The organism is Rathayibacter rhapontici (assembly GCF_001995175.1).
GTDB lineage: Bacteria > Actinomycetota > Actinomycetes > Actinomycetales > Microbacteriaceae > Rathayibacter.
Genome location: NZ_MUKN01000029.1, coordinates 1 through 51,695, shown reverse-complemented (window position 1 = coordinate 51,695; position 51,695 = coordinate 1). Strand labels below are relative to the sequence as shown.

Sequence of the window (51,695 nt, the reverse complement as noted above, 5' to 3'; positions counted from 1 at the left end):
GTCAGACGGGGCGGATCAGCTCCGGCCCGTTGTTCGACACGGTGCCGACCGCGGGGCCGACCTCCGCGACCTCGAGCTCCTCCGCCAGCTCCGCCGCGCCGTCGGCGGCCGCGCGCAGGAGCGAGCCGTCGGGCTCGGCCAGCGGGTCGAGCCAGTCCTCGATGAGCTCCGGCTGCAGCAGCACGGGCATCCGCTCGTGCACGTCGACCAGCGGGCCCGCCGAGGGCCGGGTGAGGATCGTGGCCGACAGCAGCCAGGGGGAGCCGGGAGCCGCGGCCCGCCACCACTCGTACACGCCCGCGAAGAGCACCACCGAGTCGCCGCCGGGCGAGACGAAGACCGGGGTCTTCGCCCCATCGGCACCCGCGCGCCACTCGTACCAGCCGGAGGCGGGCACGATCGCCCGCCGTGCCGCGTAGGACTCGCGGAACGCCGGCTTCTCGGCGACGGACTCGATCCGCGCGTTGAACAGCGGTGCTCCGGCCGACGGATCGGCGGCGGACCGCGGCACCAGGCCCCAGCGGGCTCCGGCCAGGCGCCGCCGGGGCGGGCTGCCCTCCTCGACGCCCTTCATCGACTCGGCGACCACGGGGATCCGCTGCGTCGGCGCGATGTTCCACGACGGGCCGGGCAGGTCCTCGCCCACGTCGTCGATGTCGAAGAGCGCGACGAGGTCGGCCGTGGTCTGCGAGAGGACGAAGCGTCCGCACATGGGTCCTCCTGATGAGGGCGGTGCCTCCGCACACGGCGTCGCCCATCGGGGGGCGCTGAACACGAGGGACATTCGGCGAAGTGACGCGGACGGCGTGTCCGCGTGCGTACGATTGTAGGAACCGTCAGCGAAGGAGCCCGCCGTGCCTCTAGGAAATCTCGTGGATCGACCCTTCGGCGAATCCCCCCAGGTCCGCAACGAGCCCGTCCAGGTCCGCAGCGCCGCGCGCCTCGCCTCGCTCCTCGACGCCGCCGCCGCCGTGGTCGACGAGGTCGGCTTCGACCGGCTGACGACCGCCATGGTCGCCGAGCGCGCCGGCGCCGCGATCGGCACCGTCTACCGCTACTTCCCCGACCGCATCGCGGTGCTGCAGGCCCTGCGCGAGCGGGCGCTCGAGCGCTTCCGCAAGAAGGTCATCACCGAGATCCGCGACACCCGCCCCGACAACTGGTGGGGCGCCGTGGACTGCGCGGTCGACGCCTTCTGCGACATGCACCGCACCGAGGCAGGCTTCCGCTCGATCCGCTTCGTCGACACCATCCACGCTCCCGAGGTCGCGGGCGAGGCGTTCGAAGCCGGGTTCTTCGCCCGCCGCTTCGCCGAGATCCTCGCCTCCGAGTACGGCCTGCCGGGCGGAGCCCAGCTCTCGTTCCGACTCGAGGTCACCGTCGAGGTGGCCGACGCCCTGCTCACGCGGGCGTTCCTCATCGACCCGAACGGCGACCAGCGCTTCATCGACGAGAGCCGCGCACTGCTGCGCAACTACCTGTCGATGCACTACGGGCCCGTCGAGGGCTGACGGGGCCTAGTCCCTCCGGGGCCGGTCCGCAACACTCCGCCATCCGGTTGGCGGGTGCCTCCGAATGATGTTTGGCTGACTGCCGGGTCCCACGGGGCCGAGTACGGGACGAGCCCGGTACGGCGGAGCGAGGGCAGGCACAGGCGTGATCGAATTCCGCGGAGTGAGCAAGCAGTACCCGGACGGCACCCGGGCGGTCGACGACTTCTCGCTCGTGCTGCCGTCGCGCCGCACCACCGTCTTCGCCGGCTCCTCAGGCTGCGGCAAGACCACGATCCTCCGAATGATCAACCGCATGATCGAGCCCACCGGCGGCACGATCGAGATCGACGGCGAGGACATCTCGACCCTGCCGGCCGTGGCGCTGCGTCGGCGCATCGGCTACGTGATGCAGAACTCGGGCCTCCTGCCGCACAGGAGGGTCGTGGACAACATCGCGACCGTGCCCCGGCTGAACGGGGTCGCGAAGCGCACGGCCCACGAGCGCGCCCTCGAGCTGATGGACACGGTGGGACTGGACCGCTCGCTCGCCGCCCGCTACCCGAGCCAGCTCTCGGGCGGCCAGCAGCAGCGCGTCGGAGTCGCCCGCGGCCTCGCCGTCGACCCCAACATCCTGCTGATGGACGAGCCCTTCGGCGCCGTCGACCCGCTCGTGCGCGCCGACCTGCAGCGCGAGACCCTCCGACTGCAGCGCGAGCTCGACAAGACCGTCGTCTTCGTCACCCACGACATCGACGAGGCGTTCCTGCTCGGCGATCAGGTCGTGATCCTCGAGAAGGGCGGCCGGATCGCGCAGAAGGGCTCGCCCGCCGAGATCCTCGCCGCCCCCGCGAGCGACTTCGTCGCCGGGTTCATCGGCGCCGACCGCGGCAAGCGCTCCCTGCACATCGAGGAGCGCGACGGCGCGCGCCTGGTCGTCGACGGCGACGGCCGGGCGACCGGGGTGCTCCGCGCCGCGGACGGCGGCACGGCGTGAACTGGGTCGTCAACAACGTCGACTCCATCGTCGCGAACCTGATCGCGCACCTGGTCCTCTCGGTGCCGCCGATCCTGCTGTCGTTCGTGATCTCGGTGCCGTTCGGCTGGTTCGCCAACCGGTTCCGCTGGAGTCGCGGCACCCTGCTCACCGCGCTCGGGGTGCTCTACGCGATCCCGTCGCTGGCGATGTTCATCCTGCTGCCGGCCGTGCTGGGCATCCCGCTGCGCTCGACGGCGAACGTCATCATCGGCCTGACCCTCTACGGGATCGCCCTCATGGTCCGCACGACGGCGGACGCGCTGTCGGCCGTGTCGGACGACGTGATCCAGTCGGCGACGGCGATGGGCTACTCCGCGTGGGCGCGGTTCTGGAAGGTCGAGTTCCCGCTCGCCGGTCCCGTGCTGCTCTCGGGGCTGCGCGTGGTCACCGTCAGCACGGTCAGTCTCGTGACGGTCGGCGCCGTGCTCGGCATCCAGAGCCTCGGGCTCCTCTTCACCGACGGCTTCCAGCGCGGCATCACGGGGGAGATCGTCTCCGGCATCGTCCTCACCATCGCGCTGGCGCTCGCGCTCGACGCGGTCCTGGTCCTCCTGGGCCGGCTGCTGATGCCGTGGACCGCCGCCGATCGCGCCCGCTCGGCGCGCAGAGCGCCGGCCGACCGGACGGCGGTGACGGCGTGAACCTCATCCTCGAGGCGTTCGCCTGGATCGGCGACCCGGAGCACTGGACCGGGATCTACGGGATCCCGACCCGCGTGATCCAGCACCTGGGCATCAGCCTGCTCGTGCTCGTGATCGCGGCGGTGATCGCGATCCCCCTCGGCTACCTGATCGGCCACACCGGCAAGGGCAAGGGCATCGCCGTCCCCGTCGCTGGCGGCCTGCGCGCCCTGCCGACGCTCGGCGTCCTCGTGCTCGCGGCGATGAGCCTGGGTCTCGGGCTCGGCGCGCCGCTGATCGCGCTGGTGATCCTGGCGATCCCGTCGATCCTCGCGGGCGCCTACTCCGGCCTCGAAGCGGTCGACCGGCGCACCGTCGACGCCGCCCGCTCGGTCGGCATGACGGAGTGGCAGATCCTGACCAAGGTCGAGATCCCGCTCGGACTGCCGCTGCTGATGGGGGGCCTGCGCTCCGCGACGCTCCAGATCATCGCCACCGCCACGCTCGCCGACTTCATCGGCGCCGGCGGCCTCGGCCGCTACATCTTCCAGGGAGTGAAGGCGGGGGACTACCCGCAGATGCTCGCCGGGTCGATCATCGTCATCGTGCTCACTCTGATCAGCGAGGTCGTCTACGCCGTCCTCCAGCGCGTGGCCGTCCCGCGCGGAGTGGTCCTGGGTCTCGCCGGCAGCGCCGCCGGCCGTTCGAGCATCCGCGCCTCGTCGCCCCGACGACGCGCGGTGGTGGGGATCCCCACCGAAGAGAGGAAATAGCAATGTTCACAGCACACTTCACGAAGGGCCGTGTCGCGCTCGGCGCACTCGCGGTCGGTGCCGTCGTGGCACTGGCAGGGTGTTCCTCGAGCGATCCGCTGGACGAGGGATCGGGTGCCGCCGAGGGCGGCGACACGATCGTCATCGGCTCGCAGGACTACTACTCGAACGAGATCGTCGCCGAGATCTACGCGCAGGCGCTGGAGGACGGCGGTTTCACCGTGCAGCGCGACTTCCGCATCGGACAGCGCGAGATCTACCTCCCCGAGATCGAGAGCGGCTCGATCGACGTCTTCCCCGAGTACGGCGGCAGCCTGCTCCAGGCGCTCGAGCCCGACACCACCGCGACCATGGCGGACGACGTGTACTCGGCGCTGACCGAGGCGCTGCCCGACGGCCTGCGCGCCCTGGACGCGGCGGACGCCAGCGACCAGAACTCGTACACGGTCACCCAGGCCTTCGCCGACCAGTGGGGCCTCTCCGACATCGCCTCGCTCTCCACCGTGACCGACCCGATCGTGCTGGGCGGAAACTCCGAGCTGCAGACGCGCCCCTACGGGCCCGACGCGCTGCTCGAGAAGTACGGCGTCGCGACCACGTTCCAGGCGATCGAGGACAGCGGCGGATCGACCACGGTCGACGCGCTGACGAGCAACCAGATCCAGCTCGCGAACATCTACACCGCCGACCCGAACATCGAGTCGAACGATCTGCTGCCCCTCGAGGACCCCGACGGCCTGTTCGTGGCCGACAACGTGGTGCCGATCGTCTCCGACAAGGTCGAGGACGACGCGGCCGAGGTGCTGAACGAGGTCAGCGCGAAGCTGACCGCCGAGGACCTGGTCTCGCTCAACTCCGAGAGCGTGAACGAGCAGAAGTCGGCCGCGTCCATCGCGACCGAGTGGCTCACCTCGGCCGGCCTGCTGGGCTGACCCGGGGCCGATGCCCTGAACGGCTCCGGCCGATCGCACCGCGCAGAGGCGCGTCACTCGTCGAGGTGGCGCGCCTCTGCCCGTGAGAGCAGCTTCTTGCCGCCGACGACGAGCAGGACGAAGAGCACGATCACGCCGACGAAGAGGTATCCGGCCCAGTGCAGCGTGTCCGCGAGCTCGCGGTACCCGCCTGCGACGCGGTGCCGACTCCGACGTACGCGAAGGACCAGATGACGCACGCGGGCGCCGTCCACGCCATGAAGGTGCGGTAGGTCATGCCGCTCATCCCGACGGTGAGCGGGATGAGCGAGTGCAGCACGGGCAGGAAGCGCGAGAGGAACACGGCGATCCCGCCGCGCCGGGCGAGGTAGCGCTCGGCGCGCAGCCAGTTCTTCTCGCCCAGGCGCCGCCCGAGGCGCGAGGCGCGGATCCGCGGTCCGAAGAACCGGCCGAGCGCGAAGCCGACCGACTCGCCCCCGAGCGCTCCGACGATCACCGCGACGGCGAGCGCCAGGAACTGCAGGGGAGTGGTGACGCCGGTCGCACTGACGATCACCACCGTGTCCCCGGGAACGATCAGCCCCGCGAGGATCGTCGTCTCGAGGAAGATCGCGAGTCCGGCCAGGAGCGTGCGCCACACGGGCGGCACCGCGACGACGAAGTCGAGGATCGCGCTCAGGGCGTCGTTCATCGGGGCCCGGGCCTCAGCGCACGCGCTTGAGCAGCGCCCAGAACGTCTCGACGATCGAGCCCATGTCGACCGAGTCGTCGAGGAGCCACTGGACCTGCAGCCCGTCGGACAGGGCGATGATCATGCGCGCGGCGGTCTCGGGGTCGACGTCCTCGGCGATGAGGCCCTCGAGCTGGTCCTCGCGCACCCGTGAGGCGAGCGTCTCGGTGACCGTGCGGTAGCGCTCGAGGAAGTAGGGGTGCGCGGGGTGGGACTCGTCCGTCCCCTCGGCCGAGAGCGTGGCGTAGAGGTGGACGAGACCGGGCACGTCGCTGTTGTGCCGGATGAGCCGCACCAGCTGCTCGATCGCGGCGTCGCCGGTGCGCCCCAGATCGTAGGCGGCGCTGTCGAGCTCGTCGCGCTTGCGGAGGACCTCGGCGAAGAGCTCCTCCTTCGAGTCGAAGTAGTGCAGGAGGCCCGCCTGCGTCAGACCCACCGCCTCCGAGATCTCGCGCAGCGAGGCCTTGCGGTACCCCTGGCGCGAGAACACCTCGAGTGCGGTCTGCAGGATCTCCTCGCGCTTGGCGACACCCTTGGCGTAGCTCCCCTTGCTCGGCATGGATAAAGCGTACGGGTCGTCGCAGGGCGTGCGGTGCGAGGACGCCGGTGCGGGTGCCGGGGGCGGCGAACGGATGTTCACTGCTCCCGTTTCGTCCGTGCAACCTGGGAATCCACCGTGCGCCGATCGTCGACTTCCTCAGGTTCGACGATCCGGCGGAGTCGCTCGCCGTCGAGAGGAGTGCGGCGGCGGCCCTGTCGGCGCGGAGGGCTGCTCGCCCGTCGCCCGGCGGAGGTGTTCCTCGACGTCGAGACACTCCCTCTCGACGTCGACAGACCTGCTGCACGAGCGGCTCGTGAAGGGGTCGAGGACCACCCGCGGATGGGTGTCGTCAGCGGGCGCTGGAGGGCCGCACATCCGCTCCAGTACTGGGATCGGAGGGCATCGGGCTCCCCTCGCCGACCTAGGCTCGGGGCTGTGAACGAACTCCTGGATCCGCTCCTGCTGTCGAGGTGGCAGTTCGGCCTGACGACGATCTACCACTTCCTCTTCGTGCCCCTGACGATCGGCATGGCGCTCACCGTCGCGATCTTCCAGACCGCCTGGGTGCGGACCTCCAAGATCCACTACCTGCAGCTCACCAAGTTCTTCGGGAAGCTCTTCCTGATCAACTTCGCCATGGGCGTCGTGACCGGCATCGTCCAGGAGTTCCAGTTCGGCATGAACTGGAGCGACTACTCGCGCTTCGTCGGCGACGTGTTCGGCGCTCCGCTCGCGTTCGAGGGACTGCTCGCGTTCTTCCTGGAGGCGACGTTCATCGGCCTCTGGATCTTCGGCTGGGACAAGCTGCCCGAGAAGCTCCACCTCGCGACCATCTGGCTCACCTCGCTCGGCACGACGCTCTCGGCCTACTTCATCATCGCCGCGAACGCCTTCATGCAGAATCCGGTCGGCTTCGAGATCAACGAGGCGAAGGGCCGGGCCGAGCTCACGGACATCTGGGCGCTGCTCACGAACAAGGTCGCGCTCGCGGCGTTCCCGCACACGGTCTTCGCCTGCTTCATGGTCTCGGCCGCGGTGATCATCAGCGTCGCCGCCTACCACCTCTCGCGCAACCAGCACCTCGAGACCATGCGCCCGGCCCTGAGGTTCGGCGCCTGGATGATGCTCGTCAGCGGTGCGCTGACCCTGGTGACCGGCGACCAGCTCGGCCTCGCCATGGTCGACACGCAGCCGATGAAGATGGCCGCCGCCGAGGCGCTCTACCGCACCTCGACCGGCGTGGACGCCTCGTTCTCGGTCTTCACCTGGGGCACGCCCGACGGCTCGAGCGAGCTGTTCTCGATCCGCATCCCGTATCTGCTCTCGTTCCTCTCGACCCACACCTTCACCGGCACCGTCGAGGGCATCAACGACCTGCAGGCTCAGTACGAGCAGGTCTACGGCCCCGGCGACTACACGCCGATCATCTGGGTCACCTACTGGTCGTTCCGCTGGATGATGGCGCTCGGCGTCTTCGCGATCGGCGTCGCCGCCGCCGGCCTCTGGTTCACCCGCAAGGGCCGCGAGCCGAAGCAGTGGATGTGGAGGATCGCGATCTGGGCCGCTCCGCTGCCCCTGTTCGCGATGATCGTGGGCTGGGTCTTCACCGAGATGGGCCGCCAGCCGTGGCTGGTCTTCGGCCTGCTGAAGACCGCCGACGGCGTTTCTCCCGGCGTCAGCGGCGTCGAGGTGCTGATCTCGCTCCTCTCCTTCACCGCCATCTACGGCACGCTCGCGGTCGTGGAGTTCCGGCTCATCACGCGGGCGGCGCAGGCCGGCCCGGACGACGCTCCCGAGGTCGACGAGGAGAGCGGTCGCCCGCAGCTCGTCGGCACCGTCTACTAGGAGGCACCCGTGGATCTCCCCACTCTCTGGTTCTGGATCGTCGCCGCGTTCTTCATCGGCTACTTCGTCCTCGACGGCTTCGACTTCGGCGTCGGCATGTCGCTCCCGTTCCTCGGGCGCGACGACACCGACCGCCGCGTCCTGATCAACACGATCGGGCCCGTGTGGGACCTCAACGAGACCTGGGTCATCGTCGCGGGCGCCGCCATGTTCGCGGCGTTCCCGGAGTGGTACGCGACGCTGTTCAGCGGGTTCTACCTGCCGCTGCTGCTGATCCTGCTCGCGCTGATCGCGCGCGGAGTCTCGTTCGAGTACCGCCACCAGCGCCCGGAGGCGCAGTGGAAGTCGCGGTTCGACCGGATGATCGTGGTCGGCTCGGCGCTGCCCGCGTTCCTCTGGGGCGTCGCCTTCGCGAACATCGTGCAGGGCGTGCCGCTGGATGCCGACCACAACTACACCGGCACCGTCTTCGACCTGCTGAACCCGTACGCGCTGCTGGGCGGATCGACGACCCTCCTGCTGTTCTTCACCCACGGAGTGGTCTTCGTCTCGCTCAAGACGGACGGCGCGATCCGCGAGCGGGCACGACGGCTGGCGACGAAGGCGGGGCTGCTGACCATCGTGGTCGCGGCGGTGTTCCTCGCCTGGACGAACCTGCAGTCGGGGAACGGCCCCTCGTGGCTGCTCTCGCTCGCCGCCGCCGGCGCGCTGATCCTGGCCTGGCTCGCGAACATCCGGGGGCGGGAGGGACGCGCCTTCGCGCTGCTCGCCGGCACCATCGCCCTCGCGGTGCTCGCGCTCTTCACCACGCTGTTCCCGGCGGTCATGCCCGCGTCGAACGACGTCGCGAACAGCCTCACCATCGAGAACGCCTCGAGCACCCCGTATACGCTGACGGTCATGAGTTGGACCGCCCTGGTGTTCGTGCCGCTCATCGTCGGCTACCAGGCCTGGACCTACTGGATCTTCCGCAAGCGCATCACCCGGACGCAGATCCCGGTGGACGCGCACTGACGTGACCGCCCCTCGTCCGTGAAGCCCCTCGATCCGCGGCTGCTCCGCTACGCCCGCGCCGCGCGCCTGTTCCTCGTGCTCGGTGGTGCCCTCGCGCTCGCCCGCACGCTCGGCGCGATCGCGTTCGCGTGGCTGGTCGCGCAGCTCGTGTCGGGAGCGGTCGACGGGCGTTCGGCCCGGGAGCTCACTCCGCTGCTCGGCGCGCTGCTCGCCGTGGTCGCCGCGCGGGCGGCCCTGGCATGGGCGACCGAGGTGAACGCGGTGCGCGGCGGAGTGGGGGCGAAGGCGCAGCTGCGCGCGGCGGTGCTCGGGGCCCTCGTGGCGCTCGGTCCGTCGGGGCGGCCGGCCGGCGGCTCCGGGGGCGTCGTCGCGCTGCTCGGAGGCGGGCTCGACGCGCTGGACGGCTACTTCGCCCGCTACCTGCCGCAGCTGATCGCCACGGCGGTCACGACTCCGATCCTGGTCGGGGTGGTACTGCTCGCGGATCCGCTCAGCGCGCTGTTCCTGATCGTCACGCTGCCGCTCATCCCGGTCTTCATGATCCTGATCGGCTGGGCGACGCAGGCGGTGCAGAAGCGCCAGTGGGACCGGCTCCAGGCGCTCGCGTCGGGCTTCGTCGACACGGTCGGCGGGCTGGCCACGCTCAAGATCTTCGGCCGGGCCGAGCGCCAGGCGGCGCGCATCCGCTCTCTGACCGAGGACTACCGCGTGCACACCATGAAGGTGCTGCGGGTCACCTTCGTGAGCGGATTCGTGCTCGAGCTGGCCGGGTCGCTGTCGGTCGCCCTCGTCGCCGTCTCGATCGGCCTTCGGCTGGTCGACGGATCGCTGGGACTGGCGGTCGGCCTCTTCGTGCTGGTGCTGGCCCCGGACGTGTTCCTGCCGGTCCGGCAGGTCGGCGCCGAGTTCCACGCGGCGGCGGACGGCGTGCAGGCGGCCGACGAGGCGTTCGCGGTGATCGAGCGGGCGGCACTCCTGCCGGCGGCGCCCGAGGGCGGGGCGGCGCGCGGTGATCTGGAGTTGCGCGGCGTCTCGGTCGACGACGGCTCGGGCCGCGTGCTCGCCCCGGTGGACGCGACGTTCACCGTCGGCACGATCACCGCTCTGACCGGCGCCAGCGGATCGGGCAAGTCCACCCTCCTCGCCGTCCTCGCGGGGTTCGTCCCCGCCGAGGGGACGGTGCTGCTCGGCGGGGAGCTTGTCGCGCCCGCCGCCCTGCGCGACCGGGTCGCCTGGGCGGGGCAGCGCGCCGACCTGCTGCCGGGCACGGTCGCTTCGAACACGACTCTCGGCGCCCGATCGATCGATCCCGCCCGCCTCGACCGCGCGCTCCGGCTGGCGGCCGTGGACGTCGACCCGTCGCGCCGCGTCGACGCAGAGGGCACCGGGCTCTCGGGTGGGCAGAGCGCGCGCGTGGCCGTGGCCCGCGCGATCCACCGGCTGCTGGAGCGCGACGGCGCGCTGCTCCTGCTCGACGAGCCGACGGCGGCGCTCGACGACGCCTCGGAGCGGAGGCTGCTCGCGGGGCTCCGCATGCTGGCCGACGAGGGCGCGACCGTGATCGTCGCCACGCACCGCCCCGCCACGATCGCCGCGGCCGACGCCGTGCTCGCGCTCTCGAGCGCCGAGGCGGTGCTCCGGTGAAGCGCGCCGACGTCCTCCGCGCGGCGATGCCGCCGGCGCGCCGCTTCCTGCCCGGGCTCTCCTTCGGCTTGCTCTCCTCGGCCTCGGTCGTCGCCCTGCTCGCCTGCTCGGCCTGGCTGATCGTCCGCGCGGCGGAGCAGCCGCCGATCCTCTTCCTCTCGATGGCGGTCGTCGGGGTACGCGCCTTCGCGCTCGCGCGCGCGTTCTTCCGCTACCTCGAGCGCCTCAGCGGCCACGATGCGGCGTTCCGCGCACTCGCGGAGCTGCGGGCGGGCGTCTACGAGCGGCTCGTGCCGGTCGCGCCCGACGGTCTCGGCCGCGTGCGCCGCGGCGATCTCGTCTCGCGTGTCGTCTCGGACGTCGACGCGCAGCAGGACGTGCCGCTGCGCATCGTGCAGCCTCTCGTCGTGGCGCTCGTCGTATCGACGCTCGCGGTGGTGGGCGTCTGGCTCCTGCTCCCGGCCGCCGGCGCCGTGCTCCTCGGTCTCCTGCTGCTGGCGTTCGGAGCGGGAGCCGTCGGCTCGGGTCTCGTGTCGGCGCGCGCCGACCGCGAGCGCGCGCCGCTGCGCGGAGAGCTGGCCGAGCGCCTCAACCTCCTCGTCACCCGTCTCGACGTGCTGATCGCCTTCGACGCGGCCGATCAGGCGGTGGCCGATGTGGCGGAGGCGGAGGAGGCGCTCACCCGAGCCGCCCGCCGTCGGGCCGCGTCGGCGGGCCTCGCCGCCGCGGTGCTCGCACTCTGCTCCGGCGGTGCGGTGTGGGCGTCGCTGGCCCTCGGCATCCCCTCGGTGGACGCCCTCGGCGGGCCGGCGCTGGGCGTCCTCGCCCTGGTGCCGCTGGCCGTCTTCGAGGTGGCGGCCGCCGCCCCGCTCGCGGTGCAGTCGGCGCGCACCGCGCTCTCGAGCGCCCAGCGTCTCGCGGACCTCGACCGCGAGGCCGCGTCGCCCGCCCTCGCGACCGACGACGACGTCGATCCGCTCGCTCCCGACCCTTCCGGGTCGGACCTGGTGCTCAGCGGTCTCTCGGTGTCCTGGCCCGGCTGCCCGGCCCCGGCGCTCGCGCACGTGTCGCTCGAGTTGCGAGCGGGCGAGCGGATCCTCGTGACCGGGGCCAGCGGTTCAGGCAAGACCACGCTCGCCCACGCCCTCGTGCGCTTCCTCGACTACTCCGGCTCGTACCTCGTCGGCGGAGTCGAGGCGAGGACGCTCCCGCAGGCCCGCGTCCGCCGACTGGTCGGCCTCGTCGAGCAGCAGCCCTACCTGTTCGACGACACGATCCGGCAGAACCTCCTGTTCGCGCGGCCCACCGCCGACGACGAGGAGCTCTCGTCCGTTCTGGACCGCGTCGGACTCGGCGCCTGGACCGCGTCCCGCGGGGGGCTCGACGCTCGCGTGGGGGAGCGCGGCTCCCTCGTGTCGGGCGGGCAGGCGCAGCGCCTCGCTCTCGCGCGGGCTCTGCTGGCCGACTTCGCCGTGCTGGTGCTCGACGAGCCCACCGCGTCGGTCGACGCTCCCGTCGCGGACGCGCTGCTCGCCGATCTGCTCGCGGCGGCCCAGGGCCGCACGGTCGTCCTGATCGCGCACCGCGTGGATCCGTCGCTGGTGTTCGACCGGCGCGTCGCCGTGTCCGACGGGACCGTCGTCAGCTCCTGACGCGCGCCGCGGCCCGGGCGAGCATGCCGCCCTCGTCCGCCCACCGGTCGAGCACCGCGTCCATCCGCCGTCGCGCACGGTCGTCGAGGGCGGCGCGCAGCGGGCGCACGACGTCGGTCGCCAGCGGATCGACGAGGTCGGGCACGCGTCCGTCGCGGACGAAGCCCTCGAGCCGGGTGAGGTCCGACGCCCGCAGGAGCGCGACCCGCGTCTGGAGCAGGACGACTGCCGCGAGGCGGTGCTCGAAGACGGGCGGGTCCCAGAGCTCCGAGGAGAGCGCGGTGACGTCGTCATGCGTCAGGCCGCGGAACTTGTTCAGCGCGTCGCGGACGCTGCCGCGGACGGCGCCCACGGACGCTCCGGTCGCGTCGAGGCCGTGACCGAGTCGCTCGCGCACGTCCTGCGCCCGCCAGACGTCGCCCTCGTAGGCGAGCACCTGGCGGAGGAAGTCACCGGGCTCGCTCATCCGTCCATTCTGCGTCGATCCGGGCGGCCTCGGGGACACCCGCGGAGACGGGCCTCAGGGCAGCGGACGCCGGAGCGCGTCGAGTCGCCGGCGCCAGGCGTCGAGAGGCCCGGCTCCGCGGCGAGCGCCGGTCCGCCGACCCAGGAGGTCGCCAGGCGCGCGCCGTGCAGTGCGTTGACGACCCAGACCTCGCGGCCGTCGAGCGACTCCGGCTCGGTCGGCGCCTCGAGCACGTCGACGCCGAGGGCGCCCGCGAGCACCGAGACGGTGCGGGCGGTGACGCTGCGCACCCGGGGGCTCGTGGGCGGAGGGACGACGAGGGTGTCGCCGAGCCACCACAGCACCGCGCTGGTCGCGCCGTCGAGGATCGCGCCGTCGGCGTCGAGGATCACGGCCTCGTCGGCTCCGTTCGCGATCGCGCGCTGCCGGAGCAGCGCGAGCCGGGCGATGTCGGGTCCCTTCCACTCCGGCACGCGCCGCGGATCCACGGGACTCGTCCAGAGCACGACCGAGCGGGTGCGCGGCGGAGCCGGTCGCAGGCGAAGGTGCAGTCCGGCGGAGTCGAGCTCGACGCGGGGGAACTGATCGCCGGTGCGGGGGAGCGCGGCGACGGAAGCGTCGAAGAACGCGCCGGCGTCGTCCGGTCCGCCTGCCGCGAGGACGGCCTCGAGGAAGCGCTCGCGGTGCAGCTCGAGACCGCGCACCCGGCCGTCGGCGACGAGCCACGAGTCGGCCGCCAGCAGCGCCGCCGTGCCGGGCTCGCGCGGGGAGGCGAGCTCCCGCCCGTCCCAGTCCCGCACCTGCTCGCCGTCCACGACGGCCTACGCTAGCCCAGTGGTCGGCGCCCTGCTCTCCGATGGCCTGCACGAGGTCGTCCTGCCGTGGGTCGACCCCGAGCGGGCGTTCCTCGCCCTCTACCGCGACGCGGACGCGGCCTTCTGGCTCGACTCGGGCCCCGACGCGGTCGCCGGTCGCTCCTACCTCGGGTCCTGCCGCCCCTCGGACGCGATCGTCGTCGAGGCCGGCCACGACGTGTCGGCGGCACTCCTCCGAGTGGAGGCGGAGTCGACCGGTCGCGACCGCGCGCTCGGGCGCTACGGCCACCTCTCCTACGAGGCGGGCGCGCCCTTCGTGTCCCTGCCCGCCGTCGGAGCGGCCGAGGCCGATCCGCCCGCGCTGGTCCTGCTCCGCGGCGACCCCGTTCTGGAATTCGACCACGCCGCCCGCACGCTGCGCGTCGTGGCGACGGTCGAGCGACGAGCGGAGGCGGACCGCCTGGTCGCGGCGCTGGCGGCGCTCGCCGACGAGCCCCTGCGCGATCCCGCTCCCGCCGAGCGCGTGTCCTCGGTGCGGCGCCGGCACGACCGGGCCGCCTACTCCGCTCTCATCGCCCGCTGCCAGGCCGCGATCCGCGCGGGCGACGCGTACCAGTCTGCCTCACCAACGAGGTCGTCGTGGAGGGCCGGTTCGATCCGGTCGAGTGCTACCGGCGTCTGCGCCGCTCGAGCCCGAGTCATCACGGCGGGCTGATCCGCTTCGGGGGCCGGGCGCTCGTGAGCGCGTCGCCCGAGCGCTTCCTGACGCGCGAGGCGGGCGGCCGGGCGGCGACGCATCCGATCAAGGGCACCCGGCCCCGTGGCCGCGACGCCGCCCAGGACGAGGCCCTGCGCGCCGAGCTGCTGGCGAGCGTCAAGGAGCGCGCTGAGAACGTCATGATCGTCGATCTCGTCCGCAACGATCTCGCCCGGATCGCCCGGCCCGGCTCCGTCCGCGTCGACCGGCTGCTGGAGGTCGAGACCTACCCGCACGTGCACCAGCTCGTCAGCGAGGTGTCGGCGCTGCCCGCGGAGGGGATCGGCGTCGCCGCCCTGATCGCCGCGACGTTCCCGGCCGGCTCGATGACGGGCGCCCCGAAGCGGCGGGCCGTGGAGCTCCTCCGGGAGTGGGAGGGGGGACCGCGCGGCGTCTACTCCGGAGCCTTCGGCCGCCTCGGCTCGGACGGCTCGATCGACCTCGCCATGACCATCCGGAGCCTCGTGATCGAGCCCGAGCGCGCGCGCCTCGGCACCGGCGGCGGCATCACCGCCCTCTCCGTGCCCGAGGAGGAGGTCGAGGAGACGCTGCTCAAGGCGCGGGCCCTGCTCGCCGTGCTCGGAGTGCCCCGCGAGGTCGCGGAGGATTCGTCGCCCGGCCGCTGAGGGCCAGTAGGGTTGTTCGTCGGACGCCGCCCCCGACGGGCGCTGCGCGTCCGATCCCACCCTGATGAAGTAGGACACACCTGTGGCAGACGAGACCTCCCAGCAGACCGGCGCGAACGACGAGGACCGCTACGACTTCCGCGCGCTGCAAGAGAAATGGCTCCCGATCTGGGAGGAGACCCGTCCGTTCTCGACGGACCTCCCCGACGACAAGCGCCCCCGCAAGTACGTGCTCGACATGTTCCCGTACCCCTCCGGCGACCTGCACATGGGCCACGCCGAGGCGTACGCGCTCGGCGACGTCATCGCGCGCTACTGGCGCCAGCAGGGCTTCAACGTGCTCCACCCGATCGGCTGGGACAGCTTCGGCCTGCCCGCCGAGAACGCGGCGATCAAGCGCGGACTGAACCCCCGCACCTGGACCTACGACAACATCGAGCAGCAGAAGCGCTCGATGAAGCGCTACGCCGCCTCCTTCGACTGGGACCGCGTCATCCACACGTCCGACCCGGACTACTACAAGTGGAACCAGTGGCTGTTCCTGAAGATGTACGAGAAGGGCCTGGCCTACCGCAAGGACAGCTGGGTCAACTGGGACCCGGTGGACCAGACCGTCCTCGCGAACGAGCAGGTCCTCGCCGACGGCACGTCCGAGCGCTCGGGCGCCGTCGTGGTGAAGAAGAAGCTCACCCAGTGGTACTTCAAGATCACCGACTACGCCGACCGCCTGCTCGACGACCTCAACCAGCTCGAGGGCTCGTGGCCGTCGAAGGTCATCGCGATGCAGCGCAACTGGATCGGCCGCTCCATCGGCGCCGACGTCGAGTTCGAGATCGAGGGCCGTGACGAGCGCGTCACCGTGTTCACGACGCGCCCCGACACCCTCTACGGCGCGACGTTCATGGTCGTCGCCCCCGACTCCGATCTCGCCACCGAGCTGGTCGAGGGATCCGAGCCGGAGCTGCGCGACGCGTTCCGCTCGTACTTCGAGAAGGTGCAGAAGTCGAGCGAGATCGAGCGCCTCACCGCCGACCGCCCCAAGACCGGCGTGTTCCTCGGCCGCTACGCGATCAACCCGGTGAACGGCGAGCGCCTGCCGATCTGGGCCGCCGACTACGTGCTGTCCGACTACGGCCACGGCGCGGTCATGGCCGTGCCCGCGCACGACCAGCGCGACCTCGACTTCGCCCGCGCCTTCGACCTGCCGGTCCGCGTCGTCGTCGACACCTCCGCTCCCGTCACCGGCGCGATCCCCGTGATCCCCGAGGACCCGGAGGAGCTCGCCGCTCTCGAGGCGCGCTACTCGGCCGACCCCGCGATCACCGGCGAGGCCCTGACCGGCGACGGCCGCCTGATGAACTCGGGTCCGCTCGACGGACTCTCCAAGCGCACCGCCATCGAGCGCGTGATCAAGCTGCTCGAGGAGCGCGGCCGCGGCCGCTCGGCGAAGAACTACCGCCTCCGCGACTGGCTGATCTCGCGCCAGCGCTACTGGGGCACGCCCATCCCGATCATCCACGGCGAGAACGGCGAGCTGATCCCCGTGCCCGAGGACCAGCTGCCGGTGGTGCTGCCGCCGACCGAGGGACTCGACCTGCAGCCCAAGGGCTCGTCCCCGCTGGGCGCGGCGGAGGGCTGGGTGAACGTGCCGAACCCGGTCGACGGCAGCCCCGCGCGCCGCGACCCGGACACGATGGACACGTTCGTCGACTCCTCCTGGTACTTCCTCCGCTTCCTGTCGCCGAACGACGACACGCAGGCCTTCGATCCGAAGCTCGCCGAGAAGTGGGCACCCGTCGACCAGTACGTCGGAGGCGTGACGCACGCGATCCTGCACCTGCTGTACGCGCGGTTCATCACCAAGGTGCTCTTCGACCTCGGCTACGTGTCCTTCACCGAGCCGTTCACGGCGCTGCTCAACCAGGGCATGGTGCAGATGGACGGCGCCGCGATGTCGAAGTCCAAGGGCAACATCGTGCGCCTGTCGGAGCAGCTCGACGAGTACGGCGTGGACGCCGTGCGCTTGACCATGGCGTTCGCCGGCCCGCCCGAGGACGACATCGACTGGGCCGACGTCTCGCCGTCGGGCAGCGCGAAGTTCCTCGCACGTGCCTGGCGCCTCGCGAAGGACGTCACCTCGAAGCCCGACATCGAGTGGAAGAACGGCGACGCAGCGCTCCGCCGCCAGACCCACCGCTTCCTCTCCGAGTCGCCCTCGCTCATCGAGGCGTTCAAGTTCAACGTCGTCGTGGCGCGCTTGATGGAGCTCGTCAACGCGACCCGCAAGACGATCGACTCGGGTGCCGGCGGCGGCGACGCAGCGGTGCGCGAGGCCGCCGAGGTCATCGCGATGGCGCTCAACCTCTTCGCGCCCTACACGGCCGAGGACATGTGGAGCCGCCTGGGCTACCAGGGCCCCGTCGCGCACGTCGTCTGGCGCAAGGCCGACCCGACGCTGCTCGTCGAGGAGAAGGTCACCGCGATCCTCCAGGTCGACGGCAAGGTCCGCGACCGCCTCGAGGTGTCGCCCAAGATCTCGTCCGACGAGCTCGAGGAGAAGGCGCGGGCCACGGCCGGCGTCGCCCGGGCTCTGCAGAGCCGCGAGGTCGTCAAGGCGATCGTGCGGGCGCCGCGCCTGGTGAACCTGGTGACGAAGGCCGTCTAGCCCGTCCTCTCGAAGGGGCTCCTCCACAGCGGAGGAGCCCCTTCGTCGTCCACGGATCCCGGCGGTCGAGCGGTCGGGCCGGTCTGCGCCCTCCTACCGTTCTCGGATGCAGACGAGCGACGGGACCGACGACCTCGCCCTCCTGCTGCGCCCGCGGCGTCCCCGGGCGCGCTGGCGGATGGGGATGGGCGCCGCCGTCGTGCTCGTCCTCGCGGCGGCCGTGATCGCCGTGCTCCTGGCCGGGGCGCAGGCGAGCGGGCGCACCCGGCTGCTTCCGGTGGCGTCTCCCGGGACCGCGCCGCCCTCCGCGGCCGCCACCGCCGGCCCGCCGACTCTCTACGTGCACGTCGCGGGCGAGGTCGTCGCGCCCGGGCTCTACCTGATGAAGGAGGGAGCACGCGTCGCGGACGCGCTCGCGGCGGCCGGAGGGCTGACCGAGGCGGCGGAGAGCGACGCGGTGAACCTCGCGCGGCGGATCGTCGACGGGGAGCAGCTGATCGTCCCCGCGGTCGGTGCGGCCCCTGCGCCGGGAGCGCTCCCCGGTGCCGTGCCCGACTCCGGTCCGATCAGCCTCAGCACGGCGACGGCCGCTCAGCTCGAGGAGCTGCCCGAGGTGGGGCCGGCGACGGCGGCGAAGATCATCTCCTACCGTGAGGCGAACGGTCCCTTCGCCTCCGTCGACCAGCTGCTCGAGGTCCCGGGGATCGGCGAGAAGACGCTCGAGGGCTTCCGCGACCGGGTGGCGCCGTGAGGGCGGCGGATCTGCGGCTGCTCCCGGTGGCGGTCCTCACCTGGTCGGCGGCCGCGCTCTGCGGGCTGCTGCCGGTCCAGATCGTGCTGGAGGGCGGTCCGGGGATGCTCCTGGCGGCCTGGACGAGCGTCGCCCTCCTCCTCGTGCTCCTCGTCCTCCTCCCCGCTCGGCGGACGTTCCTCGCCGTCCTCGCGGTCTCGACGGCGGGAGCGGCTCTCGCGATGACCGCGGTCGTCCTCTCGGCGCCGGGGGCGCATCCGGAGCCGCTCGTCGAGGCCGCCGAGCGGCGCACCCGGATCGCACTCGAGGTCCGGGTCGAGACCGCGGCGCGCCCGCTCGCGACGGGCGGCGTCTGGTTCGACGCCGTCGCGCTCTCGATCGACGCCGAGGAGATCGCCGCGCCGGTGCGGGTCTTCCTCGCGGATCCCGGAGGGCGCGTCCCCGTCGGCTCCGAGCTCTTGCTGGAGGCGCGGGCCGACGGCGGGCCCCGGGACCCGGTAGGGGAGCGCACGCTCGTCACGGCGTCCGCGATCCTCGAGCGGCATGCTCCGACGGGGGTCGCCGCTGTCGCGGAGGTGCTGCGCTCGAGCTTCCTCGAGCGCACGGCCGTCCTCGGCGGGGACGTGGCGGGCCTGCTGCCCGGCCTGGCGACCGGCGACACGACCGCGCTCACCGCCGACCTCGAGGAGGACATGAGGACGGCCTCGCTCACCCACTTGACCGCGGTCTCCGGAGCGAACTGCGCGGTCGTGGTCGTCGCCGGATGGCTGCTGGCGTCGCTCCTCGGCGTGAACCGGCTCGTCCGGACCCTCGCCGCCCTCCTCGCCCTCGGCGCCTTCGTCGTCCTCGTCACTCCCGAGCCGAGCGTCGTCCGGGCGGCGACGATGGCGACCGTCGTGCTGCTGGCCCGTCTGGTGAGACGCTCGGGAGCCGCGGTGCCGGCGCTGCTCGCGAGCGTCGTCCTGCTCGTGGTCGCCGATCCGGCCATCGCCGGGAAGCTCGGCTTCGTGCTCTCCGTGCTGGCCACGGCCGGCCTGCTCCTGCTCGCGGAGCCGATCGCCCGCCGACTCGGCGAGGTGCTGCCCCGACCCCTCGCGCTCGTGCTCGCCGTGCCGACGGCCGCCCAGCTCGCCTGCCAGCCCGTCGTGCTCCTCGTGGACCCCTCCGTCCCCGTCTACGGCGTCCTGGCGAACCTGCTCGCCGAGCCGGCGGCTCCTCTGGCGACGGGGCTCGGACTGATCGGGTGCCTGCTCGCGCCCTGGTGGCCGTGGGGAGCCGATGCGGCCATCCGCTTCGCCGCGGTGCCGACCTGGTGGATCGCGTCGATCGCGCGCGCGGTGTCGAGCTGGCCGATGCCCCGTCTCGCCTGGTGGCCCGGGCTGGTCGGGGTGCTCGCGCTCACCGTGCTGACCGTCCTCGCGCTGCTGCTGCTGACGCGCTCGCGTCGCCTCGCCGTGCTGCGCCGCGCGATCGCCGCCGTGCTCGCCGCGCTGCTCGCGGGGACGGCGGCGGCCGGAGTCGCCACGCCGCTGCTGCGCTCCGGGTCCGTCCCCGAGGACTGGCGGGTCGCGATGTGCGACGTCGGCCAGGGCGACGCGATCCTCCTCCGCGGCGACGGGGGAGTGCTGCTGGTCGACACGGGGCCGCTCCCGGAGCGCCTCGACGCGTGCCTCGCCCTGCTCGGCGTCGATCGGATCGCCCTGCTCGTGCTGACGCACTACGACCTCGACCACGTCGGCGGGCTCGAGGCCGCGGCGTACCGGGTCGACTCCGCGCTCGTCGGTCCCTCCGCCGAGGAGGGCGACGAGCGCGATCGGAGCGTCCTCCGCGACGCGGGTGCGGAGGTGCGCGAAACGGAGCGGGGCGAGGAGGGCGCCCTGGGGTCGCTCCGCTGGCGGGTCCTCTGGCCCGAGCGGGGCAGCTCGCTCCGGGGGAATGCGGCCAGCGTGACCCTGCGCGTCGACATCGGCCCCGACTCCGTCGGCGGGCCCCTCTCGATCGCGCTGCTGGGCGACCTGGGTGCGGAGGAGCAGGGGCGCCTCGCGCGGCTGCCGATCGGACCCGTCGACGTGGTCAAGGTCGCGCACCACGGGTCGGCGGATCAGGCGCCCGCCCTCTACGACGCCCTCGACGCCGGTGCCGGCCTGGTCTCGGTCGGCGCCGACAACGACTACGGGCATCCGGCGCCCTCGCTGCTGTCCCTCCTGGCCGAGCGCGGGGTCGAGGCGCTGAGGTCGGATGTCGAGGGTACGGTCGTCCTGGCCTCGCGCAGCGACGGGATCTCGGCGTGGGCGAGCGGTCCGACGGCCGTCCCGTCCGCCTCGGGCGGGCACGGGCAGACCGTAGGGTGGAGGGCGCTCGATCGGGTGGGCGACGGAAGGACGACGGCATGGCAGGCAGAGCCCCCGCGCGCGCGAAGGCGGCGCCCTCGAAGGCGGCGATCCCGCAGCTCGCCTGGAACGAGACCAGGCCCGCGCCCGTCGTCCTGATCACCGGCCCCGAGCAGTTCCTCGCCGATCGCGCGCTGCGCTTCCTCCGCGACTTCCTCCGCGCCGAGGATCCGAGCCTCGAGGTCAGCGACATCGACGCCGCCGGCTACGCGCCCGGTGAGCTGCTGACGCTCGCAAGCCCCTCGCTGTTCGACGAGCCTCGGCTGCTGCGCGTCTCGAACGTCGAGAAGTGCTCTGACGCCTTCCTGATCGAGGCCGTGGAGTACCTGTCGTCGCCCGCCGACGGAGCGACCGTGGTGCTGCGGCACGGCGGCGGCAACCGCGGCAAGAAGCTCCTCGACGCGATCCGCTCGGGAGCGGGCGGCGGCATCGAGATCGTCTGCGCCGAGCTCAAGCGCGAGAGCGACAAAGTCGACTTCGCCGTCGCCGAGTTCCGCACCGCCGGCCGCACCGCGACGACCGGCGCCGTCCGCGCCCTGGTGTCGGCGTTCTCGGACGACCTCGACGAGCTCGCCTCCGCGTGCCAGCAGCTGATCTCGGACGCCTCGGGCGAGATCACCGAGGCGACCGTCGCCAAGTACTACGGCGGCCGTGTCGAGACGACCGCGTTCACCGTCGCCGACGCGGCGATCGCGGGGCGGCACGGAGAGGCGCTGCTGGGCCTGCGCCACGCGCTGGCGTCCGGAGCGGATCCCGTGCCGATCGTCGCCGCCTTCGCGAGCAAGCTCCGCACCATGGCGAAGGTGGCCGGCTCCCGCGAGGGCTCCGGTCAGATCGCCTCGCGCCTCGGCCTCGCTCCCTGGCAGGTCGACCGCGCCCGTCGCGACCTGCAGGGCTGGACCGGCGACGGCCTCGGCACCGCCATCGAGACCGTCGCCGACGCCGACGCGAACGTCAAGGGCGGCGGCCGCGACCCCGTCTACGCTCTCGAGCGCATGGTCTCCGTCATCTCCGCCCGCGGCCTGCACCCCTGACGCGGGTCTCGGGGTCTCGGGGTCTCGGTACGCCCCTGCGGAGCTACTCGACCACCGGGTCCGGCGGCGGAGGCACGACGAGGCGCTGCTCCGTCCCCCTCTTCTGCTGATCGAGTAGTCCGCGCAGCGGACGTATCGAGATCCCCGTCCTGCAGACTCGTAGGGTCTCGATACCCGCCTTCGGCGCTACTCGACCAGCCGAAGGGCGGCCGCGTCGTCCATCGAGCGCACCCCTCCGGACGTCCGCACCACCCCACGCCCCCGCAGGTACACCCGACCCGCGCAGCGGGAGCCCTCCTCGACCAGCCCGACGTCCCGCAGCGTCACCCTCGATCCGCGTGCCAGCGGATCGAGGTACGCGGAACGCAGGACGCTCCTCCCCCCGCAACCACCCCGGGAAGCCGACCGCGCGACGAGCGACGAGGAACGAGGAGCTCGTCGACCGCGAAGCGGAAACGACGAAGGGCCCGGCCATCGGCCGGACCCTTCGTCGTTGCAGCGAAGCGCAGCGTTACAGCGCCGCGACCTGCTTCGCGATGGCGGACTTGCGGTTCGCGGCCTGGTTCTTGTGGATGACGCCCTTGCTGGCGGCCTTGTCGAGCTTCTTGGCGGCGAACGCGAGGGCGGTCGCGGCCTGAGCGGCGTCGCCGGAGGCGATGGCGGTGTGCACCGAGCGGACGGCGGTCTTGAGCTGGCTCTTGACGGCCTTGTTGCGCTCGTTCGCCTTCTTGTTGGTGAGGTTGCGCTTGATCTGCGACTTGATGTTTGCCACGTGGATTACCTTTTCTCGAATGTGCGTGTGTGCAGCCGGCTACTCGTCGGAGTGCCCCTTCCGGGCGGCGCGGGCCGTCCCGGTGCGACTGGAGGTCGCCGGCTTCTGATCACTCCACACACGTACCCGGTGGTGGAGCGCAAGCCAACAAGGAACTTTAGCGCACCCGTCCTCCCGCTTCAACCGCGCCCCGCCGGGCGGGGGAGCGCTCGGGCGGTACGGTGATCAGCGATGCCCCGTCTCGCCGATCACATCCCCGCGGTGCCGCCGTCCGGCATCCGCCGCCTCTTCGAGATCGCCCTGCGCCTCGAGGGAGTCACGTTCCTCTGCGTCGGCGAGCCCGACGTGCCGACCGCGCCGCACATCATCGAGGCCGCTCGTGCCGCGTGGGCGGCCGACGACACGGATTACGGCCCGAACGGCGGCATCCCCGAGCTGCGGCGCGCGATCGTCGAGAAGCTCGCCCGCGACAACGGCATCCGGGCGGACGTCGAGCAGGTCTGGCTCACCGTCGGCGGCACGCAGGCGCTCTACCAGGCGATGACGCTGACGCTGCGCGCCGGCGACGAGGTCCTCGTCCCGGATCCGGGCTACACCACGTTCACCATGAACGCGCGGATGATCGAGGCCGTCCCGGTGCCGTACACGCTCCGTCCCGAGAACGGCTTCCTCCCCGATCTCGACGAGCTCGAGCGCATCGTCACCGATCGCACGCGCGTGATCATCGTGAACAGCCCGTCGAATCCGCTCGGCGTCGTGCTCCCGCGCCCGCTGCTCGAGCGCCTCCTGGACTTCGCCCGCCGGCACGACCTGTGGATCATCAGCGACGAGGTCTACGAGTACTTCACCTACGGGCGCCCGCACACGAGCCTCGCGAGCATCGCCCAGGAGCTGGGCCACGACGACGACCGCGTCTTCAGCGTCTTCTCGTTCTCGAAGTCGTACGCGATGACCGGCGTGCGCGTCGGCTACCTCGTCACCCCGCCCGGGATGACCTCGACGATGGTCACCGTGCAGGAGGCGGCGATCAGTTGCGTCTCCTCTCCCGACCAGCGCGCGGCCCTCGCCGCCCTGACCGGTCCGCAGGAGGCGGTGGCGGAGGCGTCGGCGCACTACCTCGCGAACCTCCGGCTCGCCACGGCGATCCTCGACGAGCGCGGGATCCGCTTCCGCGAGCCCGAGGGCGCCTTCTACCTGTGGATCGACATGTCGCACGCGACCGGCGGCGACGTCGCGTCGTGGGTCGAGGCGTTCCTCTTCGAGACGCTCGTCGCCGTCGCTCCGGGCAGCGCCTTCGGCCGCACGGGCGAGGGCTGGATCCGGATCTGCCTCGCGGCGGATCCCGCGGACATCGAGCACGGCCTGCGCACGCTGCCGGCTCCGGTCCGCCCGTGAGCGCGGAGGGGATCCTCGTCCGGCGCGTGCGCGAGGACGAGCACGCCGAGGTGTCGCGGCTCCGCCTCGCCGCGTACGCCCACGACTACGAGCTGGGGGAGGAGTACGCGGCCGACGTCGCGGACGTCGCCCGGCACGACCGCGTGGGCGAGGTCTGGGTCGCCGAGGACCGCGACGGCCGCATCCTCGCGACCGTCACCACGGCGGCTCCCGGATCGAACCTCTCCTCGCTGGGACGCCCCGGCGAGCTCGACTGGCGTCTGCTCGCGGTCGCCCCGGAGGCGCGCGGCCGGGGGCTCGGGCGCCTGCTCACCGAGTTCGTGGTGATGCTCGCGAGCGAGCGCGGCCTCGAGCGCGTCGTGATGAACAGCGGGACCGACATGGTCGCCGCGCACGCCCTCTACGAGAGCATGGGCTTCGTGCGCCTGGCCGAGCGCGAGAACCCGCCGGGCGTCGAGCCGACGCGCACCTACGGCCTCGACCTGTAGACCGCCGAGCACCCCGCTCGGCCGGCCCGCGGGAGCCCCGCCCGCCGCCGCACCCCGGCCGTGGGACAATGGCCCCACGATGTCTCCACGTGCACACCTCGGGCTCGAGCCCGCCGCGACCGATCCGGCGTCCATCCGCAACTTCTGCATCATCGCCCACATCGATCACGGCAAGTCCACCCTCGCCGATCGCATGCTCGGCATCACGGGCGTGGTCGAGGACCGCGCGATGCGGGCGCAGTACCTCGATCGGATGGACATCGAGCGCGAGCGCGGCATCACCATCAAGTCGCAGGCCGTGCGCATGCCGTGGGAGCACGAGGGCCGGACCTTCGCCCTCAACATGATCGACACCCCCGGCCACGTCGACTTCTCGTACGAGGTGAGCCGCTCGCTGGCCGCCTGCGAGGGGGCGATCCTCCTGGTCGACGCCGCTCAGGGCATCGAGGCGCAGACCCTCGCGAACCTCTACCTCGCGCTCGAGAACGACCTCACGATCATCCCGGTCCTGAACAAGATCGACCTCCCCGCCGCCGACCCGGACAAGTACGCGAAGGAGCTCGCCAGCCTCATCGGCGGCGACCCCGACGACGTGCTGCGCGTCTCGGGCAAGACCGGCATGGGAGTCGAGGCCCTCCTCGACCGCGTCACCCAGCTCATCCCGCCGCCCGTCGGCGACGCCGACGCCCCCGCGCGCGCCATGATCTTCGACTCGGTCTACGACGCCTACCGCGGAGTCGTCACCTATGTCCGGATGATCGACGGCAAGCTCTCGCCGCGCGAGAAGATCCAGATGATGTCGACCCGGGCGACGCACGAGATCCTCGAGATCGGCGTCTCCAGTCCCGAGCCGGTCGCCACGAAGGGCCTCGCGGTCGGCGAGGTCGGCTACCTGATCACCGGAGTGAAGGACGTCCGCCAGTCGAAGGTCGGCGACACGGTCACGACCGCGGCCAAGCCCGCCACCCAGGCGCTGCCCGGCTACACCGAGCCCCTCCCCATGGTCTTCTCGGGCCTCTACCCGATCGACGGCAGCGACTACCCGGACCTCCGCGAGGCACTCGACAAGCTCAAGCTGTCGGATGCGGCGCTCGTCTACGAGCCCGAGACCTCCGTCGCGCTCGGCTTCGGCTTCCGCTGCGGCTTCCTCGGCCTGCTGCACCTCGAGATCGTGACCGAGCGCCTCGACCGCGAGTTCGGCCTCGACCTCATCACCACCGCGCCCTCCGTCATCTACGAGGTGACCACGGAGGACAAGAAGACCGTCACCGTGACGAACCCGAGCGAGTTCCCCGGCGGCAAGATCGCGTCGGTCACCGAGCCGATCGTCAAGGCCGCGATCCTCGCGCCGAAGGACTACGTGGGCACGATCATGGAGCTGTGCCAGAGCCGGCGCGGCACCCTGATCGGGATGGAGTACCTCGGCGAGGACCGGGTCGAGATCCGGTACCACATGCCGCTCGGCGAGATCGTCTTCGACTTCTTCGACAATCTCAAGTCCAAGACCGCCGGCTACGCCTCGCTCGACTACGAGCCGGCCGGCGACCAGGAGGCCGACCTCGTCAAGGTCGACATCCTGCTCCAGGGCGAGCAGGTCGACGCGTTCAGCGCGATCGTGCACCGCGAGAAGGCCTACGCGTACGGCGTCCTCATGACGGGCCGGCTGCGGAAGCTCATCCCGCGTCAGCAGTTCGAGGTCCCCATCCAGGCCGCGATCGGCGCCCGGATCATCGCGCGCGAGTCGATCAGCGCGATGCGCAAGGACGTCCTGGCCAAGTGCTACGGCGGTGACATCACCCGCAAGCGCAAGCTCCTCGAGAAGCAGAAGGAGGGCAAGAAGCGCATGAAGATGGTGGGCCGCGTCGAGGTGCCTCAGGAGGCGTTCATCGCCGCGCTCTCGGGCGACGTCGAGACCAAGGACAAGAAGTAGCGCTCCCGCTGCGGCCGTGTGACGTCCCCGGACGGGGGACGTTGCGGCGGCACCGGATACCCCGATAGCTTTCAGACGCCAGACGCGGCTGCAGGTCATCTGCACGGGGGGCTCGAGCGTCGACGATCGGCCCTTCACCAATTCAACGGAGGGTGGGGACCGTGCAGCTCACGCGCGCGAAAGTCTCGAACAGGAACACAGTGCGAGCGGCAGTAGCCCTCGCCGGAGTCGCGGCTGTGGCGGCGAGCACGCTCGCCGCGGCAGGACCGGCGGCCGCGATCAACCGGACGGTGCCGGTGTCGCCCGCGCCGTACGTGTGGTCGGACACGTACAAGTACTCGACTGCGCAGGTGGAGGCCGTGGCAGGGGACGTGACGGAACTGGAGATCGTCCTGCCGTCGGCATCGAAGCCCGCGGCGTTCACCGAGTGGTCGCACCCCGCCTACGAGACCATCGGATGGGAGATCCAGGACGGCGACGGCATCCTCCTCTCGGGCGAATCCACACTGGATGCGACGACGAACTCGATCACTCTGGCCCTGGATCAGCCGCTCGGCTCCTTCGACCTGCCCGGGGCCAAGATCTCCCTCGTCGACGCGGTCAGCCCCGCCACGGACGCCGTCACTCCGCAGGGAGCCGCCACGAACACCGGCTTCATCCTCGACATCGACACCTTCGTGAGCGTCGCGGCACCGGGCACGGGAGCCGACGGCGTCATCGACCTGTCGACCTCCGCCCCCGCCTCGAAGATCAACGGCGGCATCTTCTGGGCCGGCGGAGGACGCCTGTCGACCGTCGCCACGGGTGACGCGCTCGTGCTCGAGTCCGGAGTCGCCGGGTTCTTCGACCTGCAGGGTGTCGGCGCGAAGGTGGGCATCGGGGCCAACCCCGACATCACCGCGCCGTTCACGGTGGACAGCGACGCCTCGGCGATCACGGTCACGCCCCCGCAGTCCTTCTACGACCGCTACGCGGGTCAGGGCGGCACCACGCCCGACGCCGGCCCCTCCGTCGTCATCACGGGTGTGAGCAAGGGCGACGAGCAGCCGGCAGGCTCCGTCGTGCGAGTGAAGGCACCCCTCACCGTCGACGGCACCCCGGTGACCCCGCCGCCCGCCGCGGGCCCGACCGTCACCCGCCTCGCCGGCACCGACCGCCAGGGAACGGCCGTCGAGGTCTCCAAGTCGATCTTCAAGCCCAACGTCCCGGTCGTCTACATCGCCACCGGCTCGAACTTCCCCGACGCCCTCAGCGCCGGCCCGGCGGCGGCGAAGCAGGGCGGACCGCTCCTGCTCGTCGACGCCGACTCGGTGAGCAAGGTCGTCACGGATGAGCTGACGCGCCTCGCGCCGAAGAACATCGTCGTGGTCGGCTCCGCGCTCAGCGTCAGCGACCGCCTCCTCGGCCAGCTCTCCGCCTACGCGCCGGCCGGCAAGACCGTGCGCGTCGGCGGCGTCGACCGCTACGACACGTCCAGGCAGCTCATCCAGCGCGTCTTCGGGTCGAGCGGTTCGTCCGACGCGTGGCTCGCCACGGGGGAGAAGTTCCCCGACGCCCTGAGCGCCAGCGCGGCGGCCGGCTCGTCCGACGCCCCGGTGATCCTCGTCAACGGCGGACTGCCGACGGCCGACGCGACCACGCAGCGGATCGTCTCCGGCCTGCGCGTGGCGGACCTGACCATCGCGGGCAGCCCGCTCTCGGTCAGCACCGGCATCGAGAACTCGCTGGTCGGACCCGCGAAGACCCGCATCGGCGGGACGGACCGCTACGACACGTCGGAGCAGCTCAACCGCGCCGCGTTCAAGAACGCTCCGACCGCGTTCTTCGCGACCGGTGAGAAGTTCCCCGACGCCCTCGCGGGAGCGGCTGCGGCGGGCTACGCCAACGCGCCCCTGTTCGCCGTCCGCCCGGACTGCGTGCCGCGCGCCGTCCTGACCGACCTGAAGAACGCGGGAACGACGCGCGTCGTCCTGCTCGGCGGTGAGGGCACCCTGTCCGAGGCCGTCGAGCAGCTCACGCCCTGCGCCTGAGCCGTCTCCCCGGAGCCCGGGTCCTCCCTGCCGACGGCAGGAGGGCCCGGGCTCTTCCCGTGCACCGGGCCGACCCGGCACACTGTCGGATACGCTGGGTCGAATGGACGGACATGCCCGCGGGACGGGATCGGCGATGCTGACGGACTCGAAGACCTCGCCTCTCGGCGGGGCCGCACCGGCGACGGAGGCCGCGAGGTGAGCGTCCGGCGCTCCAGCTTCGAGGGGCAGCCGCAGGTCACCTACGCGGCCGTCGGCGGCACCCTCGCCCCCGATCTCCTCGAGTACCCGCCGGACGGCTTCACCGCCGAGCGCTTCGAGGCGCGCCTGGGCTCGGGTGACGAGCGCTTCGCCATCACGACCGCCTCGCTGATGACGTGGGGCGTGCAGCGCGGCAGCGGCATCCGCGTCGAGGACATCACGAGCGGCAGCGGTGTGCAGTACACCGGCGTCAACTTCGACTCGGCCGGCACCCCCATCGACCTCACGAGCCGTCCCACCGAGGAGCGGTTCGGCCCGGACGGGACCCCGTACATCACCGCCGGCGTCACCGCCGTGCTCAAGATCGACCTCCTGGGCCGGACCTTCGACGCCCCCGTCCGCGTCGTCTACGTCGTCGACGAGCCCGACCAGGTCGGCTTCGCCTACGGCACGCTCGAGGGGCACCCCGAGAGCGGCGAGGAGTCGTTCGTGGTCGAGAAGCGGGCCGACGACTCCGTCTGGCTCGTCATCCGCGTCTTCTCGCGTCCCTCCACCCGCCTCTACCGGCTCGGCACGCCCGTGCTGCGCGCGGTGCAGAAGAGGCAGGTCAAGAAGTACCTGCGCGCCCTGCTGCCGGCGCGCGTCAGCTGACGTGGGCAGCGCCCTCCCTCTCGCCGATCCCGCTCCGCTCGACGGGCTCCTGCCCGCCTCCGTCGCCACGGGTGCGGAGCAGCGCGACCTCGGCCTGTACGTCCACGTCCCGTTCTGCCGGGTGCGCTGCGGCTACTGCGACTTCAACACCTACACCGCGACCGAGCTGCGCGGAGCGAAGCAGTCCGACTACGCCGAGCAGGCCGTCGCCGAGATGACGCTCGGCGCCGAGGTGCTCCGGCGAGCCGGGCTGCCCGAGCGGCCCGCCGCCACGGTCTTCTTCGGCGGAGGAACTCCCACGCTCCTCCCCGCCGAGGACCTCGTGCGCATGCTCGACGGCCTGCGCACCCGATTCGGCATCGCCGAGGGCGCCGAGATCACGACCGAGGCGAACCCCGACTCCGTCGACGCCGCCTACCTGCGCACGCTCGCCGACGCGGGATTCACGCGGGTCAGCTTCGGGATGCAGTCGGCCGTGCCGCACGTGCTCGCGACCCTCGAGCGCACCCACGACCCCGAGCGCGTCCCGCTGGTGGTCGAGTGGGCGCGCGAGGCGGGCCTGCAGGTCAGCCTCGACCTCATCTACGGCACGCCGGGGGAGTCGCTCGCCGACTGGGAGCGCTCGCTCGACTCCGCCCTGGCGAACCGCCCCGACCACCTCTCGGCGTACGCGCTGATCGTCGAGGACGGGACGAAGCTCGCCCGTCAGATCCGCCGCGGCGAGGTCGCGACCCCCGACGACGACCTCACCGCCGACATGTACGAGCTGGCGGATGCGCGACTCGCGAGCGCGGGGTACTCCTGGTACGAGGTGAGCAACTGGGCGATCGACGACGCGCACCGGTCGCGGCACAACCTGTCCTACTGGCTCGGGCACGACTGGTGGGGCGTCGGTCCGGGCGCCCACAGCCACGTGGGCGGCGTGCGCTGGTGGAACGTGAAGCACCCGGCGGCCTATGCGGATCGGCTGCGCGCGGGATCCTCTCCGGCGGCCGGCCGGGAGACTCTCGACGAGGCGACGCGCGGCGTCGAGGACGTGCTGCTGCGCTCGCGCCTGTCGGACGGGCTGCCGATCGACGCGATCGATCCGGAGCGCCGCCGCGAGGTCGCGGGGCTCATCGCCGACGGGCTGATCGAGGGTCGCGCGGCGCTGCAGGGCCGCGTGGTGCTGACGCTCCGCGGACGCCTGCTGGCCGACGCGGTGGTCCGGCGCCTCACCGACGGCTGACCGGCCCACGCTGGTCGAGCAGCCCGCGCAGCGGGCGTCTCGGGACCGACCCTCCCGGAGGACGCGGGTCTCGACAGGGCGCCTGCGGCGGCTGCTCGACCAGGAGGAGAGGAATGCCGCCCGTGGCGGCTGCTCGATCGGCAGGGATGGCGTCACCCGGCGGTGACCTCGTCCCCTGCTGGTCGAGCAGCCCGCGCAGCGGGCGTCTCGAGACCCGCGACTCCCTCTACTTGAAGAACGGGATGCTCAGCGGGTACGTGTAGTACTCGCCGGCGCTCGCGCGCACCGAGGCGATGATCCCGAAGACGATGACGAGGATCGGCACCACGAGGAACACGATGAAGCCGACCAGCACGAACGACAGGATCGTGCCCGCCACGTAGGCGATCAGCGTCGTGAGGTGGAAGTTCAGCGCGGTCTTCGCGTGCGCCTCCAGGAACGGGCCGCGGCCCTTGAAGACCAGGTACACGATCAGCGACGGGATGAAGCTGAAGAAGATGCCGAGGACGTGGGTGACGATCGCCCAGGTCTTCTCGTCGGCGGGGTTCAGCGGCGGCGCCGGAGTGCTGTACGCGGGCGGCGGGGGAGGGGGCGGCGTGGTGGACATGTGGGCTCCTGTCTCCGACGTGGTCGCGCCGGGCGACCCCCGTGCGCACGGCGTCCATCGTGGCACGTCGTGCGGCGCGGTGTCCCGACACCGCGCGGATCCCGGTCCTCCCCCTCCGCAGCGCTGCTCGCGGGTATGATTGGCACTCGGAGTTGCGGAGTGCCAAGCTCCGAGCGGCGCGACGGCGCCGCGGTGGTCCGTGCCGTGAGGCACGCGGAGCCCGGCGGGAGGTCGGTCGTATGGTGACGGAGCGCGGTCTCCAGGTCCTGCGCGTGATCGTGCAGGACTACGTGGCCCACCGCGAGCCCGTGGGCTCGAAGTCGATCGTCGAGCGGCACGCCTTCGGGGTCTCGGCGGCGACCATCCGCAACGAGATGGCCCAGCTCGAGGAGGAGGAGCTCATCGCGGCTCCGCACACCTCCTCGGGGCGGGTGCCGACCGACAAGGGCTACCGCCTCTTCGTCGACCAGCTGACCGATCTGCGTCCCCTCACCGCCGCCCAGCGCCAGGCGATCGAGACCTTCCTCGGCCAGAGCCCCGACCTCGACGAGGTCCTCGTGAAGACGGTGCGGCTGCTCTCGCAGCTCACCAACAGCGTCGCCCTCGTGCAGTACCCCTCGTTCGGAGCCGCGCGCATCCGCCACGTGGAGCTCGTCGCCCTCGCGCCGCGCCGTCTGCTGTCGGTGCTCATCACCGACACCGGTCGGGTCGATCAGCGCGTCCTCGAGACGCCCGCCGACATCGACGACGAGTTCCTCGGCGAGATCCGCGCCAAGCTGAACACGGCCGTCCTGGGCCTGGGGCTGCAGGCCGCGGCCGAGACGCTGCAGTCCGCGGCCGAGCGCTTCACGCCTGAGCGGCGCGCGGTCCTGTCCCCGATCCTGCAGACCCTGCTCGAGCAGGTCGGCGCCAACCGCCAGGACCGCCTGGTGATGGCGGGCGCCGCCAACCTCGTCCGCACCGAGGAGGACTTCTCGGGCAGCATCTACCCGGTGCTCGAGGCGATCGAGGAGCAGGTGGAGCTGCTGCGCCTGTTCGCCGAGATGGTCCCGGATCCCCGGGGCATCTCGGTCCGCATCGGCCGCGAGAACGCGCCGTTCGGCCTGCAGGAGACGTCCGTCCTCACCAGCGGCTACAACACCGCCGGCGGCCAGGTCTCGCGCCTGGGGGTCCTCGGACCGATCAGGATGGACTACTCCGGCAACATCGCCGCGGTGCGCGCCGTGGCCCGCTACCTCTCCCGCCTCCTCGGCGAGGACTAGCCCGCTCTTCCCGACTCGCCGGTCGCCCCGGCTCCCATCAGGTCCGCCGTGCCCGGTGCACCGACCCACGAACGAAGGACGAAGCCACCTGTGGCCGATCACTACGAAGTGCTGGGCGTCGCCCGCGACGCCTCCGCCGACGAGATCAAGAAGGCGTACCGCCGACTCGCCCGCGAGCTGCACCCCGACGTCAACCCGAGCGCCGACGCCTCCGAGCGCTTCAAGCTCGTCACGCACGCCTACGACGTCCTGAGCGACGCCCAGCAGCGCCAGCAGTACGACCGCGGGCCCCAGGAGGGGTTCCCGGGCGGGGGCCAGGGCTTCGGCGGGTTCGGCGACATCTTCGAGACGTTCTTCGGCCAGGGCGCGCAGGGCTCGTCCCGCGGGCCCCGCTCGCGTCGTGAGCGCGGCCAGGACGCGCTGCTGCGCGTCGAGGTCTCGCTCGACGAGGTCATCTTCGGCACCCACCGCGACCTCGAGGTCGACACGGCGGTGCTCTGCGAGACCTGCCAGGGCTCGTGCTGCCAGCCCGGAACCTCGCCGGTCACTTGCGACATCTGCCACGGCTCCGGCCAGATCCAGCGCACCGTCCGCTCGCTGCTGGGCAACGTGATGACGGCCAGCCCGTGCGGCACGTGCCGCGGCTACGGCACCGTCATCGCCACCCCGTGCTCGACCTGCCAGGGACAGGGCCGCGTCCGCGCGCGCCGCACGATCCCCGTCGACGTCCCCGCGGGCGTCGACACGGGCCTCCGCCTGCAGATGCCGGGCAGCGGCGAGGTCGGCCCGGCCGGTGGCCCCAACGGCGATCTGTACCTCGAGATCAAGGTCAAGCACCACGACGTCTTCAGCCGCAACGGCGACGACCTGCTCGCCACCCTGGAGGTGCAGATGACGGATGCGATCCTCGGCTCCACGACCACGCTCGCGGCGCTCGACGGCGACATCGAGATCGAGATCAAGCCCGGCACGCAGAGCACCGAGATCGTCACGATCAAGGGTCGCGGAGTGACGAAGCTGCGCGGCAACGGGCGCGGCGATCTCCGCGTGGGCATCCAGGTCGTCACTCCGACCAAGCTCGGGCACCGCGAGCGCGAGCTCGTGCAGGAGTTCGCGAAGCACTACAAGCCGCAGAAGCCCGCACTGACCCACTTCCAGCAGGGCCTCTTCTCGAAGCTCCGCGACCGCTTCCTCGGCTGATCGGAGCGCGGCGGTGGCCCACCACTACATCGACGAGTCGCTCGACTCCGGCGACGTCGTCGTCGGCGGCCGGCTGTCCCTGACCGGCGCCGAGGCGCGCCACGCGGCGACCGTGAGCCGGATCCGCGTCGGCGAGACGGTCCGCGTCGGCGACGGGCGGGGCCGCGTCGCGACCGCGGTCGTCGAGAGCTCGGAGCCGTCGCGGGTGGTGCTCGTCGTCGAGTCGGTGCTCGAGTCCGCGCCGCCGTCGCCGAGGCTCGTGCTCGTGCAGGCGCTCGCGAAGGGCGATCGCGACGAGCTCGCCGTGCAGGCCGCGACCGAGCTGGGCGTCGACGAGGTGGTGCCGTGGCAGGCCGCCCGCTCGATCTCGCGGTGGAGCGGCCCCAAGGAGGAGAAGGGCCGGGAGCGCTGGCGCAGCATCGTCCGCGAGGCGAGCAAGCAGTCGCTCCGGGCCCGGGTGCCCGAGGTGTCTCCGGTCGCCTCGACGCGCGCGCTCGCCGACCGGGCGGCGACGGACCGCGTCCTCGTGCTGGAGCCCACCGCCGAGGTCCGGCTGTCGGCGATCGAGCCCGACGGCCGTGATCTCGTGCTCGTCGTGGGGCCCGAGGGCGGCGTCGCTCCGGAGGAGCTGCGGCTGCTCGCGGAGGCGGGTGCCGAGGCGGTCGCGCTCGGCGACACCGTGCTGCGCACCTCCACCGCCGGTCCCGCGGCCATCGCCGTGCTCTCGGCGCGACTGGGCCGCTGGTAGCCGGAGCGCGCGCCCTCGGCGAACGGGGCCCCGTTCGGGCCCCTGCGCCGTTTAAGATGGAGGCATGAGCGAACCCACCGTCTTCACGCGCATCGTCCGGGGCGAGATCCCCGCCGACGTGGTGTTCGAGAACGAGCGGGTTCTCGCCATCACCGACATCGCGCCGAAAGCGCCGGTCCACCTCCTGGTCTTCCCCAAGACCCAGGAGTACGCGACCGTCGCCGAGCTCGGCGCCGCCGACCCGGCCCTCCTCGCAGAGTCGTGCAGGTCGCGCAGACCCTGGCCGACGCCCACTGCGGCGGGCAGTTCCGCCTCGTCTTCAACTCGGGCGAAGCGGCCGGCCAGACCGTGTTCCACGTCCACGCCCACGTCCTGGGCGGACACCTGACGGAAGGCTCCCTTGCCACCGGTTGACCACGCGGGCGACGAGCCCGTTCCCCCGACCACCGCCGAGTCGCCCGCGACCGGCTCGACGGCACCCGGCCCGACGCGGCGCGTCGTCGCCGTCGACGGAGTCGCCATGGTGCGCCTCCTCGGACCTCAGGACCGCCTCATCCGAGCGGTCGAATCGCGATTCCCCGATGTCCAGGTGCACGTGCGCGGCAACGAGGTGACGCTCGAGGGCGAGCGCGCACCCGTCTCCGCTGCGGCGCGCCTGGTGGAAGAACTGGTGACCATGACCGCAGGCGGCCACGACCTCGACCCCGACGGGGTCCGCGAGTCCGCTCGCATCCTCGAGAGCGGCGGGCCGGTCAGCCCGGCCGAGGCCTTCGGGCAGGCGATCCTGACGGCGCGCGGCAAGAGCATCCGCCCGAAGACCCTCGGGCAGCGCGAGTACGTCGACGCCGTCGACCAGAACACCATCGTGTTCGGCATCGGCCCCGCCGGAACGGGCAAGACCTACCTCGCGATGGCGAAGGCCGTCCAGGCCCTGCAGCGCAAGGAGGTCGAGCGGATCATCCTGACCCGCCCGGCGGTCGAGGCGGGGGAGCGGCTCGGGTACCTGCCCGGCTCGCTCACGGACAAGATCGATCCGTACCTGCGGCCGCTCTACGACGCGCTCAACGAGATGATGGATCCGGAGATCGTGCCCAAGCTCCTGGCGGCCGGCACGATCGAGGTCGCTCCGCTCGCCTACATGCGCGGGCGCACGCTCAACAACTCGTTCGTCGTGCTCGACGAGGCCCAGAACACCACGCCCGAGCAGATGAAGATGTTCCTCACCCGGCTGGGCTTCGGCTCGCGGATGGTCATCACCGGTGACATCACGCAGGTCGACCTGCCCACCGGCGCCAGCGGCCTGCGCCTCGTCACGCGCGTGCTCGACGGGATCGACGACATCCACTTCTCGAGGCTGACCAGCGAGGACGTGGTGCGCCACAGCCTCGTCGGCCGCATCGTGGACGCCTACACCGAGTACGACCAGCAGAAGCAGGCCCAGCACTTCGAGCGCGAGCAGGCCCGCGAGTTCGCCAACCGCGCGGAGCGGCGTGCGGGCTCTCCGCGCTCCGCCGGCGACGCGCAGCCCAAGCGCCCGCGCGGCTGACCCGCGCGCCCGACCCACACCGACGAAGAGGAACACCGCCCCCGTGAGCATCGAGATCAACAACGAGTCGAGCGTCCCCGTCGACGAGGCGGCGCTGCTGCGCCTCGCCGGCTACGCGCTCGACTCGCTGCACGTGCACCCCGACGCCGAGCTCGCGATCGTCCTGGTCGACGAGGGCGCGATGGAGCAGCTGCACGTGCAGTGGATGGACGAGCCGGGCCCGACCGACGTGCTCAGCTTCCCGATGGACGAGCTGCGTCCCGGCACCGAGGACGAGCAGACCCCCGCGGGCCTGCTCGGCGACATCGTGCTCTGCCCGCAGGTCGCGCAGACCCAGGCCGAGGCCGCGGGCCACTCGGTCCTCGACGAGCTGCTGCTGCTGACCGCGCACGGGCTCCTGCACCTGCTCGGCTTCGACCACGCGGAAGCGGAGGAGGAGCGCGAGATGTTCGGCATCCAGCGCGACATCCTCGTGGGCTTCCACATCAGCGAGCGACGCCGCTAGGCCTCGCCGTGCTGACCCTCCAGCTCCTCATCGCCGCTCTGGCGCTCGTCGCCGTCGGCGGCTGGTTCGCCGCCACCGACGCCGCCCTGGGCGTCCTCTCGCGCAGCGACGTGCTCGAGATGGCGAGCCACTCGCGCAGCTCCCGCGCGCTGAAGGCGATCGCGGGCGACATGAGCGCCCACGTCAACGTCGTCAACTTCTCGCGGATCGCCGCAGAGACGACCGCCGCGGTGTTCGTCACCACGGTGCTCGTCGTGGTCGTCGACCAGCTCTGGCTCGCTCTGCTGCTGGCGATCCTCATCATGGCCGCCGTGTCGTTCGTCCTGGTGGGCTCGAGCCCGCGCAGCGTCGGCCGGGCGCACGCCCGGGCGGTCCTGGGCTCGAGCGCGTCGCTGGTGCACGTCCTGCGGGTCGCGCTGGGCCCCGTGGCCCACGGACTGGTCGCCCTGGGCAACCGCGTCACCCCCGGCACCGGCCGCTCGGCGGGCTTCTCGTCCGAGGAGCAGCTGCTCAGCATGGTCGACGAGGCCACCGAGCAGTCCGTGCTCGAGCAGGACGACCGCGAGCTCATCCACTCGATCTTCGAGTTCAACGACACCCTCGTCCGCGAGGTGATGGTCCCGCGGACCGACATGGTGACGATCGAGGCGACCGCGTCGATCGGAGCCGGCATGGGGCTCCTGCTCAGCCGCGGGATCTCGAGGCTCCCCGTCATCGGCGAGGGCGTCGACGACGTGCTGGGCGTCCTCTACCTGCGCGACGTCGCGCGCCACACCTACGAGCGCCCCGACGACGACGACGTCGTCGCGGACCTCGCCCGGCCGGCGCTGTTCGTGCCCGAGTCGAAGAAGGCCGACGAGCTGCTGCGCCAGATGCAGCTCGAGTCGAACCACCTCGCGATGGTCGTCGACGAGTACGGCGGCATCGCCGGCCTCGTCACGCTCGAGGACCTCATCGAGGAGCTGGTCGGCGACATCTCGGACGAGTACGACCGCGAGGTCGACCTGTTCGAGGAGATCGAGCCGGGCGTCTACCGCGTCTCGGCGCGCCTCCCGGTCGACGAGCTCGGCGAGCTGTTCGAGATCGACCTCGAGGACGACGACGTCGACTCCGTCGGCGGACTGCTCACCAAGGCCTACGGACGCCTGCCCGATCGCGGAGCCAGCGCCCGCGTCGGAGGCGTGATCCTCGAGGCGGAGCAGGCCGATGCCCGCCGGGGCACGATCTCGACTGTCCTCGTTCGGCGCGATCCCGATCACGATCCTGCGAACGAGTCGGGCACCGGACCCGTGCCGATCGTGGGCGGCGACGGCGAGGACGCCGCCGAGGGCGCTCCGACCGGGGATACTCGGAGCCGGGACCCCCGGTCGCGCGACACCCGCGCGCGGGACGGACGGGCCGCCCTGGCCCGCGCCGCGCAGGCCCGGGCAGCGGGCACCCCCGCCGAGGACAGACAGAACGAGGACGCACGATGACCGACACCAGCCCGCCCACGACGCCCTTCCGCGCGGGATTCGTGTCGTTCGTCGGCCGCCCCAACGTCGGCAAGTCGACCCTGACGAACGCCCTCGTGGGCGAGAAGATCGCCATCACGAGCTCCAAGCCCCAGACGACCCGCCGGGCGATCCGCGGCATCGTGCACCGGCCCGGCGGCCAGCTGATCGTCGTCGACACCCCGGGCATCCACCGCCCGCGCACCCTGCTCGGCGAGCGGCTCAACTCCCTCGTGACCTCCACGCTCGGCGACGTCGACGTGATCGGGATGCTCTTCCCGGCCGATGAGCCGATCGGCCCCGGTGACCGCTTCATCAACGAGCAGCTCGACGCCTTCCCGCGCGCCCGGAAGGTCGCGATCGTCTCGAAGGTCGACCTCTCGTCGAAGAAGTCGGTCGCGAAGCAGCTGCTGGCCGTCTCGGAGCTGCGCGAGTGGGACACGATCGTGCCGATCTCTGCAGTGACCGACGAGCAGCTCGACGTGCTCGCCGTGGAGCTCCTCCGCCTGATGCCGGTGTCGCCCGCGCTGTACCCCGAGGAGGCCGTGACCGACGAGGACCTCGGCTCGCGCATCGCGGAGTTCATCCGCGAGGCCGCTCTCGAGGGCGTCTCGGACGAGCTGCCGCACTCCCTGGCCGTGACCCTCGACGACATGGTCGAGCGCGAGGACGGCTCCTTCATCGACATCTACGCCAACGTCTTCGTCGAGCGCGACAGCCAGAAGGGCATCATCATCGGCAAGGGCGGTCAGCGCCTCCGCGAGGTCGGCGCCGTCTCGCGGGAGCAGATCGAGCGGCTCCTCGGTCGCCGGGTGTTCCTCTCGATCCGGGTGAAGGTCGCCAAGGAGTGGCAGCGCGACCCGAAGCTGCTCGGCCGACTCGGCTTCTGATCCCGTCGGCGCACGCCGATCAGCCGCCGGGACGACGACGCCGCCGCGCCCGACGTCTAGCGTGAGAGGCATGCGCGTGCTCCTGGACCGTCCGGCGACGCTCCCGATCGCGGGGGCGCTGCTCGCGGCCGCGCACCTGCTGGCGCTCGCGAGCGGCGTGTCGACCGCGCATCCGTCCGCCGGCCTGCTCCTCGGCCTCGCGCTCGCGCTGGCCGGCTTCCTGCCCGCGCTCGCGCCCACCCTGACCGCCGCGGGCCTCCTCCTCGGTGGAGCAGTCCCGGTGGCGGGCCTGCCGCTCGACGGCGTGGTCGTCGGCGCGGTCGTGCTCTGGTCGACCGCGCGGCGCCTCGGCCCGTGGACCCGGTCGCTGACCCTGGTCGGAGCCCTGCTGCTCTCCGGGCTCGGCGGGATCGTCGCGGCGGCGTCGCTCCGCCCGTCCCTCGACGGCCCCGAGCCGTCGCAGAGCATCGACTTCCTCGTCCTCGTCGCGGTGGCGGTTCTCGCCGCGGCGGTCCTGGCGGCGGTCGCGGTGCTGTCCTTCCGCTGGGGGCTCCGATCGCCGGTCGGGCCGGAGGATCGCATCGAGCGGCTCCTGGTGCGCCTCGCCGGACCGCAGGACGCCTTCGCGGTCGGATCGGCCGGCGCGCAGGCCCTCGTGCTGCTCGCGATCTCGGTCGTGCCGTACTCGGTGGACGTCGATTCGCTGCACCCGTTCGTGGCAGGAGTGCTGGCCGTCGCGCTCGTGCTGCATCGCCGCGCGCCCGGACTCGCCCTCGGCATCGCGTGGGTCGGCGCTGTTCTGCAGATGAGTGTCCGGCTGGAGCCCGCTCCCTCCGATCTGGCGATCCTGGTCGTGCTCTTCGGTGCAGGAGCGGCCGCGTCGAAGCGGGTGCGTACGGCAGGGGCGGTCTCTGCCGTCGCCGGCTCGATGGTCGCGGTGGCGTACCTCTCGGTCGCCTTCGGGCTGGCTCAGGGATCACCCAGGGATCTGATCTCCCTCGTGGCGTCGTTCGGCGGGCTCCTCGCGACGCTCGGACTCTCGTGGACGGTCGGACTGCTCTCGCGCGCCGCGCGACGCGCCCGCGAAGGGCAGGCGCTCCGCGACGAGGCGGAGCGCGAGCGGGCGCGGGCGCAGCGCGAGCTCGACACCGTCGAGGAGCGCAACCGGATCGCCCGCGACATGCACGACGTCGTCGCCCACTCGCTCGCCGTCGTCATCGCCCAGGCCGACGGCGCCCGCTACCTCGGCGCCGCCAGCCCCGAGCAGACCGACGCGGCCCTGCTGACCATCTCGGGAGTGGCGCGCGACGCGCTCGGCGACGTCCGCCAGCTCCTCGCGCAGCTCCGGCACAGCCAGGCGGACGGCCCCCAGCCCGAGGCGCGCGACCTTCCCGCGCTGCTCGAGAGCGTGAGCGGCACCGGTGCGCCGGTGCGCTCGGAGCTCGGGCTCGACCTCGAGTCCGTGCCGCGCGCCACCGGGCTCGCGTTGTACCGGATCACCCAGGAGGCGACCACGAACGCGCTCCGCCACGGCCGCCCCGGCGCTCCGCTCGACGTCGCCCTGCGTCGCGACGGCGCCGACGTCGTGCTCACCGTCCGCAACGCCCGCTGCGAGGACGCGCTCGCGACCCCGGGGGAGGGCCACGGCCTCATCGGGATGCGCGAGCGCGCGGTCCTCGCGGGCGGAGCCCTGCAGGCCGGGCCGGTGGGCGACGACTTCGTCGTCGACGCCCGACTGCCCGCTCCCGTCGTCCCGCCGCGCACCGCACCCGTCCCGCTCGACCCGTCGCTCGCCTCCGGAGGCACCCCGTCATGACCGACCCCATCCGCATCGTCCTCGTCGACGACCAGGCGCTCTTCCGCGCCGGCATCCGCATGCTCCTGAGCTCCCAGCCCGACCTCGAGGTGGTGGGCGAGGCGTCGGACGGCGCCGAGGGCGCCGAGCTGGTGGGCCGCGTCGCACCGGACGTGGTGCTGATGGACATCCGGATGCCCGGCGTCGACGGCATCGAGTCCACCCGGCGGATCCTCGCACGGGCCGCCGAGACGGGGACGGAGCCGCCGCGCATCCTCGTCCTCACGACCTTCGACCTCGACGAAGCGGCGGCCCGGGCCATCCGCGCCGGGGCGAGCGGCTTCCTCCTCAAGGACACCGAGCCGGGCTTCCTCCTCGCCTCGGTGCGGACGGTCCACGCCGGGACGGCCGTCGTCGCCGCCTCCGCGACCCGCGAGCTGTTCGAGCACTTCGGAGCGCCGGGCAGCGGACGCGAGACGCCCGCGGCCTTCTCGACGCTGACCGATCGCGAGCGCGAGATCTTCCACCACGCCGCGAGGGGCCTGAGCAACACCGAGATCGCGACGGCGGAGTTCCTCAGCGAGGCGACCGTCAAGACCCACATCAGCCGGACCCTCGGCAAGCTGGGGCTCCGCGACCGCGTGCAGCTCGTCGTCTACGCCTACGAGAACGGCCTCGTCGCCTGAGCGCCTGCGGGTGACCCCGGCGCCGCGCAGTGCTAGCCTGGCCGCGTGCGCTTCGGTCTGCTCCTTCTTAGCTGCCGCGACGAGTCCTAACCCCCAGGCCTCCCTCGTCGCGGAGTCCGTCGACGCCTGATCGCAGTTCCCTTCGCGAGGTCGCATCCGACACCGGATCCCCGCGAGACCGACACGGGCGCGCATCCGCGCCAGGAGACCCCATGAAGAACACGCAGAAGCCCTCGTCCATGCCGATCCGCAAGTACCGGCCCTACCACGAGCAGATCACCGTCGATCTGCCCGACCGCACGTGGCCGACCAAGCGGATCACCGCGGCCCCGCGCTGGTGTGCGGTGGACCTCCGCGACGGCAACCAGGCGCTGATCGACCCGATGAGCCCCGAGCGCAAGCGGATCATGTTCGACCTGCTCGTCTCGATGGGCTACAAGGAGATCGAGGTCGGCTTCCCCAGCGCCAGCCAGACCGACTTCGACTTCGTGCGCAGCCTCATCGAGGAGGGCGCGATCCCCGAGGACGTCACCATCCAGGTGCTGACCCAGGCCCGCGATCACCTCATCGAGCGCACCTACGAGTCGATCCGCGGAGCCCGCCAGGCCATCGTGCACCTCTACAACTCGACCAGCGTCCTGCAGCGCGAGGTCGTGTTCCGCAAGGACCGCCAGGGGATCATCGACATCGCCCTCGCCGGCGCGCGCAAGTGCCGCGAGATGGAGGCGAGCGTGCCCGGGACGACCGTCTACTACGAGTACTCGCCCGAGAGCTACACCGGCACCGAGCTCGAGTTCGCGCGCGACATCTGCGACCGCGTCGTCGAGGTCTTCGAGCCCACCCCCGACCGCAAGGTCATCCTGAACCTGCCCGCCACCGTCGAGATGGCGACGCCCAACGTCTACGCCGACTCGATCGAGTGGATGAGCCGGAACCTGGCTCAGCGCGAGAACATCATCCTGTCGCTGCACCCCCACAACGACCGCGGCACGGCCGTCGCCGCCGCCGAGCTGGGCTACCTGGCCGGCGCAGACCGGATCGAGGGCTGCCTCTTCGGCAACGGCGAGCGCACCGGCAACGTCGACCTCGTCGCGCTGGGCGTCAACCTGTTCACCCAGGGCATCGACCCCCAGATCGACTTCGGCGACATGGACGGCATCAAGCGCACCGCCGAGTACTGCAACCAGCTGGCCGTGCCGGAGCGCAGCCCCTGGGCGGGCGACCTGGTCTTCACCGCGTTCAGCGGCTCGCACCAGGACGCCATCAAGAAGGGCTTCGAGGCCATGGAGGCCGAGGCCGAGCGCACCGGCCGCGGCGTCGACGAGCTCACGTGGGCCGTGCCGTACCTGCCGGTCGACCCGAAGGACCTCGGGCGCTCCTACGAGGCGGTCATCCGCGTGAACTCGCAGTCGGGCAAGGGCGGAGTCGCGTACCTGCTGAAGACCGACCACGCGCTGGACCTGCCGCGCCGCCTCCAGATCGAGTTCTCGGGTGTCGTGCAGGCCAAGACCGACGCCGAGGGCGGCGAGGTCACGAGCGAGCAGATCTGGACGATCTTCCAGGACGAGTACCTGCCCGCTCCCGCGCACCGCGCCGACGAGAAGTGGGGGCGCTTCGAGCTGACCCGCACGAGCACCTCGAGCGACATGGGCGGCACGATCGCCCTCAACGCGGTGCTGCGCGTCGGCGACGAGATCATCGAGGCGAACGCCTCCGGCAACGGCCCGGTCAACGCCTTCGAGTCCGTGCTGGCGCAGCACGGCGTCGAGGTGCGGGTGCTGGACTACGTCGAGCACGCTCTCAGCGCCGGCGGCGACGCGCTGGCCGCCTCCTACGTCGAATGCTCGGTCAACGGCCGCACCCTCTGGGGCGTGGGGGTCGACGCCGACATCTCGACCGCCTCGCTCAAGGCGATCGTCTCGGCCGTGAACCGCGCCCTGCGCGAAGAGGCGCCCGCCCTCGAGCTGGCCGCCACCTCGGTCTGATCCGTCCGGCCGAGGGAACCCCGGCCTGTCGAGGGAGCCTGCATCAGCGGGTTCCCTCGACGGGTCGGGGTTCCCTCGGTTCACGGCCCGTCTAGGCGCGGCGGCGCCAGTGGAGGCGGGGGACCCGGTTCAGGGCGCGCTGCTCGGGCAGGCTCCAGCCGTAGCGCACGGCCAGCAGGCGGATCAGCGTGGTGACGCCCACGGCGAGCGGCGCGGCGAAGTCGATGAGCATCCCGAAGCGCAGGCCCGCCACGAGCACGGCCGTACCGGCGGTCGCGGCGATCGCGTAGAGCGAGCCCACGTGCATCAGCGCGATCGGCCGGTTGAGCAGCACGTCGCGGATGACCGACCCGCCGACCGCCGACACCGTGCCGACGAAGACGGCCGGCACCTCCGGCACGCCGAGCGCCAGCGCCTTCGTCGTGCCGATCGCGCCGAAGAGCCCGAGCGTCAGGGCGTCGAGCGCGGTGATCGTGCCGTCGACGCGGTTCAGCACGTGCTGGAGCAGCATCCCGACCAGCGAGGCGGCGACCGCGACGATCAGGTAGGCGTTGGTGTGCAGGGCCACGAGAGGGGTCTGCAGCAGCAGATCGCGCAGCACGCCGCCGCCCAGCCCGGTCGCCGTGCCGATGATCGTCACGCCGAGCAGGTCGATCCGGCGGTCGCGGAACTCGCCCGCGAACATCGCGCCCTGGAGGCAGCCGATGGCGATCGCGAGGAGGTCGGCCCAGGCGGGGATCACGAAGAGGGTGTCGGCCACCGGCCCATCGTTCCACGCTCGCGTCGATCGACCGGCCCGACGGCCAGGAGGTTGTCGGTGGCGGGGAGGATAATCGAGCTCATGCCCACCTACCGTGACGAAGCCGTGGTGCTCCGCACGCACAAACTGGGCGAGGCGGATCGCATCGTGACCCTGCTCTCTCGCGGGCACGGCAAGATCCGCGCCGTCGCCAAGGGCGTCCGCAAGACCGGATCCAAGTTCGGCTCGCGGCTCGAGCCGTTCATGGTCGCCGATCTGCAGCTGTACGAGGGCCGCAGCCTCGACATCGTCACGCAGGCCGAGTCGATCGGCGCCTACGGCGCCCTGATCGCCGCCGACTACGACTGCTACACCGCCGCCAACGCCATGGTCGAGACAGCAGACCGGCTGACCGACTCCGACGCGTCCCTCCAGCAGTACCTGCTGCTCGTGGGCGCGCTGCGCTCGCTCTCGCGACGCGAGCACGAGCCGGTGCTGACCCTCGACTCCTATCTCCTGCGCGCGCTGTCGATCGCGGGCTGGGCGCCGAGCTTCGAGGACTGCGCCAGGTGCGGCGCCCCCGGACCGCACGGCGCCGTGGTCGTGCAGCTGGGCGGCGTGGTCTGCGAGGACTGCACGCCTCCCGGAGCCCCGCGCGTCGCTCCGGAGGTCGTCGTGCTGCTCGGCGCTCTGCTCTCCGGCGACTGGGCGCACGCCGAGTCCACCGAGCCCTCGACCCGGTCGCGCGCGAGCGGAGTCGTCGCCGCCTACACGCAGTTCCACCTCGAACGAGGACTGAGATCCCTGGAGCACGTCACCCGATGAAGCCCTTCACCCACAAGGACGCCGAGCCCTACCGCGAGCTCGACTGGACCGGGCTGTACCCGCCGGACGTGCCGCGGAAGGCCGTCCCCGGTCACGTCGCGATCGTCATGGACGGCAACGGCCGCTGGGCCAACGGGCGCGGGCTCACCCGCATCGAGGGGCACAAGCGCGGTGAGGCGGCGCTGCTCGACGTCGTGGCGGGAGCGATCCAGATCGGGGTGAAGCACCTCAGCGTCTACGCGTTCTCGACCGAGAACTGGAAGCGCTCGCCCGAGGAGGTGCGCTTCCTGATGGGGTTCAACCGCGACGTGCTGCACCGCCGTCGCGACCAGCTCAACGAGTGGGGCGTGCGCATCCGCTGGGCGGGGCGGAAGCCCCGGCTCTGGGCCTCGGTGATCAACGAGCTGCAGTTCGCCGAGAAGCTGACCGCGGGCAACGACGTCCTGACGCTCACGATGTGCGTCAACTACGGCGGCCGCACCGAGATCGCGGACGCCGTGCAGCGGCTCGCGGGCGAGGTCGCGGCGGGCAGGCTCAAGCCGTCCGGCATCACCGAGAAGACGATCGCGAAGGCGCTCTACGTGCCCGAGATGCCCGACGTCGACCTCTTCCTGCGCTCCTCGGGAGAGCAGCGCACCAGCAACTTCCTGCTCTGGCAGAGCGCGTACGCCGAGATGGTGTTCCTCGACCGGCTGTGGCCCGACTTCTCGCGGACCGACCTGTGGGAGGCGATCGAGCACTACTCCGGTCGCTCCCGCCGCTTCGGCGGTGCCGTCGACGTGCCGGGGGCCGCGACGTGATCCGTGTCGCCGTCGTCGGCTACGGGCTGGCGGGCAGCGTGTTCCACGGTCCGTTCCTGGCCGCCGATCCGTCGTTCGAGATCGTCGCGGTGGCGACGTCGAACGCGGTGCGGGCCGCGAGCGCCGCCGCCGCTCATCCCGGAGCGCGGATCGTCGCCGACACCGCCGCCGCCCTCGCCGAGCGCCCGGACCTCGTGGTGCTCGCGTCTCCGCCGTCGGTGCATCGCGAGCAGGCGGTCGCCGTGCTCGAGGCGGGCGTCGCGGTCGTGGTCGACAAGCCGTTCGCACCGAGCATCGCCGATGCCGAGGCGATCGTCGCGGCGTCCGAGGCGGGCGGCGCGCCCGTCCTCGTGTTCCAGAACCGGCGCTGGGACGCGGACTTCCTGACGGTGCGGCGACTGCTCGACGAGGGCGCCCTCGGCGAGGTCGTGCGCTTCGAGTCGACGTTCGAGCGCTGGAGCGCGCCGAAGACCGGGCGCTGGCAGAGCGCGATCGGCCCGGAGCAGGGCGGCGGGATCCTCTTCGACCTCGGCAGCCACCTCGTCGACCAGGCGCTCGTGCTCTTCGGACCCGCGACCGTCACCGCCGCCGAGACGCGAGTGATGCACGCGGGCGGGGCGAGCGAGGACGACGCCTTCGTGTCGCTCCTGCACCGCAGCGGGGTCCGCTCGCACCTGGCCATGAGCCGCGTCGCCCGGGCGACCGGGCCGCGGTTCCGCGTCCTCGGCACCGGAGCCGCCTTCTCCGTCGACGGGCTCGATCCGCAGGAGAACGCCCTGCGGCACGGGGGAGCGCGGGTGGACGACGCCGGCTTCGGCGAGGTCCCGCGCGAGGCGTGGGGAGTGCTGACGGACGACTCCGGACGCCGCCCCGTGCCCAGCGAGCGCGGCCGCTACGCGTCCTTCTACGAGGGCGTCGCCCGCACCCTGCAGGAGGGCGCCCCGGCGCCCGTCGACGTGCGCGAGGCCCTCGCCGTCGTCGCGGTGATCGAGCAGGCGCACGCCCTCGCGGCCCGCTGAGGACCGACGCGCCCGGCGTGGGAGCGCTCTTGGCGATCCGGCGGGGGAGGGGGATCCTCGAAGGGTGAGTACTCCAGGCCCGTCCGTGACCGCCCTGCGCGAGCGGTTCGCCGGCGCGCGCGGCTATCACAACGCCTGCACGCTCGGCCTGCCTCCGCGCGAGAGCGTCGAGGCGCTGCGCCTCGACCTCGACCGCTGGGCCGCGGGCGAGAACACGGCCGCCGGCTACGGCGACGTCGCCGAGCGCGCCCGGGCCTCCTTCGCGGGGATGGTCGGCGTCCCCGTCGAGCGCGTCGCGATCGGCTCGCAGACCTCGGCGATGGCCTCAGTCCTCGCGGGCTCGCTGCCGGACGGCGCGCGGGTGCTCTGCGTCGACGGCGACTTCTCCTCCATCGTCTTCCCGTTCCTCGCCCAGGCCCACCGCGGCATCACCGTGCGCTCGGTGCCGCTGGAGGCGCTGGCCGACTCGGTCGAGCCCGCCGACGACCTGGTCGTCTTCTCGGCCGTGCAGTCCAGGAGCGGAGCGGTCGCCGACCTCGACGCGGTCATCGAGGCGGCCTCCCGGTGCGGGGCGCGGACCGCGTGCGACCTGACCCAGGCGGCGGGAGTGCTGCCCGTCGACGCCTCCCGCTTCGACGCCACGCTCACCCACGCGTACAAGTGGCTCTGCTCGCCCCGCGGAGTCGCGTTCCTCACGGTCTCGCCGGAGTACGCCGCCGAGCTCGTGCCGCTGCAGGCCGGCTGGTACTCGGGGGAGGACGTCTGGTCGTCCTGCTACGGGCCGGCGATGCACCTCGCCGAGAACGCCCGCCGGTTCGACGTCTCGCCCGCCTGGCAGGCGTTCGTGGGAGCGGAGGCGTCGCTCGCCCTGCTCGGCTCGCTCGACGTCGACGAGGTCTGGCGGCACGCCTCCGGTCTCGGAGACCTGCTGTGCGAGCGGCTCGATCGCGACCCGCAGCACCGGGCGATCGTCTCGTGGCCGGACGAGGACGGCGCGGACCTGGCGCGCCTGCTCGAGGCGGGCATCAAGGTGTCGGGACGCGGCGGGCGGCTGCGGGTCGCGTTCCACGTCTGGAACGACGAGTCCGACGTGGACGAGCTGGTCCGGCTGCTGCGGGAATAGCGGCGGCCCTGCTCGGTTGTCCTCGGAGTGAGCGACTCCCAGCCCCCCATCACCGTCGACGTCTGGTCGGACATCGCGTGCCCCTGGTGCTACATCGGCAAGCGCAGGTTCGAGCGCGGGCTCGAGGCCTTCCGCCTCGCCCACCCGGAGGCGCCCGCCGTGGCGATCGAGTACCGCAGCTTCGAGCTGTCGCCGGACACCCCCGAGGACTACCGCGGGGGCGAAGCGGCGTTCCTGGCCGAGCACAAGGGGATCCCCGAGGCGCAGGCGCAGCAGATGCTCGACACCGTGACCGCCATCGCGGCGAGCGTCGGGCTCGACTACCGCTTCGAGACGGTGCGGCACGTCAAGACCGTCACCGCGCACCAGGCGCTGCACCACGCGAAGGCGCAGGGCCTGCAGCTCGAGCTGAAGGAGCGGCTCCTGAGCGCGTACTTCGTCGAGGGCCGCGATCTCGCGGATCCGGCGGTCCTCGCGTCGCTCGCCGCCGAGGTCGGCCTCGACGAGGCCGAGACGGCGCAGGTCCTCGCGGAGCAGCGCCACCTGCCCGACGTGCAGGCCGACATCGCTCAGGCCCGCGAGTACGGGATCAACGGCGTTCCGTTCTTCGTCCTCGACGGCCGCTTCGGCGTCTCGGGCGCACAGGAGCCGCAGGCGTTCACCGAGGTGCTCGAGCACGTCCTCGAGCAGCGGGTGAGCGCGTCGTGAGCTTCGAGATGCTCGGAGCCGCCGGCGTGCCCGTCTGCGAGGACGGGGTCTGCGCCGTGCCGGCCGTGGCGCCCGATCCCGCTGCGGTCAGCGCGGAGGCTCCTCGACGCTGATGTCGGCCACCTCGGCGCCGTAGGCGTCGATCAGCGCGTCGGCGTCGACGAAGGCGCTGCGACCCGGAGTCCCGGCGCCCATGGCGATGCGCCGGCCACGGATGCGCTCGTCGGCGACGACGGGCCAGGCGGTCGTGGAGCCGATCGGCGTGATGGTTCCGCGACGGTACCCGGTGGCCTCGAACGCCACCGACTCCTCGGGCATCCTCAGCTTGTTCACTCCGACCACCGCGCGCAGCTTCGGCCACGAGATCTGCCGTCCGCCGGGGATCAGCGCGAAGAGCAGCCCGCCGTCGTGGCGCTTCACGACGAGCGACTTGACGATCGTGCCCGGCTCGATTCCGAGCAGTCCCGCGGCCTCGTCGAGGCTCCCGGCCTCGGGCCTCTCGACGACCTCCACGTCCAGTCCGCGCGCCCGGGCGTCCGCCTCGAAGCGCGTCGCCCCGTCCTCCCCAGCATCGATCGTGCTCATCGATCCGCCTCCTCTGCTCGTCTCGCCTTCCCCAACACAGGATCTGGGAGAATCGATACCGATGTCCTCCACTCTTCTGGCCCCACCGCCCGCGCGACCCGCGCCGGCGCTGCGCATCGGCCCCCTCCAACTCGACGCGCCGGTCGTCCTCGCTCCCATGGCGGGGATCACCAACACCGCGTTCCGCCGCCTCTGCCGCGAGTTCGGCGCGGGGCTCTACGTGAGCGAGATGATCACCTCCCGCGCGCTCGTCGAGCGCACGCCGGAGTCGATGCGCCTCATCCGCCACCATCCCAGCGAGTCCGTGCGCTCCATCCAGCTCTACGGAGTCGACCCGAAGACGGTCGCCGAGGCGGTCACCATGCTCGTCGCGGAGGACCGCGCCGACCACATCGACCTCAACTTCGGCTGCCCGGTCGCCAAGGTGACCAGGAAGGGCGGGGGAGCGGCGCTGCCGTGGAAGCTGCCCCTGTTCCGGCAGATCGTCGAGGGTGCGGTGAAGGCCGCGGGCGACGTGCCGCTGACCGTCAAGATGCGCAAGGGCATCGACGCCGATCACCTCACCTACCTCGAGGCGGCCCGTGCGGCCGAGGCGGCGGGAGTCGCCTCCATCGCCCTCCACGCCCGCACCGCGTCCGAGTTCTACAGCGGCCACGCCGACTGGTCGGCCATCGCGACGCTGAAAGAGGCGATCACGAGCGTGCCCGTGCTCGGCAACGGCGACATCTGGTCGGCCGAGGACGCGCTGCGGATGATGGCCGAGACCGGCTGCGACGGCGTCGTGGTCGGCCGCGGCTGCCTCGGCCGCCCATGGCTGTTCGGCGACCTCGCCGCGGCCTTCGCCGGCTCGGACCAGCGGTTCCGCCCGACGCTGGGCCAGGTGGCCGTCGCGTTCCGCCGGCACGCCGAGCTCATCTGCGAGTTCTTCGAGAGCGAGGAGCGCGGCTGCCGCGACATCCGCAAGCACGTCGCCTGGTACTTCAAGGGCTACCCCGTCGGCGGGGAGCTGCGTGCGCGCATGGCGTCGGCCGAGACCCTCGCCGAGCTCGACGAGCTGCTCGCGCAGCTCGATCCCGAGGTGCCCTACCCCGGCGAGGCGGCCGAGGGCCAGCGCGGTCGCGCCGGCTCGCCGAAGGTCCCGTCGCTGCCCGATCGCTGGCTCGAGTCCCGCGAGCTCGACGCCGGCCAGCGGGCCGACGTGTCGGCCGCCGAAGTCCACCACAGCGGTGGATGACCGCGCGCTCTGGGGGTACTCGCTCGTCGATGTCGAGCGGTTCCTGCCGGAGGAGCACTCCACCCGCCGGTCCGATTTCGCGCGCGACCGCGCTCGGCTGTTCCACTCCAGCGCCCTGCGCCGCCTCGCGGCCAAGACGCAGGTGCTCAGCCCCACGGCCGGGGTCGACTTCGCCCGCAACCGCCTGACTCACTCGCTCGAGGTGGCGCAGATAGGCCGCGAGCTCGCGACGAGCCTCGACCTCGACCCCGACGTCGTCGACACCGCCTGCCTCGCGCACGACATCGGCCATCCGCCCTTCGGCCACAACGGCGAGCGCGCGCTCAACGCCTGGGCCGACGGCATCGGCGGCTTCGAGGGAAACGCGCAGACCTTCCGCCTGCTCACCCGCCTCGAGCCGAAGGTGTTCGGCGACGACGACCGCCCCTACGGTCTGAACCTCACCCGCGCGAGCCTCGACGCCAGCTGCAAGTACCCGTGGCCCGACACGCGCTCCGTCGCGGACCCCTCCGGTCGGGCGAAGTTCGGGTTCTACGCCGACGACGCCCCCGCGTTCGCCTGGATGCGCGAGGGCGCCCCCGAGGGCGTGCGCTGCATCGAGGCCGAGGTGATGGACCTCTCGGACGACATCGCCTACTCGGTGCACGACTTCGAGGACGCCGTCGTCTCGGGCTACATCGACGTCGAGGCGCTCGGCTCCCGCAGCGACCACGACGACCTCGTCGCCTCGATGCACGCCTGGGTCGGCGACGAGATCGAGCACGCCGAGCTCGTGTCCGCCTTCGACCGCCTCGACTCGCTCGACGTCTGGCTCGACTCGTGGGACGGCTCCCGCCGCGATCAGGCGCGCCTGAAGAACCTGACCAGCCAGCTCATCGGGCGGTTCGCCGCGGCCGCCACCGAGGCGACCCGCGAGGCGTACTCCCACCCCGACCTCGTCCGCTTCGGCGGCCACGTCGTGGTGCCGCGCGAGCAGCAGGCCGAGATCGCGGTCCTCAAGGGCATCGTCGCGACCTTCGTCATGTCGCGGAACACCCGCCAGCCCATCTACGCCCAGCAGCGCGAGGTCCTCACCCGCCTCGCCGACACCCTCCTCGAGCGCGGCGAGGGCGTCCTCGAGCCCGGCTTCGCCGAGGACTGGCGCGCGAACGACTCCGACGACGCCCGCCGCCGCGTCGTCGTCGACCAGGTCGCCAACCTCACCGACCAGAGCGCCCTGGCGTGGTTCGAGAGGCTGTGTCCATGACGGGGCCGGTCCCTGCCCGGCCCCGCGCGGTCGGCTCTCGTGGATGGTCGCGTTCTGCAGAGCGGGTCGCGTCCGCCTAGGGCGATCCGCTGGCACGCGGATCGCCCGTTCGGCGGTGCCGATGCGGGGCCGGTCCCTGCGCGGCCCCGCGCTGTCGGCTCGGGCGGGTGGTCGCGTTCTGCAGAGCGGGGTGCGTTCCGTTCCGCGGTGCCGATACGGG

Annotated in this window: 46 protein-coding genes and 2 pseudogenes; 39 read left to right on the top strand and 9 right to left on the bottom strand. The window is 72.2% G+C overall.

Annotation, left to right across the window (positions count from 1 at the left end):
- Position 1: 1 nt before the first annotated feature.
- Positions 2 to 712, bottom strand: a complete 711-nt coding sequence (locus B0T42_RS10890; protein WP_077223164.1) for an SOS response-associated peptidase — start codon at positions 710 to 712, stop codon at positions 2 to 4.
- A 160-nt stretch (positions 713 to 872) separates the two neighbouring features.
- Between B0T42_RS10890 and B0T42_RS10885 the strand changes: the two genes are divergently transcribed.
- From B0T42_RS10885 to B0T42_RS10865, 5 genes are all read left to right on the top strand, one after another.
- A complete protein-coding gene (locus B0T42_RS10885; protein ID WP_236720231.1) occupies positions 873 to 1,511 on the top strand; it encodes a TetR/AcrR family transcriptional regulator in 639 nt (212 codons plus the stop codon).
- 145 nt (positions 1,512 to 1,656) lie between these two features.
- Positions 1,657 to 2,487: an ABC transporter ATP-binding protein gene (locus tag B0T42_RS10880; RefSeq protein ID WP_077223162.1), complete on the top strand. Its 831-nt coding sequence runs from the start codon at positions 1,657 to 1,659 to the stop codon at positions 2,485 to 2,487.
- On the top strand, positions 2,484 to 3,170 hold the full coding sequence (locus tag B0T42_RS10875) for an ABC transporter permease (protein WP_077223161.1): 687 nt from the start codon (positions 2,484 to 2,486) through the stop codon (positions 3,168 to 3,170). The genes B0T42_RS10880 and B0T42_RS10875 overlap by 4 nt, the downstream gene beginning before the upstream one ends.
- Positions 3,167 to 3,922: an ABC transporter permease gene (locus B0T42_RS10870; protein WP_077223168.1), complete on the top strand. Its 756-nt coding sequence runs from the start codon at positions 3,167 to 3,169 to the stop codon at positions 3,920 to 3,922. The genes B0T42_RS10875 and B0T42_RS10870 overlap by 4 nt, the downstream gene beginning before the upstream one ends.
- Positions 3,923 to 3,924: 2 nt before the next feature.
- Positions 3,925 to 4,854 (top strand): ABC transporter substrate-binding protein, encoded by a 930-nt coding sequence (locus tag B0T42_RS10865; RefSeq protein WP_077223160.1) that lies wholly within the window; start codon positions 3,925 to 3,927, stop codon positions 4,852 to 4,854.
- Between the two features lie 53 nt (positions 4,855 to 4,907).
- On the opposite strand, the pseudogene B0T42_RS10860 reads toward B0T42_RS10865, so the two are convergent.
- Both B0T42_RS10860 and B0T42_RS10855 read right to left on the bottom strand, forming a co-directional pair.
- Positions 4,908 to 5,545, bottom strand: a pseudogene (locus B0T42_RS10860) (DedA family protein).
- Between the two features lie 13 nt (positions 5,546 to 5,558).
- Positions 5,559 to 6,143: a TetR/AcrR family transcriptional regulator gene (locus B0T42_RS10855; protein WP_077223159.1), complete on the bottom strand. Its 585-nt coding sequence runs from the start codon at positions 6,141 to 6,143 to the stop codon at positions 5,559 to 5,561.
- Between the two features lie 417 nt (positions 6,144 to 6,560).
- On the opposite strand from B0T42_RS10855, the gene B0T42_RS10850 reads away from it, so the two are divergent.
- From B0T42_RS10850 to cydC, 4 genes are read left to right on the top strand one after another with little or no spacing between them, the layout of a single operon-like run.
- Positions 6,561 to 7,970: a cytochrome ubiquinol oxidase subunit I gene (locus tag B0T42_RS10850; protein ID WP_077223158.1), complete on the top strand. Its 1,410-nt coding sequence runs from the start codon at positions 6,561 to 6,563 to the stop codon at positions 7,968 to 7,970.
- Between the two features lie 9 nt (positions 7,971 to 7,979).
- The gene (gene cydB, locus B0T42_RS10845) at positions 7,980 to 8,984 is read left to right on the top strand and encodes a cytochrome d ubiquinol oxidase subunit II (protein WP_077223157.1); all 1,005 of its coding nucleotides are present in this window, start codon (positions 7,980 to 7,982) and stop codon (positions 8,982 to 8,984) included.
- 18 nt (positions 8,985 to 9,002) lie between these two features.
- Positions 9,003 to 10,628: a thiol reductant ABC exporter subunit CydD gene (cydD, locus tag B0T42_RS10840; protein WP_077223156.1), complete on the top strand. Its 1,626-nt coding sequence runs from the start codon at positions 9,003 to 9,005 to the stop codon at positions 10,626 to 10,628.
- Entirely contained in the window at positions 10,625 to 12,280 is a 1,656-nt protein-coding gene (gene cydC, locus B0T42_RS10835) for a thiol reductant ABC exporter subunit CydC (RefSeq protein WP_269087518.1), read from the top strand. Before cydD ends, cydC begins: the two co-directional genes overlap by 4 nt.
- On the opposite strand, the gene B0T42_RS10830 is transcribed toward cydC, so the two are convergent.
- The gene (locus tag B0T42_RS10830) at positions 12,270 to 12,746 is read right to left on the bottom strand and encodes a DNA alkylation repair protein (RefSeq protein WP_077223155.1); all 477 of its coding nucleotides are present in this window, start codon (positions 12,744 to 12,746) and stop codon (positions 12,270 to 12,272) included. The two genes, cydC and B0T42_RS10830, sit on opposite strands and share 11 nt — an antisense overlap.
- On the bottom strand, positions 12,743 to 13,561 hold the full coding sequence (locus B0T42_RS10825) for an aminotransferase class IV (RefSeq protein ID WP_094742739.1): 819 nt from the start codon (positions 13,559 to 13,561) through the stop codon (positions 12,743 to 12,745). The genes B0T42_RS10830 and B0T42_RS10825 overlap by 4 nt, the downstream gene beginning before the upstream one ends.
- Before the next feature lie 19 nt (positions 13,562 to 13,580).
- Between B0T42_RS10825 and B0T42_RS21310 the strand changes: the two genes are divergently transcribed.
- The 6 genes from B0T42_RS21310 to holA all read left to right on the top strand — a co-directional run bounded on the left by B0T42_RS21310 (position 13,581) and on the right by holA (position 21,784).
- The gene (locus B0T42_RS21310) at positions 13,581 to 14,276 is read left to right on the top strand and encodes a hypothetical protein (RefSeq protein ID WP_236720230.1); all 696 of its coding nucleotides are present in this window, start codon (positions 13,581 to 13,583) and stop codon (positions 14,274 to 14,276) included.
- On the top strand, positions 14,201 to 14,944 hold the full coding sequence (locus B0T42_RS21305; RefSeq protein ID WP_236720229.1) for an anthranilate synthase component I family protein: 744 nt from the start codon (positions 14,201 to 14,203) through the stop codon (positions 14,942 to 14,944). The genes B0T42_RS21310 and B0T42_RS21305 overlap by 76 nt, the downstream gene beginning before the upstream one ends.
- Before the next feature lie 82 nt (positions 14,945 to 15,026).
- Positions 15,027 to 17,609 carry a leucine--tRNA ligase gene (leuS, locus tag B0T42_RS10815; protein WP_077223154.1) on the top strand — a complete coding sequence of 861 codons (2,583 nt, stop codon included), beginning with the start codon at positions 15,027 to 15,029 and terminating at the stop codon, positions 17,607 to 17,609.
- Between the two features lie 106 nt (positions 17,610 to 17,715).
- Positions 17,716 to 18,360 (top strand): ComEA family DNA-binding protein, encoded by a 645-nt coding sequence (locus B0T42_RS10810; RefSeq protein ID WP_236720228.1) that lies wholly within the window; start codon positions 17,716 to 17,718, stop codon positions 18,358 to 18,360.
- Positions 18,357 to 20,849 carry a ComEC/Rec2 family competence protein gene (locus tag B0T42_RS10805; RefSeq protein WP_077223153.1) on the top strand — a complete coding sequence of 831 codons (2,493 nt, stop codon included), beginning with the start codon at positions 18,357 to 18,359 and terminating at the stop codon, positions 20,847 to 20,849. Before B0T42_RS10810 ends, B0T42_RS10805 begins: the two co-directional genes overlap by 4 nt.
- Positions 20,750 to 21,784 carry a DNA polymerase III subunit delta gene (holA, locus tag B0T42_RS10800; protein ID WP_077223152.1) on the top strand — a complete coding sequence of 345 codons (1,035 nt, stop codon included), beginning with the start codon at positions 20,750 to 20,752 and terminating at the stop codon, positions 21,782 to 21,784. Before B0T42_RS10805 ends, holA begins: the two co-directional genes overlap by 100 nt.
- A 511-nt stretch (positions 21,785 to 22,295) precedes the next feature.
- Here holA and rpsT read toward each other — a convergent pair.
- Positions 22,296 to 22,556, bottom strand: coding sequence for a 30S ribosomal protein S20 (rpsT, locus tag B0T42_RS10795; RefSeq protein ID WP_055792923.1), 261 nt, complete (start codon positions 22,554 to 22,556; stop codon positions 22,296 to 22,298).
- A 231-nt stretch (positions 22,557 to 22,787) separates the two neighbouring features.
- Between rpsT and B0T42_RS10790 the strand changes: the two genes are divergently transcribed.
- The 6 genes from B0T42_RS10790 (at position 22,788) to hemW (ending at position 30,479) form a co-directional block, all read left to right on the top strand.
- Entirely contained in the window at positions 22,788 to 23,951 is a 1,164-nt protein-coding gene (locus B0T42_RS10790; protein WP_077223151.1) for a pyridoxal phosphate-dependent aminotransferase, read from the top strand.
- Positions 23,948 to 24,439: a GNAT family N-acetyltransferase gene (locus B0T42_RS10785; RefSeq protein ID WP_077223150.1), complete on the top strand. Its 492-nt coding sequence runs from the start codon at positions 23,948 to 23,950 to the stop codon at positions 24,437 to 24,439. The genes B0T42_RS10790 and B0T42_RS10785 overlap by 4 nt, the downstream gene beginning before the upstream one ends.
- A gap of 79 nt (positions 24,440 to 24,518) precedes the next feature.
- Positions 24,519 to 26,369 (top strand): translation elongation factor 4, encoded by a 1,851-nt coding sequence (gene lepA, locus B0T42_RS10780; protein WP_055792916.1) that lies wholly within the window; start codon positions 24,519 to 24,521, stop codon positions 26,367 to 26,369.
- A 200-nt stretch (positions 26,370 to 26,569) separates the two neighbouring features.
- Positions 26,570 to 28,399 (top strand): cell wall-binding repeat-containing protein, encoded by a 1,830-nt coding sequence (locus B0T42_RS10775; protein WP_139344482.1) that lies wholly within the window; start codon positions 26,570 to 26,572, stop codon positions 28,397 to 28,399.
- Positions 28,400 to 28,597: 198 nt separating this feature from the next.
- Positions 28,598 to 29,251 carry a DUF1990 family protein gene (locus B0T42_RS10770; RefSeq protein ID WP_055792909.1) on the top strand — a complete coding sequence of 218 codons (654 nt, stop codon included), beginning with the start codon at positions 28,598 to 28,600 and terminating at the stop codon, positions 29,249 to 29,251.
- 1 nt (position 29,252) lies between these two features.
- A complete protein-coding gene (hemW, locus tag B0T42_RS10765; protein WP_077223148.1) occupies positions 29,253 to 30,479 on the top strand; it encodes a radical SAM family heme chaperone HemW in 1,227 nt (408 codons plus the stop codon).
- 226 nt (positions 30,480 to 30,705) lie between these two features.
- Here hemW and B0T42_RS10760 read toward each other — a convergent pair whose 3' ends face one another.
- The gene (locus B0T42_RS10760; protein ID WP_077223147.1) at positions 30,706 to 31,086 is read right to left on the bottom strand and encodes a DUF4870 domain-containing protein; all 381 of its coding nucleotides are present in this window, start codon (positions 31,084 to 31,086) and stop codon (positions 30,706 to 30,708) included.
- Between the two features lie 239 nt (positions 31,087 to 31,325).
- Between B0T42_RS10760 and hrcA the strand changes: the two genes are divergently transcribed.
- From hrcA to leuA, 11 genes and pseudogenes are all read left to right on the top strand, one after another.
- Positions 31,326 to 32,348 (top strand): heat-inducible transcriptional repressor HrcA, encoded by a 1,023-nt coding sequence (gene hrcA, locus B0T42_RS10755; protein WP_077223146.1) that lies wholly within the window; start codon positions 31,326 to 31,328, stop codon positions 32,346 to 32,348.
- Positions 32,349 to 32,438: 90 nt separating this feature from the next.
- A complete protein-coding gene (dnaJ, locus tag B0T42_RS10750) occupies positions 32,439 to 33,548 on the top strand; it encodes a molecular chaperone DnaJ (protein ID WP_077223145.1) in 1,110 nt (369 codons plus the stop codon).
- Positions 33,549 to 33,561: 13 nt separating this feature from the next.
- Entirely contained in the window at positions 33,562 to 34,296 is a 735-nt protein-coding gene (locus tag B0T42_RS10745; RefSeq protein ID WP_077223144.1) for a 16S rRNA (uracil(1498)-N(3))-methyltransferase, read from the top strand.
- 64 nt (positions 34,297 to 34,360) lie between these two features.
- Positions 34,361 to 34,710, top strand: a pseudogene (locus B0T42_RS10740) (HIT domain-containing protein).
- Between the two features lie 106 nt (positions 34,711 to 34,816).
- Entirely contained in the window at positions 34,817 to 35,842 is a 1,026-nt protein-coding gene (locus B0T42_RS10735) for a PhoH family protein (RefSeq protein WP_077223165.1), read from the top strand.
- Positions 35,843 to 35,885: 43 nt separating this feature from the next.
- Entirely contained in the window at positions 35,886 to 36,347 is a 462-nt protein-coding gene (ybeY, locus tag B0T42_RS10730; protein WP_055792884.1) for an rRNA maturation RNase YbeY, read from the top strand.
- A gap of 8 nt (positions 36,348 to 36,355) precedes the next feature.
- On the top strand, positions 36,356 to 37,822 hold the full coding sequence (locus tag B0T42_RS10725; RefSeq protein ID WP_077223143.1) for a hemolysin family protein: 1,467 nt from the start codon (positions 36,356 to 36,358) through the stop codon (positions 37,820 to 37,822).
- The gene (era, locus tag B0T42_RS10720; protein WP_077223142.1) at positions 37,819 to 38,730 is read left to right on the top strand and encodes a GTPase Era; all 912 of its coding nucleotides are present in this window, start codon (positions 37,819 to 37,821) and stop codon (positions 38,728 to 38,730) included. The genes B0T42_RS10725 and era overlap by 4 nt, the downstream gene beginning before the upstream one ends.
- Before the next feature lie 70 nt (positions 38,731 to 38,800).
- Entirely contained in the window at positions 38,801 to 40,546 is a 1,746-nt protein-coding gene (locus B0T42_RS10715) for a sensor histidine kinase (protein WP_077223141.1), read from the top strand.
- On the top strand, positions 40,543 to 41,211 hold the full coding sequence (locus B0T42_RS10710) for a response regulator (protein WP_055792875.1): 669 nt from the start codon (positions 40,543 to 40,545) through the stop codon (positions 41,209 to 41,211). Before B0T42_RS10715 ends, B0T42_RS10710 begins: the two co-directional genes overlap by 4 nt.
- A 212-nt stretch (positions 41,212 to 41,423) precedes the next feature.
- Positions 41,424 to 43,196 carry a 2-isopropylmalate synthase gene (gene leuA / locus B0T42_RS10705; protein WP_077223140.1) on the top strand — a complete coding sequence of 591 codons (1,773 nt, stop codon included), beginning with the start codon at positions 41,424 to 41,426 and terminating at the stop codon, positions 43,194 to 43,196.
- A 91-nt stretch (positions 43,197 to 43,287) separates the two neighbouring features.
- Here leuA and B0T42_RS10700 read toward each other — a convergent pair whose 3' ends face one another.
- Positions 43,288 to 43,956 carry a trimeric intracellular cation channel family protein gene (locus tag B0T42_RS10700; RefSeq protein WP_077223139.1) on the bottom strand — a complete coding sequence of 223 codons (669 nt, stop codon included), beginning with the start codon at positions 43,954 to 43,956 and terminating at the stop codon, positions 43,288 to 43,290.
- 81 nt (positions 43,957 to 44,037) lie between these two features.
- On the opposite strand from B0T42_RS10700, the gene recO reads away from it, so the two are divergent.
- The 5 genes from recO to B0T42_RS10675 all read left to right on the top strand — a co-directional run bounded on the left by recO (position 44,038) and on the right by B0T42_RS10675 (position 48,410).
- A complete protein-coding gene (gene recO, locus B0T42_RS10695) occupies positions 44,038 to 44,760 on the top strand; it encodes a DNA repair protein RecO (RefSeq protein ID WP_077223138.1) in 723 nt (240 codons plus the stop codon).
- A complete protein-coding gene (locus B0T42_RS10690; RefSeq protein ID WP_077223137.1) occupies positions 44,757 to 45,560 on the top strand; it encodes an isoprenyl transferase in 804 nt (267 codons plus the stop codon). The genes recO and B0T42_RS10690 overlap by 4 nt, the downstream gene beginning before the upstream one ends.
- On the top strand, positions 45,557 to 46,579 hold the full coding sequence (locus B0T42_RS10685) for a Gfo/Idh/MocA family protein (RefSeq protein ID WP_077223136.1): 1,023 nt from the start codon (positions 45,557 to 45,559) through the stop codon (positions 46,577 to 46,579). The genes B0T42_RS10690 and B0T42_RS10685 overlap by 4 nt, the downstream gene beginning before the upstream one ends.
- 64 nt (positions 46,580 to 46,643) lie before the next feature.
- Complete coding sequence (locus B0T42_RS10680; protein WP_236720227.1) at positions 46,644 to 47,702, top strand: aminotransferase class V-fold PLP-dependent enzyme; 1,059 nt, start codon at positions 46,644 to 46,646, stop codon at positions 47,700 to 47,702.
- Between the two features lie 27 nt (positions 47,703 to 47,729).
- Positions 47,730 to 48,410 (top strand): DsbA family oxidoreductase, encoded by a 681-nt coding sequence (locus tag B0T42_RS10675; RefSeq protein WP_077223134.1) that lies wholly within the window; start codon positions 47,730 to 47,732, stop codon positions 48,408 to 48,410.
- A gap of 87 nt (positions 48,411 to 48,497) precedes the next feature.
- Here the strand turns inward: B0T42_RS10675 and B0T42_RS10670 are convergent, their stop codons facing one another.
- Positions 48,498 to 48,995, bottom strand: a complete 498-nt coding sequence (locus B0T42_RS10670; protein WP_077223133.1) for an aminoacyl-tRNA deacylase — start codon at positions 48,993 to 48,995, stop codon at positions 48,498 to 48,500.
- Between the two features lie 61 nt (positions 48,996 to 49,056).
- Between B0T42_RS10670 and dusB the strand changes: the two genes are divergently transcribed.
- Positions 49,057 to 50,229, top strand: coding sequence for a tRNA dihydrouridine synthase DusB (gene dusB / locus B0T42_RS10665; RefSeq protein ID WP_077223132.1), 1,173 nt, complete (start codon positions 49,057 to 49,059; stop codon positions 50,227 to 50,229).
- A complete protein-coding gene (locus B0T42_RS10660) occupies positions 50,222 to 51,475 on the top strand; it encodes a deoxyguanosinetriphosphate triphosphohydrolase (RefSeq protein WP_077223131.1) in 1,254 nt (417 codons plus the stop codon). The genes dusB and B0T42_RS10660 overlap by 8 nt, the downstream gene beginning before the upstream one ends.
- Positions 51,476 to 51,695 lie beyond the last annotated feature (220 nt).

What these genes read in the sequence shown, in the direction of transcription:
- B0T42_RS10830 (WP_077223155.1), bottom strand. Translation starts at nt 12,746, where the DNA reads ATGAGCGAGCCCGGTGACTTCCTCCGCCAGGTGCTCGCCTACGAGGGC.
- leuA (WP_077223140.1), top strand. Translation starts at nt 41,424, where the DNA reads ATGAAGAACACGCAGAAGCCCTCGTCCATGCCGATCCGCAAGTACCGG.
- dusB (WP_077223132.1), top strand. Translation starts at nt 49,057, where the DNA reads ATGTCCTCCACTCTTCTGGCCCCACCGCCCGCGCGACCCGCGCCGGCG.
- B0T42_RS10890 (WP_077223164.1), bottom strand. Translation starts at nt 712, where the DNA reads ATGTGCGGACGCTTCGTCCTCTCGCAGACCACGGCCGACCTCGTCGCG.
- B0T42_RS10710 (WP_055792875.1), top strand. Translation starts at nt 40,543, where the DNA reads ATGACCGACCCCATCCGCATCGTCCTCGTCGACGACCAGGCGCTCTTC.
- holA (WP_077223152.1), top strand. Translation starts at nt 20,750, where the DNA reads ATGGCAGGCAGAGCCCCCGCGCGCGCGAAGGCGGCGCCCTCGAAGGCG.
- era (WP_077223142.1), top strand. Translation starts at nt 37,819, where the DNA reads ATGACCGACACCAGCCCGCCCACGACGCCCTTCCGCGCGGGATTCGTG.
- B0T42_RS10855 (WP_077223159.1), bottom strand. Translation starts at nt 6,143, where the DNA reads ATGCCGAGCAAGGGGAGCTACGCCAAGGGTGTCGCCAAGCGCGAGGAG.
- B0T42_RS10735 (WP_077223165.1), top strand. Translation starts at nt 34,817, where the DNA reads ATGGTGCGCCTCCTCGGACCTCAGGACCGCCTCATCCGAGCGGTCGAA.
- B0T42_RS10690 (WP_077223137.1), top strand. Translation starts at nt 44,757, where the DNA reads ATGAAGCCCTTCACCCACAAGGACGCCGAGCCCTACCGCGAGCTCGAC.
- B0T42_RS10715 (WP_077223141.1), top strand. Translation starts at nt 38,801, where the DNA reads ATGCGCGTGCTCCTGGACCGTCCGGCGACGCTCCCGATCGCGGGGGCG.
- B0T42_RS10865 (WP_077223160.1), top strand. Translation starts at nt 3,925, where the DNA reads ATGTTCACAGCACACTTCACGAAGGGCCGTGTCGCGCTCGGCGCACTC.
- hrcA (WP_077223146.1), top strand. Translation starts at nt 31,326, where the DNA reads ATGGTGACGGAGCGCGGTCTCCAGGTCCTGCGCGTGATCGTGCAGGAC.
- B0T42_RS10760 (WP_077223147.1), bottom strand. Translation starts at nt 31,086, where the DNA reads ATGTCCACCACGCCGCCCCCTCCCCCGCCGCCCGCGTACAGCACTCCG.
- lepA (WP_055792916.1), top strand. Translation starts at nt 24,519, where the DNA reads ATGTCTCCACGTGCACACCTCGGGCTCGAGCCCGCCGCGACCGATCCG.
- B0T42_RS10670 (WP_077223133.1), bottom strand. Translation starts at nt 48,995, where the DNA reads ATGAGCACGATCGATGCTGGGGAGGACGGGGCGACGCGCTTCGAGGCG.
- recO (WP_077223138.1), top strand. Translation starts at nt 44,038, where the DNA reads ATGCCCACCTACCGTGACGAAGCCGTGGTGCTCCGCACGCACAAACTG.
- B0T42_RS10810 (WP_236720228.1), top strand. Translation starts at nt 17,716, where the DNA reads ATGCAGACGAGCGACGGGACCGACGACCTCGCCCTCCTGCTGCGCCCG.
- B0T42_RS10790 (WP_077223151.1), top strand. Translation starts at nt 22,788, where the DNA reads ATGCCCCGTCTCGCCGATCACATCCCCGCGGTGCCGCCGTCCGGCATC.